Origin of the sequence: Paenarthrobacter sp. PAE-2 (genome assembly GCF_026013155.1) — a bacterium.
Taxonomy (GTDB): Bacteria; Actinomycetota; Actinomycetes; order Actinomycetales; family Micrococcaceae; genus Arthrobacter; species Arthrobacter ureafaciens.
In genome coordinates this window covers 1-56,999 of the sequence record NZ_JAPDNV010000023.1, presented here as the reverse complement: position 1 = coordinate 56,999, position 56,999 = coordinate 1, and the positions used below count along the sequence as shown (strand labels likewise).

Sequence of the window (56,999 nt, the reverse complement as noted above, 5' to 3'; positions counted from 1 at the left end):
GCGCCTCCCGCACCACCGCCGGGGCGGGAAAGCTCCGGCGCAGCCTTGACTGCGGCCCGGGGGCCTGCGTTGAAGGGTCCGTCTGCGTAGGGGTCAAACAACATATCCATGGTGCCTACCAGTCTAGGCGGTGGGTCTGACACTCCTTGGCCCGGGCCCGGTCCGTGGACGGGACCGGGACACTGAAAGCCAAGCGAACTAAGCGAACTGCGGCACTGAAGTAAGGGCCGCGCTCAACTCCCTGACCGCCGTCGAGCCTCCCGCCACGAACCAATTCAGCCCGTTGACCTGCACCACCGCAGTGTCCCCGCCGGCTGCCCGGACAATCGCCTTGCCCGGAAGCCAGTCCCATTCGGGGCAGCTGTGTTGGAACCAGCACCCGAGTTCACCGTCGGCGACGCGGCCAAGGTCACAGGATCCTGAACCGAACATCCGCAAGGATGCTGCGGTGATGGCGGCTGCATGCCATGGCATTGCGGTCCGGGGGTCGGCGAGCCAGGTCGGATGGATGTACGTGGCCGCGCACAGTTGGCTCACTGAGGTATCACCCGAACCGGAGATCGCTTCGCCGTTAACGGTTGCTGCGCGTTCTTCGCCGCCGAGCCAGAGCTTGTCCGTTTCGGGTTGGTAGATGGCGCCCAGGATCACGGACGGGTCCGCCACGGCATGGCCGCCGTGGTCCGAATCGTTCCGCTTGAGGGCTATGGCAGAGCACCAGTAGGTGGAGCCGTGCAGGAAGTTGTACGTGCCATCCACGGGGTCGATCACCCACGTCCGGCCACTGGTCCCGGCTACCGATGCGCCCTCCTCGCCAAGGATTCCGTCATCCGGCCGGCAGCGGCGCAACTGTTCCAGCACATAAGCTTCAGCGGCCCGGTCGGCTGCCGTGACGACGTCGGACACCGAAGTCTTGCGCTCGCCTTGCAGGCCGCCCATCCGCATCAGGAGCGCGAGCTGGCCTGCCTCGCGGACCAAAGCGCTGGCCAGTTGGTAATCGTCGAGGGATGGATCAAGTTCAGTTGCTGTGTGCCTGCCGGTGGTCATGGTTCCAGCTTATGTGGCGGGATAATGAATCACATGGCCAAGACCCCAGCGCAGCGCATCAAGAAACACGGAGCAAAGGCAGTGGTTCCGGAACACTCGTTGCCGCCCGTCATTAATCCCACCACCGCCCGGACGCCCCAGAAGGCGCAGAGCAACTCGAAACTGATTGTCATCGCCGGCGTGGTGGCCAGCCTTTTCCTGTTCTGGTACCTGCACCTGCTCACCCTTAACCAGATGACCCAGTTGTCCGGTGGCCTGGCCATGCCCGACTCGCTCATCGGCGGCTTCTCGCAGGACTACATCGCCCAACTGCATGCGGCCATGGACGAGGACGCCCGTGGACAGTTGAACTACGTGCACAAAACCGCCGGGACCCTGTTTCCGCTGATTTTCGGTTTCAGCTGGCTCCTGCTCATCGGCACCAACGTCGCCCGCAAAGCATGGCGATGGGCCATGTGGGCGGCTCCCCTGCTTTTTGCCGTGGCGCATTTGTGGTCGAACGTCGCCATCGATTCGGTACTGGCCGCGGAAGCGCCCGACGCCGGTTCGGTGGCCTTGGCGTCGGCGGTCACAGTAGCGTCGTGGGTGCTGTTTCTTCTCAGCTTGCTGTGTGGCGTGGCTGCGGTGTTCCTTGGGCGGAAGAATTCTGCTGCCGCTGCCGGACGGGCGGGCGCTACTGGAGGGCCGGACGCCCCAAAGTCCTGACTGCCCTGCGTTCCTTGGTGACACGGCGGGCCACCACCAGGCCCACCAATGACAGCCCCAGGATGATGGGGTACGCCATGGTGCGTTCGATTGCGCCGGCCTCTTCCACCCGCAACTGGACTGCCAGCACGTAGATCGTGGTTCCAAGGGACACCACTCCGAACAACAGGACCATCCAAGACATCTTCGTGTGCCCCCGCCACACCAGGCCCAGGACCACCAGGGCCAGCGGTCCGGCAATGAAGTACATGCCGGCGCCGGTCAGATGCAGCGCGAGGTCCGTGTCCTCAGGGACCAGGCCCACCATGGCCTGTCCGATCCCGGCAACGAGGACCAATACACGCACCACCCACGCCGCGATCCAAGGAAAAGCCTCGGCGGACCTGCCTGCCATGGCTGGCGTGATGGCTCGCTGCCCGTGCTCCGCTGCCACGGACAACACGGCCGAACTCAGCAACACTGCTCCCAGCACCATGGCCACTCCTTGAAGCACGAACGAGGCGTTCATCAGCCAATTCAGGGGCGAACAGACCTCGTAGCCGTTGAACGGGCCACAGTGTGCTGCCCCTAAGTCGCTGATGACGTGTTCGCGCCGGTCATAGCCAGGGTTGCCACGCCACGCAGCCATCGCAATCGCTTCCACCACGAAGTAATGGATGAGCGTGATCGCCGCCCAACCTCCAACAAGCTCGCGTCGCCCTGCGAGGTCCGGCAAGAGCCCCCGTTCACCGCCCCGCGGACCAGCCGCCGTCGTCATAGCGCCAAGGATAGACCCGGGCCGTGCACGACGCAGCCCTTGTGAACCGGCTTCCCGCCCGTTCCGGGCCTGTGCCGCCCCCGTTCCCGCCCGGCGCCCCTGTTCAGGGCCTGTGGCGCTACCGTTCCCGCCCGGCGCCCCCATTCGTACGGGCGCGAACGGCGGAAAAGGGTGCGCCCCACCACGGGACACCCGTCGAGGACCTACCCCGCTACCGTTCCCGCCCGGCGCACCGCTACCGTTCTCGCCCGGCGCACCCCTACCGGGCCTGCAGGGCACGGAAACGCCGTTCCCGATGCACGCGTTGCGCGATCACCAGGCCCGCCGCAGCCAACCCGACGGTCACCGGGTACGCCATGAACCGCTCCAGCAAACCCGGCTGCGGCACATCCATGGCAGTCACGCCGCCAACAACCAGGGCCCCGACGCACACAACACCGCAAGCGGCAAGAAACCAGCTCACCGGCGTTTGCTTCACCCAGAGGAAACCAAACAGCAGCAACGCAAACCCGCCGCCGATGAAGAACATGAGCGCGCCGGCCACATGCCAGGGCGAGCCGTAGTCCTCGGGAACCAGGCCCACGATGATCGTCCCCACGCCGGCAACACCCGTAAGGATCCGGATAGCCACGGCAAGGATCCACGGCTTGGCCAACACCCGAACGGAATTGGTGTGGAAGCGCCGGGCAGGAACCCCCGGCCGGGCGGCAACGCACAGCAGCCCCGCCGTCAGGAACATCGCACCCAACACCAGGGCCAGCCCCTGCACAACAAAGGACACGTTCATGAGGAGATGCAGTGGTGAACAAACGTCGCGGCCCTCGTAGACCCCGCAGGACACGGCACCGAGGTCGCTGATGAATCCGGTGGCACGGCTGTAGGGCTCCGGGCCCGCCCATGCCTCGATCACAGCGGCCTCTGCCACGAAGTACTGGACGACACTCAGTTGCGCCCAGCCACCGATTCCTGCCCGGATGCTCCGAACGTTCGGAAGGAAAGTTCCGGCCACTTCCGGCGCAGTCGCTTGTCCTTTCATGTCCGCCAGCCTAGCGGTGTTCGGGCACTGCCCCGGCAGCTTGTATGCTTGTAGTCGTGTCCGGGCCTTGGACCTCTCCGCGGAGGAATCCAGGACCAGGAAACATGCCCTCGTAGCTCAGTGGATAGAGCACGGCTCTCCTAAAGCCGGTGTCGTTGGTTCGATTCCAATCGAGGGCACTTGAAGGACCATCACCCGCCGGAGGATTTGCTGGCCTACCTGGCCGGCGACTGGTCCGTGGAACGAACCCTCCTGGACCGTGCCACCGGCACCCGCGGAACCTTTACCGGCGTCGTGCGTTACACCAGGAACCCCGACGGCGGACTGGACTACCGCGAAGACGGAACCATGCACTGGCCCACGCACACCGGCCCCGCTTTCCGTGAGTATGTCCTGAAACCCGGCGCCGACCGGCGCACCCTGGACGTGTTCTTCCCTGATGGCCGTCCTTTCCATGTGATGAGCTTCTCCGGCCTGGCCACGGACGAGCACTGGTGCGACCCCGACGACTATCACGTCCGCTATTCCTGGCAAGGACCGGATGCCTTCAGTTTCACGTGGGACGTCCACGGCCCGGCCAAGGACCTGCTGCTGGAATCGCACTTGGAGAGAGCGCAATGAACGTGATCGTGGTCAGTGCCGTCTGCGTCTACAACCAGTCCGGTCAACTCCTGACCGTTCGCAAGCGCGGCACAAGGAAATTCATGCACCCCGGCGGGAAGCCCGAAGCCGGCGAGAACGCCGCGGAGGCGGCATCCCGGGAGCTGCTGGAGGAAGTCGGCATCGATGTGGCGCCCGCGGACCTCGAACCCTTGGGCGTTTGGCATGCCGTGGCCGCCAATGAGGAAGCCACCACCATCGAGGCCACGGTTTTCACGGCGCCTGGCATCTGGGAGGCGCACCCTTCGGCGGAGATTGCTGAGATCCGTTGGCTCGATGTGACGGAGCCTTGGCCGGAGGACCTCGCACCGCTGCTCACGGACCACGTCCTCCCTGCCCTCGAATCCCCGAAGTAACCGGCATTAGGGGTTGTTCTGAGGGCTCAGAGCAACCTCTAATGCCAGTTAGTTGGGCTAGAACTCGAGGGCCACGGCCGTAGCTTCGGCGAACTGCGTCCGGTAGAGCTCCGCATAGCGTCCGTCCGCCGCAAGCAACTCCGTGTGCGTGCCCCGCTCCACAATCCGGCCGTCCTCAACCACCAGGATCGCATCCGCGGCGCGGATGGTGGACAAGCGATGGGCAATCACGACGGCGGTGCGCCCCTCGAGCGCTTCTCCCAAGGCCGCTTGGACGGCGGCTTCGTTGGTGGAGTCGAGTGCGGCTGTTGCCTCGTCGAGGATGACGACGCGCGGCTGCTTGATCAGGAGCCGGGCGATGGTGAGGCGTTGCCGTTCGCCACCGGAGAGCCGGTACCCGCGCTCCCCCACCACAGTTTCCAGGCCATCGGGAAGGGAACGGATCATGCCTTCCAGGCGCGCCCTGCGAAGCACGTCCCACATGTCCTCTTCCGTGGCGTCCGGCCGTGCCAGGCGGAGGTTGGAAGCGATGGTTTCGTGGAACAAGTGGCCGTCCTGCGTGACCATTCCCAAGGTGTCCCGCAGCGAATCGAAGCGGACATCGCGCACGTCTACGCCGTCCCGGGCTCCTGTGCCGCCCAGCCGTACTGCACCGGAGTCGACGTCGTAGAGGCGGGATAGCAGCTGGGCGATGGTGGATTTGCCGGCGCCCGACGATCCCACCAGCGCCACCGTCTCCCCGGGCTCGACGCGGAAGCTGACGCCGTGCAGGACTTCTTCGCCACCGCGGGTATCGAGCGTGGCCACGTCCTCAAGGGAGGCCAAGGAGACCTTTTCCGCGGAGGGGTAGGCGAAGCGCACGTCGTCGAACTCAACGGCCACCGGCCCCGGCGGAACGGTGACGGCGTCGGGCTTTTCCGTGATGAGCGGCTTCAAGTCGAGGATTTCGAACACGCGCTCAAAGCTGACCAACGCACTCATGATCTCCACGCGGGCATTGGACAGCGAGGTGAGCGGTGCGTAGAGGCGGGTCAGCAACAGGGCGAGGACCACCACGTCGCCCGCCGCCAGCTGGCCGCCGATGGCCAACCAACCGCCAAGCCCGTAAACCAGGGCCAAAGCGAGGGCGGACACCAGGGTCAGCGCCGTGACGAAGGTGAACTGCAGCATGGCCGTGCGGATGCCGATGTCCCGCACACGGCCGGCTCGGGCAGCGAACTCCCGTGATTCCTCATCCGGGCGTCCGAAAAGCTTCACCAACGTAGCGCCGGGGGCTGAGAACCGCTCGGTCATCTGGGTGCCCATGGCCGCGTTGTGGGCAGCAGCCTCGCGCCGGAGATCGGCCAGCTTGGAGCCCATGCGCCGGGCGGGAATGAGGAAGATCGGCAACAGGATCATGGCCAGCACGGTGACCAGCCACGAGGTGTTGAGCATGACCGCGAGCGTCAGGACCAGCGCCACCACGTTGCTGACGACGCCGGACAGCGTGCCGGCGAACGCGGACTGTGCGCCGATCACGTCATTGTTGAGGCGGCTCACCAGCGCGCCGGTGCGGGTCCGGGTGAAGAACGCGATGGGCATCCGCTGGACATGGTCGAACACGCGGGTGCGAAGGTCCACGATGACGCCCTCGCCGATGGTGGAGGACAACCAGCGGGTCACGAGCCCAACGCCCGCTTCACCCACTGCAACCAGGGCGATCAGGACAGCAAGCCAGATCACCGTGCCGGCGCCGGCGTTGCCGATGATGGCGTCCACTACCTGCCCGGCGAGGACAGGTGTGGCGACGGCCAGCACGGCGCCCGCGATCGAGGCAAGGACGAACCCGATGAGCTTGCCCTTGTGCGGCGCGGCGAAGGCCATGACCCGTTTCAGGGTTTCCTTCGAGAACGGCTGCGAGCCACTCTGGGCGCGGGTCAGTTTATGCAGCGAGCTCCAGGCAACGCCATCCATGCTCATGGTTACTTCTCCTGGCCTGGTGTGTGGTGCAGCTCCTGGACGCGGCCGTTTTCCAGGTGCCATCGGGAGTCGAGCCGGACGTTCTCCAGCAAGCGTCGGTCGTGCGTGACCAGCAGCAAAGCGCCATCGTAACTCTCCAACGCTTCCTCAAGCTGTTCGATCGCGGGCAGGTCGAGGTGGTTGGTGGGCTCGTCGAGCACCAACAGGTTCACGCCGCGGGCCTGCAGCAGGGCCAGTCCCGCGCGCGTCCGCTCCCCCGGAGACAAGGAGTCGACAGTGCGGGACGTGTGGTCCGCCTTGAGGCCGAACTTGGCCAGGAGCGTTCGGACGTCGGCGCTGTTCCAGTCCACGAGCACCGCTTCAACAGCGTCGCCCAGCTTCTTGTCGCCGTCGAGCAGCCCGCGGGCCTGGTCGATCTCGCCCACCGCGACGGAGGCACCCATGGAAGCATCGCCGTCGTCGGGAACGCGCGTCCCCAGCAGCAGCCGCAGCAGCGTGGACTTGCCGGCCCCGTTGGGGCCTGTGATGCCGATCCGTTCGCCGCCGTTGAGTTGCAGGGTCACCGGCCCCAGCGTGAAGTCGCCCTGACGTACGACGGCGTCCCGCAAGGTGGCCACGACGGCGCTGGAACGCGGCGCCTGGCCAATGCTGAACTGCAGTTGCCACTCCTTGCGCGGCTCTTCCACTTCCGTGAGCCGGGCAATCCGCGACTCCATCTGGCGGACTTTCTGCGCCTGCTTTTCCGAGGATTCCGTACTGGCTGCCCTGCGGATCTTGTCGTTGTCCGGATTCTTCTTCATCGCGTTCCGGACGCCTTGGGAGCTCCACTCACGCTGCGTGCGTGCCCGCGCCACGAGGTCTGCCTTGGTGGAGGCGTACTCCTCATACCGTTCCCGGGCATGGCGCTTGGCAATGGCCCGTTCTTCCAGGAAAGCCTCGTATCCGCCGTCGTAAACGGCCACGGAGTTCTGCGCGAGGTCCAGCTCCACGATTGTGGTGACACAGCAGGCCAGGAACTCGCGGTCATGGGACACCAGCACGACGCCGCCACGCAGGCCCTGGACGAACGCCTCCAGCCGGGCGAGTCCGTCAAGGTCGAGGTCATTGGTGGGCTCGTCCAACAGGACGACGTCGAAGCGGCTCAGCAAGAGGGCGGCGAGCGCAACGCGTGCAGCCTGCCCTCCGGAGAGTCCCGTCATGAGGGCCTCGGAGCCCACTTCCAGGCCGAGGTCTGCAAGGACGGCAGGGATTCTTTCTTCAAGGTCGGCAGCGCCGGATGCCATCCAACGGTCGAAGGCAACCGAGTAGGCATCATCGGCACCGGGCGCCCCGGAACCCAGAGCCTCGGCCGTGGCTTCCATGTCCGCTGTTGCCCGCGCACAACCGGTCCGGCGCGCGATGTAGGCGGCGATCGTTTCGCCCTCGGTGCGCTCGTGCTCCTGCGGAAGCCAACCCACAAAAGCGTCAGCCGGGGCAAGGCTGACCTTGCCGCCCTGGGGCTGGTCCACTCCGGACAGGAGGCGCAGCAGCGTGGACTTTCCGGCACCGTTGGCGCCCACCACGCCCACGACGTCGCCGGGAGCAACGGTAAGTGACAGCTTGGAAAAGAGCGTGCGGTGGCCGTGGCCGCCGGACAGGTCCTTGGCAACCAACGTTGCAGTCATTCGCTAAATCCTCTCGCGGCCTGCCGCCGGTGGGCAGGCATGGAAAAACCCGCCGGTCCGGACTTGGGGGGTGTACGGACCAGCGGGTTCAAGAAACAAGCATAATTCAATGTGGCGTCCGCGTAAAATCGATTCGTACTACCACTTCCGGCAATCTTCAGAGCATGGCTGGAACCACCCTTACAGACCCGTAGAAAGTCCTTCATGCCCTTACAGTCCAAGGCGTTCCAGCGCTGGCTGCACAACGTTGCGCCCGACGCCAGCACGGCTGATGTCTGCAGGGTGTCCGGCATCAAACGCACCACTCTTGCCCAGCAGCTGGTCCGGGGGAAGGTGGCCGAGTCAACGCTGGTGAGCATCAGCCGGGCTTACGGCCTCAACCCGGTCCAGGAGCTGGCGACCTTCGACCTCTACGCGGTCCTGCACGGAAATCCGGTGCCTCCGACGCCCGCGGAGCTGGTCAGCCAGATCGCCACGATCGACCTTCTGCGTGCCGTGGTGCAGCGCAGCGAACCCGGGCAGGCTGCGCCGCCCGGACTCTCCGGGACACCGCACCCGACCGCGGTGCGCAACTGGGTGGACGCGATCGACGACGGCGAATTGCGGCACCGGGTCAGCGAAGCCACCGGGATAGCGCCACAAAACTTCTCCGCCCACCTGACAGCCAACCGCCTTCCCCCGGAACTGGCCATAGCCACCTCCCGGGCAGCAGGGGTGGGACCGGCCGGCGGACTGGTGGCCGGCGGGCTGATCACCGAAGCGGAAGCCGGCTGGCCGGCCGAAGGGCGCCAGGACGCACTGGACCGGATGACCCTGGGAGAGCTGGTGACCCTGGCCGGTGAACGCCTCCAGGCCCTCGGGAAGACCCTGCGGCGCCAGGAACAAGACCATGAACGAACTGAAAGAATTTGGGAGAACCTCGGATGACGGCTGTCCTGCCCTGGGCAACCCTGGTGATTTGCCTGGCAATCACAGTGGCGCGCATTCCCAGCGCGCTGCGCGGCGAGAACCGCGTGCTGTTCTACCTTTTCGCCCTGATCACCATGGACATTTTCCTCAGCATCGAGGCCCCCTACCTGGCCATCGACGCTGTGTTGGGGGGCATGAACGTCACCAACCTGATCCTGCGCTTCCTCCTATACGGCACGTTCCTCTTGCTGGGCACCAAGGTCGCTGCCGGGTTCGACTCCAAGTCTGCCGGGCGGGCCATCCACGGGCCGTGGGGACTTGCGGTGTTGGGTGTCATCGCAGCCCTGACCACTTTCTTCTTTGTCATCACCGACACCCGGGGATCTTCCGTGGGCATGAACGGCCTGACATGGGGTCCATCCATGGAAGCCTACGCAGCGTTGGGGCGCTTCTACCCCGGGTACGTTGCCGCCTGCCTGCTCCCTGCCATCTGGCGAACAATCACGGGCCGCTTTCCTGCCCTGCTCCGGGGAGCGTCAGCGTTGCTGATGCTGGGCCTGACCCTGCTTCTGGTGTCCCAGTTGTTCCCCCTGATCCCTGCTGTGCACCTCTGGCTGCGTTCGGTGATCAATTACTCCGCGGTCCTTGCTACGGCCGTGGGGCTTGCAGGCATCTGGTTCTCCAAGGCCTATGCGAAGCGGAAAGCGCGTCGTACAACGTAAGACTTTCACAAAACCATTAGATCGTGGCACAATCATGAATGTGTGAATGCGGCTTGCGGCCTGGCAGCGGAATCAGAGAACGGGTTTCCGGTGGATGTGGCGCCCACAGGATCACAATTGGGGGGATGAGTGGTGGCGGGCTGTTGGGGACCGCCCCCACTCAGCCTTTTTAAGCCCCCTCTTGGCCGTCGCCGTCAGACCTCGTGGCTAAGATGACTTCATGACCAGTCTTCGCACCCGTCGCTCTGTCCTTGCAGCCACTGTGGCCTCTGTTGCCCTTGCCCTCTCGGCCTGTGGGGGCGGCGGATCATCCCAGTCCGGCGGGGACACCTCCTTGTCGGATGTAACGTCCAAGGGCGAACTGGTCATTGCCACGGAAGGCACCTACCGCCCCTTCAGCTTCCATGCAGACGGCGCCGGGGAACTCACCGGCTACGACGTCGAAATAGCCGAGGCTGTTGCCGGGAAGCTCGGCGTCAAGGCGACGTTCCAGGAGACGCAGTTCGACGGCATCTTCGCCGGACTTGATGCCAAGCGTTTTGACACCATCGCCAACCAGATCTCCATCAACGACGAACGCAAGGCCAAGTACGAGTTCTCCACGCCGTACACCGTTTCCACCGGCGTGGTGGTCACCAAGCAGGACACGTCGGACATCAACAGCTTCGCCGACCTCAAGGGCAAAACCACTGCCCAGTCGCTGACCAGCAACTTCTACAAGATGGCAGTGGAAGCCGGCGCCAACGTACAGTCAGTGGAAGGCTGGGCCCAGGCAGCAACCCTGGTCCAGCAGGGACGCGTTGACGCCACCGTCAATGACAAGCTCACGTACCTCGACTACGCCAAGACCACGCCCGACTCCGGCTTGAAGGTCGCTGCGGAGGCTCCGGAGAAGACCGAGAGCGCGTTCGTCTTCCGTAAGGGCTCAACCGAGCTGACGAAGGCTGTGGACAAGGCCCTCGCCGATCTCCAGGCGGACGGCACCCTGGCGAAGATCTCGGACAAGTACTTCGGCGCGGACGTCACCAAATAGATGGACTGGGACCTCGTCTGGAGTTCCTTCGGGCCGATTGTCACGGGGGCAGTGACCGGAACCATTCCGCTCACGTTGCTGTCCTTCGCCTTCGGCCTGGTCCTGGCGCTGGTGGTCGCCTTGATGCGGTTGAGCCCCAATATGCTGCTGTCCGGGATCGGCAGGTTCTATGTCTCCGTCATCCGGGGCACTCCCCTGCTGGTCCAGTTATTCGTCATTTTCTACGGCCTGCCCAGCATTGGCGTGAAACTCGATCCTTGGCCAAGCGCCGTCATCGCCTTTTCCTTGAACGTCGGCGGCTACGCGGCTGAGATTATCCGTGCAGCCATCCTTTCGGTCCCCAAGGGACAGTGGGAGGCCGGGCACACCATCGGCATGTCCGGCGGGCAGACCCTGCTCCGCATCATCCTCCCCCAAGCGGCAAGAGTGTCAGTTCCCCCGTTGTCCAACACCTTCATCTCGCTGGTGAAGGACACCTCGCTCGCTTCCCTCATCCTGGTCACCGAACTGTTCCGCAATGCCCAGCAGATCGCCGCCTTCAGCCAGGAGTTCATGGTCCTGTACCTGCAAGCCGCGCTGGTTTACTGGGTCATTTGCCTGGTCCTCTCCACCGCGCAATCAGCCGTGGAGAGGAGATTGGACCGCTATGTCGCCCACTGACGTCCCTTCGCAGGCCGGCCCGGCAGCTGCGCCGGTCCTCCAGGCCCGGAACCTTGCCAAAGCGTTCGGCAGCAACGTCGTGCTCCGCGACATCGACGTCGACATCCGCCGGGGCCAGGTAGTGGCCCTCATCGGGCCCTCGGGTTCCGGCAAGACCACAGTGTTGCGCTCGCTCAACGGATTGGAAGTGCCCGACGCCGGTACGGTCACCTTTGGCGGCACCGGATCCGAAGGTGGCCTTTCCATCGATTTCGGCAAAAAGGTGGGCAAGAAGGAAATCGCCGCCTTGCGGGACCGCAGCGCGATGGTCTTCCAGCACTACAACCTCTTCCCGCACATGACCGTGCTGAAGAACGTCATTGAAGGCCCTGTCCAAGTCCAAAAGCGCCCCCGCGCAGAAGCAATTGCTGAGGCCGAACGGCTCCTTGAACGCGTGGGCCTGGCCGACAAGCGTGATGCCTACCCCTTTGAGCTCTCCGGCGGCCAGCAGCAGCGTGTGGGTATTGTGCGGGCTTTGGCGCTGAAGCCCCAGTTGTTGCTCTTCGACGAACCGACGTCCGCCTTGGACCCCGAACTGGTGGGAGACGTCCTGGGTGTCATCAAGGAGCTCGCCGAAGAAGGCTGGACCATGGTGATCGTCACCCACGAACTGGCTTTCGCCCGGCATGTGGCGGACGAAGTCATTTTCATGGACGGTGGAGTGGTGGTTGAACGCGGACCGGCGGCCGAAGTATTGAGTTCACCAACCCAGGAACGGACCAAGCTTTTCGTCAAGAGGCTGCAGCACGACGTCTAGACTCTACTGAGCGGATGAAAATTGGGGGAACAAGCTTTGAGTAATAGCCAAGCTGTGAGTGATGGCACCGTACCGGCTCGCGGAAAAGGGCGGCGGAACGTCATCATCGTTATGGTCGTGGCCTTGGTCGCCGCGGCCCTGGGAATCGGGGCGTGGTGGTACTTTTCACGTCCCGCAGGCGTCCAGCGCGCCGATGTAGTCCGTTTCGACAAGGAACGGTCGATCGTGGACAACTCCATGAACCTTTATGATCCCTTGGTTCAGGAATTCACTGCGCGGTACACCAACGTCTCCAAGGGAGATGCACAGGAAGAGCAGGACGCCGTCCTCAAACGCGAGGGCGGCCTGCTCCAACGGGAATCCGCGGCCAACATGGCCAAGCTGGACCGGATGGCTGAATCCCCCGCCCTGCAGGACCCTGCCGTTTCCGACGCTTTTGGGAAGTTCAAGGAGAAGTATGGTGCGGTGGTTGCCTACAACGACCAACGCATCATCAACACCGCCAGCATTACGCGGTCGGTGGGCGGGCCGTGCGGACCGCTCCACACCGAACTGAACCTGCAAAGCGAAAACTACTCTGCGGAATACGTCAAAGTTGCCGATGCGTGCTTGAAAGCCATTGCGGAGGCAAAGGACGGCACTGATGCAGAGACCAGCAAGCTGCTGGCAGCCATTGAGGGCGTCATCAAGGGCCAGCGGGACAAACAACAGGAAGTCCTGGACGCCGAGGAGGGCTTGGAGCGCATCGCCAAGAGAACACTGGCGGCTGCGGCCATGTTGGGAATCAACGAGCCCCTGAACAAGGCACGGACCGAATACGAGGCCGCGGTGAAGGAGAAATCCACCAAGGTGGTTGCAGATGCGAACGCGTCCAACCAGGAACTGGAGAAAGTCTTGAAGAGCCGGCTGGAGCAGTTTGAGGCAACAGCCGGAGACGGGGAACAGTCATGAGCAACGAATACGCTCCTGCAGCGACGGCTCCTGAACAAACCACCAAACCGGGCCCTTGGAAACGGAATCGCGCCGTCCTCGTCATCGGCCTCGTCATCGCCTTGCTCGTGGCCGCCGCCGGGACTGCCGTGGCCTTGACGCAATCCGCCGCCCAGCAGCGCAAGGACACCCTGCTGGAAGTAAAGGACCAACGCCTCAATGACCTGGCCGCGGCCCGCGACAAACTGCAGCCCGCCGTTAACGCATACCTGGCGGCGTACAAGAAAGCACGGAACGCACCGGCCTCCAAAGACCAGGCCGTGCAGGACAGCAAAAAGGAGCTGGATGACTTCCGGCAGGCCGCAGAGGCGGCACGCACGTCGTTGCAGTCCGTGAAGGCCGGGCTCGGCTCCAGTGAAGCCGTCAACACAGCGGTGCAGCAGCTTGAAGAGTCCCATCTGGGCTACTTCGATTACATGGAGGGCCTCGTGGAGTCCTATCCCCGTTTCGAGGGCCTTTTCCGCGCGGATGATGCCGCAGGATGCAACGGCTTGTTTGTCGGTAACAAGGCCGCCAACCTACGGGAGCGGCAGCAGTTGCTGGCCAAAGCTGCAGCCCCGTGCCGGGAAGCGGCAAATGAACTGAAACAGTCCGGGAACGTCGCCTACGAGGACTTCGCCCGCACCTTCGACAAGAGGGTGGCGGATCTGGAGAAGCATGCCGAGACGACGGCGAGGGCCGAGGAGAGCTACGAAGAGTTCGTCCGGCTCAAGGACGACTTCGTGAAGAAGCTGGCCGACGCCGAAGCCCGCAACGCCCCCGCCGACGAAGTGCTGAAGATCGCCGACGACGCCCGCGCTCTCAACAGCAAGATCCGCGCCAACCGGTCGGAGTTCGACTTCGCGGCGGAGCGCTACCTTGACGGGGTCAAGGGCATGCCGGACCTCGTGGATGAGGTCTTCACCAAGAACGTCACAGAGGACATCAAGTACTACGAAGCTGTGATTCCCCTGCGCGTCCAGTTGGTGAAGGACGTCATCGACGCCGAGCTGGTGGAGTAGGCGCCGCTCCTGGTTGCTGAAGCGCAAGGCTTGTTGCCGAAGTGCAGGCTACTTGCCGAGGCCCGGGCTACTTGCCGAAGCGCAGGGTCACCAGTTGGAACGGGCGAAGGACGAGCCCGGCCACGGCAGTACCCGGATCTGCACCGCCCGCGGCTGCACTCCTGGAGGCCACGCCCGTCGCCTGCACCGTACGCTCCAGCAGGTCGGTAGCCACCACCGTCCGGGCCGGGAAGTTCGCCGTCACTGTCCCCGTGGACCTCTGGCCCAGGGATTCGTAGAGGCGCACAACCACGTCTCCGCTGCCGTCCTCGGCGAGCTTCACGGCCTCCACCACAATCCCGGGGTTGGACACCGATACCAACGGCTCAACCGGGTTCCCGCCCCGCATCAAGCGTGGCTTGAGGTTGGTCCTGTACCCCTCTTCGACCGCGTCGGCGATGTCCGCACCGGGCCGGATGGACAGCTCCAGCACGTGCTCGCCACGGTCCGCCTCAGGGTCCGGGAACCGGGCCGAGCGCAGCAGCGAGGTACGGACCGTCGTCGTGGTCCCGCCGTCTTCCCGGATTGCGCGGGTGACGTCGTGGCCGTAGCTGGAGCCGTTGCTGACGGCAACGCCATAGCCGGGTTCGCCGACGTGGATCCAGCGGTGCGCGCAGATCTCGAACTTTGCGGCGTCCCAGGAGGTATTGGTGTGGGTGGGCCGGAAGACATGTCCGAACTGGGTTTCCGACGCGGACTGGTCCGCGCGCACGTCCAGCGGAAAGGCGATCTTGAGCATCTTCTCGCGCTCCTGCCAATCAACAATCGTGCTGATGCCCAAGGACTCCGCCCCCGCGGCGAGCGTGAGGCGCTGCGTAATGGTGGAGGCGCCAACGGTCCGCTTGACCACCACGACGGCGGATGCAGCCGTGCGCTCGAGGCCGATGCTTTCCGCTTCGGTCAGCGGCGTGACGTTGCTCCGGTAGAACTCCTCAATGTCCCAGGCGTCCCACTCGTTGGGCGTGTCCCTGAAGAGTTCCAGCAGGTTTCCTGCTTGCCCTGGGGCGATGGCGTCCCGGCCGCTGGCGTGGTCCATCAGGGAAGTCAGCAGCCCGCGATCGTCAAACACGGCACGGATGATGCCGTTGTCCAGGACGTATCCGCCCGCCTCTTCGCTCGCCTGCACAACGCCGCCCAATGAGCCCGTCCGCGAGCTGCGGGGCTCCGATGCGCCCAATGCCGGCACTCCGAGTCTCCTGTGGGGTGCCGCGTTGAGCAGGAACTCGGTGTCGCCCGGGCCGAGGAGGGCCTGGGCAGCTTGAACGATGATTGCCTCGAGGTCGCGGGCGATCGCCAGATAGTTGCGTTCGGCGTCCTGGTGGACCCAGGCAATGGAGCTGCCGGGTAGGATGTCATGGAACTGCTGGAGGAGGACGAGCTGCCAAAGCCTCTTGAGTTCACCGGCAGGATACTCGTAGGCCTCGCCCAGGCGGACGGCCGCGGTGGTGCACCACAGTTCCGCTTCGCGCAGGAGGTGCTCGCTGTGCCTGTTGCCCTGCTTGGTCTTGGCCTGGCTGGTGTAGGTTCCCCGGTGCATCTCAAGGTACATCTCGCCCACCCACACGGGCAGTTGCGGGTACTCCGCTTCGGCCTTCACGAAGAAGTCCTTGGCGGTGCCCATCCGGACCTTGGGCGAACCTTCCAGGTCCGCAGTGCGGCGCGCGGCCGCGACCATTTCGCGCGTGGGTCCGCCGCCGCCGTCGCCGTAACCAAACGGCACCAGGGACATGGTTGCCCGGCCGTGTTCCCGGAAATTGCGTTCGGCGTGGGCAAGTTCCCTCGCATGAAGTTCGGCGTTGTACGTGTCCACCGGGGGGAAGTGCGTAAACAGCCGCGTCCCGTCGATTCCTTCCCACGCAAAAGTGTGGTGCGGCATCCGGTTGACTTTGTTCCAGGAGATCTTCTGGGTCAGGAACCAGCGGGAACCGGCAGACTTGACGATCTGCGGCAGCGCACCGGAGTAGCCGAAGGAATCCGGCAGCCACGCCTCCTGGCATTCGACGTTGAACTCCCGCAGGAAAAAGCTCTTGCCCTCCACGAACTGGCGCGCCATGGCTTCCCCGCCGGGCATGTTGGTATCCGATTCCACCCACATGCCGCCGACGGGCACGAACTGGCCCGCCTGCACTTTCTCGCGGATGCGGACGAAGAGCTCAGGATAGAACTCCTTCATCCACGCCATCTGTTGGGCCGATGAGCAGGAAAAGACGAAGTCCGGGTTGTCGTCCATCAGCGCCACGACGTTGGAGAAGGTCCGTGCGCATTTGCGGATGGTTTCGCGGACAGGCCATAGCCACGCGGAATCGATGTGGGCATGCCCGGTGGCAAGCAGCTCATGGGCGGACGCATAGGCAGGCCGGGCCAACACCCCGGCCAAGGCTTCCCGCCCCGCAGCAGCTGTTCCGGCCACATCGTCAGGATCCATGACGTCGAGCATCCGTTCCAACGCCCTCAGGATCTCGTGGCGCCGGGGCATCTCCATGGGGAGCTCGTGCATCAGCCCGCTCAGTGTCCAGACGTCCTGGTTGAGCTCCCAGACGGTCTCATTCAGTTCCGCGATGGCTATGCGGCCCAAGCGGTACCGCGGTTCATCGCCGGACGTCGCCTTGTCCCCCAAGGGCGTTGGCGCGAAGGACCAGCCCTGCGCGACGTCGGGATTCGCTGCGGCCTCGACGTAGAAGTCCACGGACAGCCCGCTGCCGAGCAGTTTCAACGGCACATGATAGTTGCGTGGCGAGATTGCCTTAACGATGCTTCCGTCCGCGCGCCATGCGGTGCCCTCACACTGGAAACCGGGCACATCGCTGTTGAAGCCCAAATCCACGATGATTTCCACGGCTGTGTTCTCTGCCGAGCCCCAGGCTTCGGGAACTTCGCCTTGCAGCCGCAACCATTTTGTGCTCCAGGCCTTGCCCCATGCCGAACCGTGCTCCTGGGGCGTGAAGACCTGCCGGAGGGCTTCCGCGGCCGGCACGGGCTCGCCGGGAGCTTCCCAGCTGCTCAGTTCAAGCGGGATCGAACGGCCGTAAATGGCCGGGAGCAGACGCTCACGCACAAACCTGTCCAGACGTTGTTCAGTGATCCTGCGGTCGTCGTGCAATTAGAACCTCTTTAAAAAATCAGCCGGGCGGCATGAGTGGTTGGCTGGCATCCGGGCCTCCGTGGCGAGGGCCGGCGCGGGCAACCATGATTCCATTCGATGGATAAAATGTACGTCGTTCCCAGCTGATAGCCAAGTGTCAGTCAACTGGAACCGGCTCCAGCTAGGCAACGGAAGGGGCAAGGTCCTCGTCCCGGATGCGCCAACGCCCGGCGTAGGCGTTAAGGCTGTGGCCCCGGCTGAAACCCACCAGGGTGATGCCGGATTCCTCGGCGAGTTCGGCAGCGAGGCTTGAGGGTGCGCTGACTGCGGAGAGCACCGGAATCCCGGCCATCGCAGCCTTCTGGACCAGTTCGAACGACGCCCTCCCGGAAACCTGCAGCACCGTGCCGGTTAAGGGCAACCGCCCCGAGCGCAACGCCCATCCCACAACTTTGTCCACCGCGTTATGCCGCCCTACATCTTCGCGCAGGCAGAGCAGTTCGCTGGTGCCGTCGTCGTGGATCCTGAAGAGGCCGGCAGCATGCACCCCTCCCGTCTTGGAGAAGACGGCCTGTGCCTCGCGGAGCTTGTCCGGGAGGTCAGCGAGTACGCGGACGGGAACCGTGAGCGGGTCCTCTTTGGGGCTGTGCCGGGAAGACTTGCGGACGGCCTCTATCGAATCCGTTCCACAGATCCCGCACGAGCTTGAGGTGTACACATTGCGGCCCGTTGCGGGGCGTTCGACGTCGGGGCGCAGTTGGGCGTCCACCACGTTGAAGGTCTGCACTCCGTCCTCGTCCTCCCCCGCGCAGAACCGTTCGGAGACCAGCTGGCCGGGTTCGGAGATGATGCCCTCGGAGACAAGGAAGCCGGCAACGAGGTCGAAGTCGTCCCCCGGCGTCCGCATGGTCACCGCGAAGGACATCTCCCCCAGCCGGATCTCCAGAGGTTCCTCCACTGCGAGGACGTCTTCCTTGAAGCGGACCGGGTGTTCCAGCGCTTGGGGTGAGCCGTCCAGGACGAACTTATGGATCTTGCGGCGTTGGGTGACGCGTCCCATGGTCAGGCTCCCTTCTCCTGGTTCATGTGTCCATCATGGCAAGCCTGTTGCCTGCTGGCCACTTGGTTCCACCCGCGGGCGTCAAGCGTCGAGCGCGCTCCAGTCGACCGGTCCCTGGGGACCCTTCCGTTGACCTCGCGCAGGCGCCTTGCGCGGCTTTTCCTCCGGCGGCTTTGGCACGGGCAGCGGCTTGCCCCATGGGAGCGCGAACGCCTGCACCAGCTCGCCGAGTTGGACTCCATGCGGCGGCACCACCATGACGCCATCTGCGTTGGCGAGCCCCCGCATCATTCCCGGCCCTGCATGTTGGGCGGGTGAGGCCAGACCGTAGACCAGTTTGAACGGCATCAACCGGGTGCGCCCGGGGTCGGCGTCGATCATGGCACCGGAGGGCACCTCGCCTGTTTCCGGCATGCTGCCATGCCCCAAGGCGGCCAGCAGTGGTCCACCCACCGTGAACAGTGCCATCATGGCGGCCAACGGGTTGCCAGGCAGGCCCAGGACAAACCGTCCATCCGGAAGCTCCGCCAAAACAGCGGGGTGCCCGGGGCGCATGGCGATGCCGTCGATCAGCAGCGTTCCGCCGAGCTCTGCGATCGCTTTCCGGAAGTGGTCGGTACCGGAGCGGCCGGTACCGCCCGTCGTAATAACGACGTCGGCCGGCGGCTCCGCGTCCACGTCCGCCAACCCCGCGGCTTCTTGGGGGACGTCCGGTTCGACGTCCTGCAGGGCGGCGAGCCAATCTTCGTAGCTGTCGCCGACCCTGACCTGCTCCCCCGCTATGCCGCCAAGAAGTTCAACCACCCCGCCAAGCTGCGGACCGAAGGTGTCACGGACCTGGCCCGGGCCGGGCATGCCCTGGTCCACCACTTCGGAACCCGTCAAGAGGAAACGGACCAGCGGCTTGCCGAGCACCTCTACTTCGTCCAGCCCGGCCAAGGCCGCCAGGGCCAAATGGGCGGGATTCAGGACCACCCCGGCCTTGATCAGGACCTCCCCCTCGGCTGCTTCCTCCGCGGCTTTACGGATGTGCTGTCCGTTGCGGGGCTCCCCGGGTTTGGCGGCCCCGCCGAGCGCAAGTACGGGCAGGCCGTCGTCGTCCGTGGTGATGACGCCGCTCTCGCTGCGCAGTACTGCCTTGGCCCCGGGCGGAATGAGTCCGCCGGTAACGATCGGGCTGGCCTGGTGCGGGGCAAGGCGCTGCCCCGGTTCGCTCAGTATCCAGGGTCCGCTGCCGTTGACAGCCCACCCATCCATGGCGGACGAGGCATAGTGGGGCATGTCCTGGAGAGCCAATACATCCGAGGAAAGCGTCCGGCCGAGCGCAGCCCTCAGGGGAACGGGGCTCGCAGGGATGGGTGCAGCAACCTCAAAGGCGCGCTGCCGGGCCTCCTGCCAGGTATGTGCCGCGTGGTGGCCCTGTTCCGGGGCCGCGGTCATTCCGATTCTGCCCCGGGCTCCGGGTATTGCTTGGCCACTTGGCGTGCCAGGCCGAGGGCAGCACTCATGGCCGCGTCGTCGTTGGCTTGCCCGATTCCCCGGGCCATTCCGGCCGCATAGCCGGCAATGAACGTGGTCAGGGGTGCAGCGGGACGCACCACGGAATGCGCCGCAACGCCGGCAACGGCGAGGACCTCGTTGACATCCACCTCGACGCCTTCAAGTTCGAATGCCTGCAGCAGCATGCGGCACCATTCCTCGAGAGTCTCTTCCTGGCTCTTCACGTCCGCCTCCTGCTGTTTGTCTATGCCCAGTACCGCGGCGTCCGCCCACGTGTCCACATCATCCGTGGAACCGCTGGGAACAGGCACCGCCATCACCTTCAGCCTAGCAAGCAGGCGGAACACTGAAGAGTTCGTTAACCCTCCCTCGCCCGATGCCAGGGCCACTTCCCTTTCCATCGCCCGTGTGCTGTAGATCCCCAGCAACGGCTGCTTGCGCCCGTCCGGGGACACGGCCATGGCACCTTCGGTCTCCGGCGTGGCAATCAGCGCAGCCAACAACGCTTGCACACCGCGGGAGGCATGCGGCATGTCGCACGCGAGGACCAGGGTCCAAGGGGCGGCCCCTCGATCCGCAAGGGCAGCCAGTCCTACGGCAATCGCCGCAGCAGGACCGGCGAATACAGGTTCCTCGCGTGCAGTCAGCACGCCGGGCGGCAAGGTGCCGGGATCGGGGCCGACCACCACGGTTGCCGCAGCACCCCGGGCTGCGTCCAGGGCATGCGAAAGCAGGGTGGCGCCGTCGTAGGTCAGCGAAGGTTTGGGCACACCGCCAAGGCGGGTGGCCCTGCCACCCGCCAAGATCACTGCGTTGAACTCCATCCGCCCAGATTACCGGTGCCGCACAGGATTACCGGTGCCGCATAGGGCGGACGCACATCAATCAGGCAGCGGATTCCGGCAAGAGGAACGGATCCCAGTCCGGCGCAGGCTTCTCGAGTTCTTTGATCTGCCACATGGTTCCGGAGGGAACGCCGGGTGTGAAACGGAGTTTCCAACCCATCTCTGCCGGCGTGTGGTCGCTCTTGGCGTTATTGCATTTCAAGCACGCCGCAACCAGGTTTTCCCAGGAATCCGCGCCGCCCCTGGATTTGGGGTGGACGTGGTCTATGGTGTGGGCTGTCTTACCGCAGTAGGCGCAGCGGTGGCCGTCGCGGCGGAGAACTCCGCGCCGGCTGACGGCCGTGATCCTGGTGTACCGCGGCCGGATGTAGCGATTGAGGAGGATCACGGACGGGCGTCCCAGAATCTCCTGCGGCCCGACGACAGGTTCGCCGCCTTCGGCCACTACGCTTGCTTTTCCGGTGAGCACAAGGACCAGCGCCCGGCGGAAGGTAACTACCGCCAGCGGTTCATATCCAGCATTCAGAACGAGTGTGCGCATGCACGTACCTCTTAACGGCCGCACCCGCCAGGGGCACGAGGGCCGGCTGCCCTCTGCATGTACGGGCTGTGGATCGACACCATAAGAGTAAGCACTTATATGCCATATCAACGAATTATCAGTGGAATTAGCTTGTGATGTCGCCCACAGACTCCGGCCTTGCCCCTTAAGACGGAAATACCCCGCAGGTGAGACCTGCGGGGTATTTCCTCAAAGTTCGATCAGCCGTTGACCCGGATGAACACCGGACCGGAGCCGACGTTGACGCTGAACAGAGCAGTGGTGGATCCGTTCCATCCGCCATGCACTGCCATGCCGTTGCCGACGTAGACGGCGATGTGGGCCTGTCCGGCCAGGCCACCGTTGGCGTAGTAGGCGAGGTCGCCCGGCTGGGCTTCCGCTGCGCTGACCGTACGTCCAAGGGAAAGGTAACCCGCAGGCCAGTCATGGAAGTTGATACCCACGGCTGCGAGGGAGTTGGTGACCAACATGGTGCAGTCCTGGGTCACGCCGAGCTGGGCGTAGGCTGCAGCGGCAATGGCCGCACCGAGGCCACTGGAAGCAGCCGGAGCCTTTGCTGCCGGTGCAGCGTTGCTGACTGCCACGGTTGCGCCGCCAGCAGCGTTGGAAGCTGAGGCAGTGGCTTCCTGTGCGGAGCTCTTCGCTTCAGCCTTGGCCGGGGCTTTCTCCACGACGGGCGCGGGCGCCTCGACCGTGGTGACAACCGGGCTCTCGTAGGAGATGGCAACGGTGGAGTCAGCGGCGATGGTGGACTGCACGACGGACTGGATGTCCAGGGAGGTGGTTGAGGTGGACTCGCGATCCACATTGGTATCCGCCGCATTGGCAGCAACGCCACTGGTCAGGACCAAGCCCGAAGCCGCGGCGATGACGGCTGCCTGGCGGCCGACGCCACCGGCGTTCACCGAAACTGCCTTTGCAATCACGGCAAGTGAGCTGGTCTTGGGAGCCTCGGCCCGGTGCCGCGCAACCTTGTTTGCACTGGTCATGATGATCTCTTTTCGTTTCCGCGTGCTGCGGGGAAGCACGCGGGTCATGGGCAGGCCAGCACCCGGGGGGCGCGCTGGCTTACCTGGACGGTTTTTAGCGCAGGGTGAAGAAGGAGGAGGTTCCGGTAGAAGCTACCGAGTGAAGCAGCGTGCCCTGGCTGGGGTTCAGGGCGCTGACCATCATGCCGTTGCCGACGTAAATGCCAACGTGGGCACCGCCGTTCTGCATGACGAGGTCGCCGGGAGCGGGAGTGCTGGTGGGCTTCATGGCGGTCCATGCATTGACGCGGGGGATGCTGATGCCGGCCTGCGCGTAAACCCACTGGGTGAAGCCGGAGCAGTCCCAACCGTTGGGGGTGGTGCCGCCCCAGACGTACGGGTGGCCGATGCCGGTGTACGCGATTGCTGCGAGGCCCGAAGCCGCGGCGCTGGCTGCGGAATCCTTGGAGCCGGCGGACTTGGCGGTGACTGCGCCCTCGCCCTGGCCGGCATTCTGGTTGCCGTTCGCCTGGGAGCGCTGCGTGGTCTGGGAAGCGCGCTGGATCTTGGGGGCTTCCTTGGTAACCACAACGGGGCTCTCAAAGGAAACAGTGGCGGTTGGTTCCGCCGTGACGACGGCGGTAGTCACCAGCTGCTGTGCGCTGGACTCAGCCTTGGAAACGTCAGTATCCGCTGCCTGGGCAGGAAGGCCGACGCTGAGGACCAAGCCCGATGCTGCTGCAAGGACTGCGGCCTGGCGGCCGACGGTTCCGGCATTCGCTGAAACAGCTTTGGAAAGAGTGTTCAACGGGGTAACCGTCTGGGCGCGGTGGCGCGCAGAAGTAGTGCGTGATGACACGAAGGTAGCCTCTCCCAATGCCTGCGAGGTGAGCTGTCGGATTCGGATGGGAGTCATCCGGCCACACGCCGTTGGAAGCGTTTGTGACTTAACCCCAAGGCCCTCTTTCGAAGACCAAAATTGGTTCCCCCGCCCCTGCCAGACGAATTATGCGAACGGACCTTGAGTGGTGGCAGAGCTAGGCAATCCACCCAAGTGCATCGGCCCCCTAAAAAGCCGATGCGCTTTGTACGGTACAACAGTTGAACGCAAATGTCACATTCAGATCACGGGGCGTGTCAAGAATGCGAGAGACGACCATCAACTCGGGTTAGAGCCAGCCCATGGGGTCGACGACTTCGCCGTTGACCTGGACTTCGAAGTGGAGGTGGCAGCCGGTGGAAGCGCCCGTGGTGCCGCTCAAGGCAACGGTGTCTCCGCGATTCACGGTGTCGCCGACCTTGACGTTGAATGACGACAAGTGGTTGTAGGTGGTTTCCAGGCCGTTGCCATGGTCCACCACCACGCGGTTGCCTCCACCGTATTCGTGCCAGCCCGCAAAGGTGACCTTGCCCGCCGCAGCAGCGTGGACTGCCGTGCCGCACTGGGCCACGAAGTCCTGGCCGCGATGGAAATCGCCGCTGCCGCCTGTCAGCGGGCTGATGCGGTAGCCGAACGGTGATGCGGTGCTGAGGGTGTCCAACGGGCTGGCCATGGTGCCCTTGGAGGAGCTGGCCTGGATGCTTCCCACGGACTGGGCGCTCAGCAACTGCTTGAGCTTGCCGTCGGGATCCGCCTTGGTTGCCACCGCGGCGCGGCTGAAGTCGATCTTGGCGGACGCTTCCGCGGAGACCTCTGGCTGGCTCCCGCCGCCCACAGCCAGTGCGGCCTCAGTCTGCCCGGACTCGGACGTGGCCATGACGGGACTCGTTGCAGGCAGGCCGACAGTGAGCGCAAGACCGGTAGCAGCGAGTGCTACGCCGGCCTTCTGCCCTACACCACTGGCTGCTGCGAAATCGGCCACCTGGCGCATCGGGCTCTTACGGCGGCGCACCTGACGCTGGGTGTCGCGGGGCCGGATCTCCGATACTACGCGGGCTGGCCGCAGCTCAGTAGCGGGGCCGGTAGCGCGTCGACGGCCCCTGACGTTCTGCGAAGTCAAACTCTGTTCCTCTCTCAAAAGCCTGCGAAGTTAGCTGTCGGATTCGGATCAGAGAGTGCAAAGACCCGGCCCGCACGCAGCGCTCACGGCACACAGGTATCCCAGGAGGGAATTGCGTAAGTAAGGCACTGCTGCTGCGGACTTCACCCCAAGGCTGCTTCTCTAGGCAGCCGATTGTGGTTCCCCCGCCTCTGCCAGTAGATGTTTAACACCCCTGATCTGCTGGCAGAGCTCGGCTCCAGATCAGGTAACGCTTTGATATCGGCGCTAGTAGATAACTATAGGGGATTAAGGCCCGCGGTAATAAATTCGTTATCTACAGGGCGGTCGTTTTTTGCCCGCTCCCCTTATCACCTATCCGCGGAAACCGCAGGTCACACCGCCGCGCGGCGGCGTGACGTGAGATCAACCACGCCCATGGCAAGGCAAAGGCGCCCACATGGAGTGAACGCCTGCACCTGGCTGGCCTTTCGCTTGCTAGCCGACTGCCACGAATACGTGGGCAGCTACTTCCGGCGGCAGCTCGAGGGCCCCTTCAATCCCCGGCACCCGGACGGAGATATAGTCCCCCACGCGCTCCAGGGAAACGGCCGCACCCGGACGGATGCCGCCCTCGTCCAGCTGGGTCAGGAGTTCGGGCTCGACCTGGATGGGCTCGGCGAGCCGGCTCACCACAACGCGGGAGTCGTCAGCATAACCATCCATTGCCTGCAGGAGGTTGACGTCCGGGCGGAAGGGAGCTTGGACAGCGAGGCCGCCCAGGGCCTCCAGGCCGGGAATCGGGTTCCCGTACGGGGATTGCGTGGGATGCTCCAGCAGTTCATACAGCCTGCGTTCCACGCGTTCGCTCATCACGTGCTCCCAGCGGCACGCTTCGTCATGGACGTACGCCCAGTCCAGGCCTATGACGTCGGCAAGGAGGCGTTCAGCCAAGCGGTGCTTGCGCATCACTTCGGTGGCGCGCTTGCGGCCAACATCCGTGAGCTCCAGGTGCCGGTCATTGGACACCACCACCAGGCCGTCGCGCTCCATGCGTCCGATCGTTTGGGAGACCGTAGGACCGGAGTGGCGCAACCGCTCAGCGATGCGGGCGCGGAGAGCCACGATGTTTTCTTCTTCAAGTTCCAAAATGGTCCGAAGATACATCTCAGTGGTATCGATCAGATCCGTCATCCAGCTCAGCTCTCCTCGAACGCAGTTCTTGCGTAATGTCCACCGTACCGCGTCCGTAGAGGCTGCACGTCCCCCTGCGCCACCCTGTGAACGCGTACCCCAGCCTAGCTTATTTGGAATTACTCTTGATAATTTTCGAAGGGTCACAAAGGTTCCGGGTACCTTGCCTCCACCCCCTTGACGACGGGAACGCGCGCAACCACGTTCCACGTGGCGGACTATGACACCACCGGGTACGCGCACCCGCGCCTGTTCAGGCAGAATTGGGGGTGTCGAAGGGGCAGTTGATGCCACCTGCCACCTCCCCGTCTTTGACCGATACACATTGGAGCCACGCGTGAGCGACACCAGCATCACCATTCCCGCCGACCTGCTGCCCAAGGACGGAAGGTTCGGCGCCGGACCGTCCAAGGTCCGCCCGGAGCAGATCGAAGCCCTGTCCGCTGCATCGAAGACCATCCTTGGCACCTCCCACCGCCAGGCACCGGTCAAGAACCTCGTAGGCTCCGTTCGTGAGGGCCTCAGCCAGTTCTTCCGTGCTCCTGAAGGGTACGAGGTAGTCCTCGGCGTCGGTGGCTCAACGGCGTTCTGGGATGTCGCGGCTTTCGGCCTCGTGGAAAAGAAGGCCCAGCACCTGTCCTTCGGCGAGTTTGGCTCCAAGTTTGCAGCCGCCACCAACAAGGCTCCGTTCCTGGACGAGTCCTCCATCATCAAGTCCGAGCCCGGGACCCGCCCCGCTCCCGCTGCGGAAGCCGGCGTGGATGTATATGCGTGGCCGCAGAACGAGACGTCCACCGGTGTGGCTGCGCCGGTCAAGCGCGTTGCCGGCGCCGATGAGGGTTCCCTGGTGCTGGTGGACGCTACTTCCGCAGCTGGTGGCCTTGACGTGGATGTGGCTGAGTCGGACGTCTACTACTTCGCACCGCAGAAGAACTTCGCATCCGACGGCGGCCTGTGGCTCGGCCTCTTCTCCCCCGCGGCGCTTGAACGCGCTGCCCGCATCAAGGCAAGCGGCCGCTGGATTCCTGATTTCCTTGACGTGCAGACCGCCATCGACAACTCGAAGCTGAACCAGACATACAACACGCCTTCGCTTTCCACGCTGGTAACCCTGGATGCGCAGGTCCAGTGGCTCAACAGCAACGGCGGCCTTGACTTCGCCAGCAAGCGCACGGCAGATTCTGCCAGCCGCGTCTACTCGTGGGCAGAGTCCTCCGAATTCGCGACTCCGTTTGTTGCCAACCCCGAAGAGCGTTCCAACGTCATTGCCACCATCGACTTCGACGATTCGATCGATGCCGCGGCCATCGCCAAGGTGCTGCGCGCCAACGGCGTGGTTGACACCGAGCCCTACCGCAAGCTGGGCCGCAACCAGCTGCGGATCGCGACGTTCGTTGCGATCGAACCGGACGACGTCTCCGCCCTGCTCGCCAGCATTGACTACGTGGTGGGCGAGCTGAAGAAGTAGCCCCCACAAACAATCGGCGCCTGCCGGGAGAAGCTCCCGGCAGGCGCCGATTGTTTTTAAAGTCTTGGTGGATCAGGCTTCCGGGGAGTCTGCAGGCTCCTGCACGGCGTCCTCGGCGTCCGCGTCGGCATCGTCCGCGTCTTCGGCCGGTTCATTCCTGGAAGCCTCGGCTTCAGCTTCTTCCGCCTGCACGGCTTCTTCCGGGACTTCCCCGGCGGTCTCCTCGACCAATGGCGTCTCGTCTTCCGGCCGGACCCGCTTGGCCCACGGGACCCACTCGGGCGCGAGGATGGAGTCCTCCGAGGGCAGCAATCCCAGCTCGCTCACGGTCACAATCTTGGAACGCGAGTTCCGGGTGACCACCGCGTACCACTGCCACCCGCCATAGCCGGGCAGCTTGGATTCGAACAGGTGGGTGACAACGCGGTCGCCCTCCGATTTGGCCCCGATGTGGGCGCCAACCTCGCCGGGCTTCGCGATACCTTCCACGGCTGTCCGGGCCACGTCGACGGCGGCAGCCAGGAACGCGTCCGGCTTACCGGTGCGCCACACCGGAACTCCGGCGCGGGGTTTCGGCGCAGCACCCTTCCGCGCGGGGACTTCCCTGGCTGCCGGGCCGGCCCCGCTCGCAGGGGTCTCCCCGTTGGCAGGAGCCTCGGCAGCGGAGGCATCATCGGATGCGTTCCCGGCGGCCTGCGTATCCTGTGCGGATTCGGAAGTCATGGCTGTTCCTTAGGCTTCCAGCTCGTCGGCAACCTTGCGCAGTGCCGTACCGATTGCCTTCGCCTTATTGCCTTCCGGGTACTTTCCGGAGGACAACGTGCCGGAGAGGTTGTCCAGCACAGTGACCAGGTCCTGGACGAGCGGCGCGAGGTCCCGCGCGTTCATACGCTTGGCCTTGGCGATGGAGGGGGTCTTGTCCAGAATACGCAGGCCCAACGCCTGCGCCCCGCGGCGACCGTCGGCAACGCCGAACTCCACCCGGGTTCCTGCCTTAAGCTCGGTTACGCCCGCGGGCAGGGCCGTCTTGGGCAGGAATACTTCCTGGCCGTCTTCGGCCGCGAGGAATCCGAAGCCTTTGTCCTTGTCATACCACTTGACCTTGCCGGTGGGCACGTAATCAACCTTCTTCGTTCTTGCGTGGGAAACACGTCAGGCCGGCGCCGCATCCACAGGGTCCTGCGGGATCAGGGGCGACAGCCCGGTCCGTGTGGGTCTGCTCCTTCAAGGTTATCCTGCCCGGCCCCCTATTCCCGCTTTGGCGCTTCGCGCTTAGCGGAAGCCCACGGCAACCGGATACCTTTGGAGCATGACTTCCCCGGGTTACCGCCGCCCCCTGACTGTTGCTGCCGCCGTCGTCGCCTTTGTTTCGCTGGCTGCCGTGGCAGCGGTCATGGCCATTGCCTTCAACGGCGGGGCCGCACCCGTATGGGTGACGTCGACTGCACTCTACGGACTGCCGATAGCCTTCATCATGGCCGTTTTCCTGGTGGTGGACGCAGCCCGCCAGCGCCGGCGCCAATAGCTGCTGCGGCGGGACAGGCATCTGTGTGCCGCTGGCGGTAACGTTGAACTGATGTCCCTGATTCGAGCGCTCAGCAAGGAACTCGAGGCGCGCAGCGATGCCTCGCTGCGGGCTTTGTTTGCCGCGCGGCCGGACCTCATCTCCCCCATGGCGCCGGACTTTGCGGCACTCGCGGCCAGGGCCAGTGCCCGGGTCAGCGTCCAGCGGGCCTTGGAGCGACTCACCAAGCCGGAAATGCAGGTCCTCGAAACGCTCCATCTGTGTACCAACACAGATACCGGACACAGTGCCTCCGCCGCCGGCCTGAAGAAGGTCATTGCCGGATCAACCTTGTCCGCGCTGGAACCGATCCTCGCGAAGCTGCAGGACCTGGCACTGGTCCATCGGGCGGAACCACCGGCATCTGCCCACATGCCGGCAGGCTCCAGGCAGCGTTTCTATTTGCCCGTGGGCAGCCTCAAGGATGTCATCGGCATCTACCCCGCGGGCTTGGGCCGCAGCTACACGGAACTTGTCAGGCTGCAGCCGGCCTTTGCCCAGCGCGTGGTCCAGCTTGTGTCCGAACTGCACCACAGCGGCATTGATATCCATTCGGCCAGCACCCCGATGGATGCTGCGCTGTCCCTGCAGAAATGGACTGCCACGCCGGAAGGCGTCCGGGCCATCCTCGCCACTGCTCCGGAGAGGACCACTGCCCTGCTGGACAAGTTCGGCAGCTGGGCCATGGGCGCCCTACCCCAGGCGCAAAGGCGGGCTTCGGTGACGCACGAAAGTGCCGACGTCGGACCGATCGACTGGCTGCTGGCCCGCGGACTGCTGGTCCCCCTCGATGCCGGGCACGTTGAGCTGCCGCACAGCGTTGGCATCGCCCTGCGTGGCGGCGTCATTGTGAACGACTTCAGCCTGACCCCTCCTGTGCCGGAACTGGGGCACACCAGTGGCGCCCTGCGGCGCAACGCGGCCATGGGTGCCATCGCGGAGACGCTCAGGCTGTGCAATGAACTGCTGTTCGTCGTGCGGGAGCAACCGTTGGCCACTCTTCGAAGCGGCGGCGTGGGCGTGCGCGAGCTGCGCCGGCTTGCCGAGTCGATCCGGTGCGGGGTGCACCAAACGGCTGTCCTGCTTGAGTTGTGCGCCCTGTCCGGGCTGTTGCGCCTGGATGTGGACAGCTCCACCTGGGTGCAGTCCCCGGCGCTCGAATGGCCGGGCCTGCCACGCCAGGAGCAGTGGTTGTGGTTGGTGAATGCGTGGCTCGCCAGCGAACGCGCCCCGTCCATGGTGGGCCAGCCCACCGCAGGAAACACCGGGGGCTCCCACCACGGCGCGGCCGGCAGCACCATCAACGCATTGTCCGCCGAAGCCCAGCGTCCCGATGCCCCTATTGTCCGGCGCAGGCTTCTGGAGATCCTGGACGAACTCACCGCCGAGGCGGCAGCGCCGGATGGAAAGGCGCCGGTGCTCGACGCCCGTGCGGTCCTCCAACGCGCGGAATGGGCGCAGCCCCGGATGGCCCGGCGGTTCAGTTCCCTGGTGCGCGGCATCCTCGAGGAAGCCACTCTCCTGGGCCTCATGGGTTCGGGGGCGTTCACGCAGCTCGGTTCGGCCATCGCGGCGGGCCGCCCCGAACATGCCATGACAATCCTTGGCGAACACTTGCCCGCTGCGGTGAACCACATCCTGTTGCAGGCTGACCTGACCGCCGTGGCTCCCGGATATTTGGCGCCTGAGCTCAGTGAGAGGCTGCTCCTGATGTCCGACGCCGAAGGGCAAGGACCGGCGTCGATCTACCGTTTCTCTGCCTCCTCCATCCGGAGGGCGCTCGACGCCGGAGAGGATGCGGAATCGCTGCTGGCGTTCCTTCGGGAGCACTCGGCCACCGAGGTGCCCCAGCCGCTTTCCTACCTCATCCAGGACACCGCGTCCCGGCACGGCCGGTTGCGGATCAGTTCGAGCGCCAGCTTCATCCAGAGCGACGACGAATCGGCCATCTCCGAACTATTGCTGGAAGCCCGGACGTCGGCCCTGAGCCTGGTACGCCTCGCCCCGACTGTTCTGACCTCCTCAGCCAGCCCGCGGGAGACCGCCCGGGTGTTGCGCGAGCTGGGACTCTCACCTGCCGTGCAGGACGCCGAACCCGCCGTCGTACGCCTGAAGCGGACCACCGCCGTATCCGGCAGCGCCCGACCGGTTTATACAGCGCCGCGGACGGCTCCGCCGGACGACGACGTCGAGGCTCAACTGGCGATTCTGCGGCAGCACCGCAGCGTCCCGGGTGACGGGACGGGCGAGGCATCAACCCAGCTGGGCCTGGAGACCCTGCAGAAAGCAATCCGGATGAAGCAGGCAGTCACCATGAACGTGGTGGACAGCTTGGGGAATTCAAATACGGAAACCGTTGTTCCAGTCTCCGTATCGGGTGGCCGGGTGCGGGTTTTCGATCCCGCGAAGGACACCGAACGGGTACTGTCCATCCACAGGATCATCGATGTGGAGCCAGCCGGTGACCGGCACCCGTAGCTGCAGCAAACGGCGGGCCCGCGGAGGCGCGCAAGATAGGAATGAAGAGTGACCGACGGTCCGCTGATCGTTCAAAGCGATAAAACCATCCTGTTGGAAGTCGACCACGAGTTGGCTACCGAAGCACGGCACGCCATCGCTGCCTTCGCCGAACTCGAACGTGCTCCGGAGCACATGCACAGTTACCGGCTCACACCCTTGGGCCTCTGGAATGCGCGGGCCGCAGGACTGGACGCCGAACAGGTGCTGGACACCCTGTTGAAGTACTCCCGCTTTCCCGTACCCCACGCGCTGCTGATCGACATTGAAGAAACCATGTCCCGCTATGGCCGCCTGCGCTTGGAGAACGACCCGCAGCACGGTCTGGTGATGCGCACGGACGACTACCCGGTGCTGGAGGAGGTCATCCGCGCCAAGAAGATTGCGCCGTTGTTGGGCCCGAGGATCGACGGCGAGACCGTAGTGGTGCATTCCTCCCAGCGCGGGCAGCTGAAGCAGTTGCTCCTCAAGCTGGGCTGGCCGGCCGAGGACCTGGCCGGCTATGTGGATGGCCAGCCGCACCTGATCATGCTGGACGAGACAGACTGGCAGCTGCGCCCATACCAGAAGGTGGCCACGGAGAACTTCTGGGCCGGCGGCAGCGGCGTCGTCGTGCTTCCCTGCGGCGCCGGCAAGACGCTGGTGGGGGCAGCGGCCATGGCCACCTCCTCGACCACCACGCTGATCCTGGTGACCAACACCGTCTCGGCCCGCCAGTGGAAGGACGAACTCCTCAAACGGACCTCCCTGACCGAGGACGAGATCGGCGAGTATTCAGGTGCGGTCAAGGAAGTCCGGCCCGTCACCATTGCCACCTACCAGGTGCTCACCACCAAACGCGGCGGGCTGTACCCCCATCTTGAACTTGTCGACGGCCATGACTGGGGACTGATTATCTATGACGAAGTCCACCTGCTACCCGCCCCGATCTTCCGCATGACTGCCGACCTGCAAGCCCGGCGGCGACTCGGCCTGACCGCCACCCTGGTCCGTGAAGACGGTCGCGAGGGCGAAGTCTTCAGCCTTATCGGCCCCAAACGCTACGACGCTCCCTGGAAGGACATCGAAGCCCAAGGTTACATTGCCCCCGCCGATTGCGTGGAGGTCCGGGTGGACCTGCCCCGGGACGAGCGCGTGGCCTACGCGATGGCCGAGGACGCGGATAAGTACCGGTTGTGCGCCACGTCGGAGACAAAAACCGCCTTGGTGGAACAGCTCGTGGAGGCACATAAAGGCGAACAGCTACTGGTCATAGGACAGTACATCGACCAGCTGGATGAGATTTCCGAAAGGCTGGACGCTCCCCTGATCAAGGGCGAAACCAGCGTCAAGGCCCGCCAGAAACTCTTTGATGCCTTCCGGAAGGGCGAGCTCCAAACCCTTGTGGTGTCCAAGGTGGCGAATTTCTCCATCGACCTTCCGGAGGCCTCCGTGGCGATCCAGGTTTCCGGCTCCTTCGGCTCCCGGCAGGAGGAGGCGCAACGTTTGGGCCGCCTCCTGCGGCCCAAACAGGACGGCCGGGCCGCGCGCTTCTACTCGCTGGTTGCCCGCGACACGCTCGACCAGGACTTCGCCGCGAAACGGCAGCGGTTCCTGGCCGAGCAGGGTTATGCCTACCGCATCATGGACGCCAAAGACGTCGGAAAGGACGTCGGGACCGAACAGGGCCAGTAGCCTTTGGGGGCCGGGGCCAGGAGCCGTTGGGGCGAATAACCCCCGCACCCTTGCTATTTATCTCCAGCAATTTTACGATTCCAAGTGAAGCTCTCCGCCCATAAAAGCTGCCCTTGGTCCAGGCAGCCTGGCGGCCAGTCATCGGCAGTGGGGGTAGCCCGCAGCCAAGGGTGCCGATGGCTTGAAGGCCTTTACTGAATCTGTGAAGTTCCTGTCAGAGGGATCCCCAATGCGTAAGACCCTCATGGTCCTTGCGGCCATCGTTCTGCTTTCATCACTTGCCCAGTTGTTTTTTGCCGGCTACTTCCACTTCCAAAACACCATCGAAGCCCAGCGCGAAGCGGGTGTTTACCACGTCCTGAACGGTCAGTACGTCCTCCGCTACGGCGCGCTCCTCGCCGCTATTGTGGCCGCGATCGCCCGCATGGGTTCCCGAACCATCTGGCTTGCCGCCGGAATCTTCCTGATGACCTGGGTCCAGTTGTTTATCTTCATCATTGGCGGCATGCTGACTGGCTCATCCGAGGATTTCATCACTCCGTCCGGCTCGTGGGTGGCATCGATCCATCCCATCACCGGGCTGCTGATCATCTTCATGTCCTACTGGCTGTTCAGCCGGGCACGGGCTGCTGCCCTCAACCCGCAACCGCTACCACCCAAGGACACCTCCTCCGACGCGCCCACGTCTCCCGCTTCGGCCTGACCACCTGCTGTCTTGAACACTTCACAGCTGTTGGCTGTGGACCTGGTGCTGGCGGTCCTTGCTGCCGGCGCTTGGGCCGCGGCAGCTTGGATGACGTGGACGTCAACAGCCAGTGAAGGCCATGCCAAGCCTAGCTTGGCCGGTTTGGCGCTCCTCGCGACTGCCGTCGCCCTGGTGGCAACGGCAGCCCGCTACGCTTTACTCCCTGCCTTGGCGGCGGGCAGTTGGTGGTTTGCCAGCGAACGCATATCCATCAGCTTGCCGCTGACCGCCATCCCCGCGGCTTGGGCCGCGATGGCCGGTGTTCCGTTCTTGCTGAGGAGGCGGAACACCGGCGCACACCTTTCCCCCAACGACGGCGCGCAGATGCCGGCACCCCTCCGGGGGCGTAAAGCCGCCGTCCTGGCCATGGTGGCAGCCGGCGCCGGTGCTGTGGGTTCCCTCGCCCTGATGTTCGTCCTGGGACCTTTCCCCGCCCTCTGGACCCTGGTGATCCTGATCTTCCTCGTCGCAGGGGTGGTTGTGCTGGCCAAAATGGCGCTCTTCCCGCGGCACGCTGTTAGCGTACTGGGCCCGACTCGTGGCGGCAGGCGTGCAACGGCAGCCACGGCGCTGGCCGGCCTGATGGCATGCACGGCCCTGGGAGCCGGCGTTTTCACGTGGCTGGGCAGCCGTGCCGCGGACGGCACCGGGATCATCACCGCCGTCGGACATCACGACGCCGGCAGTCCGGTCCCGGTGTCAGCCACGACGCCGGTGACTGCCCTACTGGGCGACATGCCTGCGAATGCCACAGTCCGGCGTTATGAACTCACGGCGAGGGTTGAACAGGTAACGCTGCCGTCGGGGCGGACAACGGAAGCCTGGACGTTCGGCAGCCTGCCGGGACCTACGCTGGAAGCCCGGCTGGGCGAGGTAGTGGAAGTAGTACTGAACAACCGTGACGTGCAGGCCGGGGTGACGCTGCACTGGCACGGCTACGACGTGCCAAACGCCATGGACGGAGTGGCAGGCGCCACCCAGGACGCTGTCCTGCCCGGCCAGTCCATGACGTACAGGTTTGCCGCGGCGCAAGCAGGAACGTACTGGTACCACACCCATCAGGATTCAGCCGAAGGAGTCCGCAAGGGACTCTACGGCGTATTCGTCGTGCACGATCCCGCCATGGTCCGTAGTGACGCGGACATCGTGGTGGCCGGGCACGACCTCGGCGGTCTGGGGATGCTGGGCTCCTCAGACCGTAGCAGTATGTATACGGTGAAGCCGGGCTCGCTGGTTCGCGTGCGGTTGATCAATACCGACTCCTTGCCACAGCGCTACCTCGTGCAAGGAACGGTCTTCACAGTGGCCGCCGTCGATGGAACCGAAGTCAACAAGCCGGGCGAAGTGTCAGGAAAGCTGCTCCGTCTCGGCGCCGGCGGCCGGTACGACCTGACCTTTGCCATGCCCGGGTCTCCTGTGACCGTTCGGATGGATGCTGCCGCTGACGCCGCGGTGATCATCAACCCCGGGAGTCCCGGCGAGATGTCGGGTGAGGTGTCGGGTGCCGTTTCCGGCGAAGTTTCGGGTGCCGTTTCCGGCGGAAACAGCCCTTCAGCGGGGAGCAACCCGGAGAAGGGCACTCCTGGAATTTTTGCGACCACTCCCGTCCTTGATCTGTTGGGTTATGGCGAACCCGGGCCAGGAAGGGTTGATACTCCGACGGCCGACCGTGAGGAAGTAATCGTGTTGGACCGGCAATTCCGGTTTGTGGACGGTGTCCCCCGCTATGCCTTCACGGTGAACGGCGCTGCCTATCCGTTGGTGCCCTCCATGCAGGTCGCGGAGGGGGACGTCGTGAAGGTAACCATCATCAACCGCACCGCCGAACCGCACCCGATGCACCCGCACGGTCATCATGTCCTGGTACTCAGCCGGAACGGAGTGGCACCGAGCGGATCACCCTTGGTCCTGGACACCGTTGATATCCAGGGCGGAGAGGTTTGGGAAGTCCTGCTGGTGGCCAACAATCCGGGGATCTGGATGGATCACTGCCACAACCTGGACCATGCCGCCGAAGGGATGATGATGCTCATGCAGTACGAGGGGGTGTCCTCACCGTTCGTCCACGGAGGGCATGCCCACAACCGGCCGGAGTAGGCACGCTCCTCAGGCGGCGAGGTGGATGTAGACCTGAATGTCGACGCGCTCCACTACGGCCCAGCAATCTTCCGAGCGGAGTTGGATGGAAGCGAAGCGCTCGGCTGCCTGCAGGTCCTCGAACTCCTCTACCTGGACCCGGCCAACTTCCGAGTCAAAGTAGCTCACGTGGTATTCGTACTGAACTTCCACCGGGTGTGCGGCGTTGCTGACTGATGCTGTTTTCTTTGCCATGTTTCAAGTGTGGAATGGGGCACTGACATTTTTGGAAGCATCGACGGCGTGTTCCAAAACAACACTGTCCTGCGGCTTGTCAGGGCTGCCTGAGGAACTGCGCTGCCACGGTTCGAACGGTGTCGCTCACCACGTCCAGCACGTGGGAGGCGGTTTTCCACCGCTGCCAGTAGAGCGCCACATCGAGGGGCCGGCCCGGGGCAAGCTCCACCAGTGTGCCGTCCTTGATGTCCTGTTGGCATTGGATCTCCGGGATAAGGCCCCAGCCAAGGCCCAAGCGGATGGCATTTCCAAAGTCGTGGCTGGATGGAACGTAATGCCGGGGCCCCTTGACGTCAATCGATTCACCGGCCGGCGTACTGGCCAACGACTGCACGAAGGCCCATTGATAGGTGTCTTTCCGGTCGAAATCCACAGTAGGCGCCGTGTTAAGTTTCCCCGGGTCGACGCCGTCGGAGAACCATCGGGCAGCAAAGGCCGGTTCAGAGACCGCCACATAGCGCATGACACCCAGCGGCTCCACCCGACAACCCTGCACGGGATCCGGTGTTGCTGTCACAGCGGCCATCACCTTCCCCGAGCGCAGGAAGGAGGCGGAGTGCTGCTCATCGTCGCGGTGGAGGTCGAAGGTGACGTCAACCTCCGCAGCTACTTGTGCCAGAGCCTGCAGGAACCAGACACCCAGGGAATCGGCATTCACCACAACCGGTATGGCCAAGCGCGGACCACTTGCCCCAAAGCCCAGTTCCGCTCCGGCATCAGCCTCCAGTTGCGCCACCTGGCGGGCAAGCCGAAGCACAACCTCCCCTGCCTCCGTCGGTTGGGCCGGGTTGCTCCTCTGCAGCAGCACCCGCCCGGCGGTTTGCTCCAGGGCTTTCAACCGCTGGGAGACCGCGGAGGGGGTGATGTGAAGCGTCCTGGCTGCTGCTTCCAGCGTGCCTTCGGAAAGGACCGCGGCGAACGTCGACAACTGCTCCGAAGGAAATCTCATAAGCAAAGCTTATTCCAGTGAAGAATCTTTAGCTGTTCTTAGTCGAGCTCCACCAATACGTTGGAGGAGTGAATTTTTCTGACACCATCAACGCGGCGGGCCTCGGCCTCGCCACCGGCCTTGCCCTCATCGTTGCCATCGGGGCACAGAATGCCTTCGTGCTGAGGCAGGGTATCCGCGGAGAACACGTCGCCGCTATCGTTACCATCTGTGCACTCTCGGACGCCGTTCTCATTGCTGCCGGGGTCCTCGGTACCGGCGCCTTGATCGCGGCGGCACCCACCGCCGTCGTCATCCTTCGCTACGTGGGCGCAGCGTTCCTCGTCACGTACGGCATCATGGCGGCACGGCGGGCGCTGAACCCGCAGTCCCTGACAGCGGACGGCAGTTCTCCGAAATCCGGAAAGAAAAGCCTCACCGCCGCCATAACCACAGTGCTGGCACTGACCTGGCTCAATCCACACGTGTACCTGGACATCGCGCTCCTGGGCTCCATTGCCAGCGCCCAAGGTTCCGGGCAACAGTGGTGGTTCGGAGCGGGAGCCATTCTGGGCAGCATTCTCTGGTTCTCCTCGCTGGGGTTCGGCGCCCGGTTCCTCAAGGGATTCTTCTCCCGGCCCCGCTCCTGGCAACTGCTCGACGGCGGCATTGCCGTCACCATGATGGCTTTGGGAGCGGGACTCGCGTTGGGGAGCTAGGAGCCCTGCCCGGCACCACCTTGCACGCAGTCCGCTCCCATAAAGCATTCAGATAACTCCCAGAATCCGGGAGCATCATGGATGCATGAAAAAGAACGGCCCCGAAGCCAAGCTCCTTGTTGTTGACGACGAACCCAACATTCGTGAGCTTCTCTCCACGTCACTGCGTTTCGCAGGTTTCGAGGTCGTTGCAGCGTCCAATGGTCGCGAAGCGCTTGCTGCTGCGGACACCCATGCCCCTGACCTCGCCGTATTGGACGTCATGCTCCCGGACATGGACGGCTTCACCGTAACCCGACGCCTCCGCGCAGCGGGCAAGCACTTCCCGGTCCTTTTCCTCACGGCCAAGGATGACACCGAGGACAAGGTCACCGGACTGACCGTCGGCGGCGACGACTACGTCACCAAGCCCTTCAGCCTGGACGAAGTGGTCGCACGCATCCGGGCTGTCCTCCGCCGCACCCAGCCGCTTGAAGACGACGACGCCGTTATCCGCGTCGACGACCTCGAACTCGATGACGACGCCCACGAAGTCCGGCGCGGCGGCACGGTGATCGAGCTGTCCCCCACGGAATTCAAGCTGCTGCGCTACCTGATGCTCAACCCCAACCGCGTCCTCTCCAAGGCCCAGATCCTGGACCACGTGTGGGAGTACGACTTCAACGGTGATGCCTCAATCGTTGAGTCGTACATCTCCTACCTTCGCCGGAAGGTAGACATCGACCCCGACGCCCCGGCCCTCATCCAGACCAAGCGCGGCGTGGGCTACGTGCTGCGGACGGCAGAGAAGCGCTGACCTTGCTGCAACGCTGGAAAACAGCGTCCCTGAGGTCGCAACTCGTTGCCATCATCATGGGACTCCTCCTACTGGCCCTCGCGGCCACCGGGGCAGGCACGCTGACGCTCGTCAAGAGTTATCTCCAAGGCCAGGTGGACGACAAACTCAAGGCCGCCGTCGCCCTTGCCCTGGACCAGCAGTCCTTTGACAAGCTCTCCGAATACAACCCCGCGGTCCCGACGGACTACTCGCTGACGCTGTATGTACCCGGAATTGCGCCCTACCAATTTGGCGGCAGCCCCGACGACCGTCCGGCCATTTCCAGCATCACCCCGGCTGAGGCGAAGGCCCGCGGAAACACACCGTTCCAAGTCAACGGCACCGCAGGCAACAACTGGCGGGTGGTGGCCGTAGGCGTGACCGCCAACGGCAAGAACGGCGTGGTCATCATCGGCCTTCCGCTGGCACCCGTGGACAAAGTCATGGAACATGCCGTCCTGGTGGTGGTCGGTGTGGGGCTGCTGACCCTGGTGCTGGCGTTCTTCATTGCCACCTGGACTGTGGCCCGTTCCTTCCGGCCCCTGGCGAAGGTGGAGAAGACGGCCGCTGCAATTGCGGCCGGGGACCTGTCCCGCCGCGTGGAGATCGACAACATCCATACCGAAGTCGGCCGGCTGGGCGGCTCCCTCAATGCCATGCTGGCCCATATCGAGGCCTCGTTCGCGGCACGGGCAGCTTCCGAAGCACGGATGCGCCGGTTCGCGGCCGACGCTTCCCATGAGCTGCGCACCCCGCTGGTTACCATCCGCGGCTTCTCGGAGCTCTATCGCCATGGGGCCCTCACTTCGCCAGAAGACGTGGCAACCGCCATGGGCAGGATCGAAAGCGAAGCCAAACGCATGGGTTCAATGGTGGAGGACCTTCTCATGCTGGCAAGGCTGGACGAACAACGGCCGCTCAACCTCAAGCCCGTCGACCTGCAGTTGCTGGCCAACGACGCCGTGGTGGACACCAAGGCGTCCTCCGGCAACAGGACCATCAAGCTGGTGGGATTGGACGGCGCCTCCCCCGCTGCTGCTCCCGTTCAAGGGGACGAAGCCAAACTCCGCCAGGTCATCGGCAACCTCGTCGGCAATGCCCTGCGCTACACCCCGGAAGGCAGCCCCATTGAACTCGCGGTAGGGGTCCGGGACGTTCCCGAGGGCAGGATGTCCGTGATCGAGATCCGCGACCACGGGCCGGGGATTCCCGATGACGAGGCCAGCAAGGTCTTTGAACGCTTCTATCGGGCCGACACTTCCCGGACCCGGGAAACCGGCGGCAGCGGCCTGGGGCTGGCCATTGTGGCGGCAATTGTTGGCAGCCACGGCGGTTCCGTGCGGGTGCAGGATACCGACGGCGGCGGCGCGACACTGGTGGTCAGCCTTCCACTCCACGAGGAACCGGCCGAGGCGTTATCCACATAGCGGCGACGTGCTGTTCCACGCGTTGGGGGTAGTTCATAGGCTCTTGTCTTGTGGCCCACGCACCCACCGCAAACCGCGGAACAACCTCGTCGAAAGGCTTTATTCATGAGTGTCATCTCCGTAGACACCGAATTGCTGCAACTCAAGGCGTCCAACGTCAAGACCACCGTGGACAGGATCAGCGCCGACGTTCAGGCCATGAAGATGGGCCTTGAAGAGCTGCAAGCCACGTGGCGCGGTTCGGCTGCCAGCAACTTCCACGCGCTCGTCCTTGAGTGGGCATTGACCCAGGGCAAGGTGGAGGCATCCCTCGCATCCATCAACGTGGCCTTGGCTTCGGCGGCAACCAGCTATGCCGAGGTTGAACAGGGCAATACCCAGCGCTTCGCCTACTAGGAGCGCTCCTTCCACTGTGCCCGGAGCCCTTATCCGGGACATGACCCCTGCGGGGCCGGCCGATGTCCCCCTTTCGGCCGGTCCCGCAGGCTACTTCCCGCAGGTACTTTCCACAGTCTGCTTCTCGCCGCCTGTTCCCCGCCGGTTGCTCCCCGCAGGTTCCGCCGGAATATCTTCGGGGTTCGCAGCATGAAGCGGTACCGCTCAGCTCTCCGGCGTCCCCTGATGGAAGCGGAGCCTCCACTGTCCGCGTTCCAACAGCCAGACCGAGCTTCGGAGCGCCGAACCCGAGTGCGCGAGGCTCCTGTAGTTGAGCAGGATCGTGTTTTCACTCAGACGGTCCGCGCTGAGCAGTTCCAGTTCCACGTGCTCGCCGGGATCTTCCTCCAGCGCCACCATCATCGCGTCGCGGGTCCAGAACCTGCCGGACTGGCCGATCTCCGCGAAGTCCGGATGAAGCAGGACGCCTATCCGCCCGATGTCAGCACGCACATCAGGGCGGAGGAGCTCCCGTTCCAGTGCCACGACCAGTTCTTCCGGTGTCAGCTCCGGGGCAGCGGCATCTTCCAGCTCGCTGAACAGGTCCGCTTGGCCGAAAATGCCGGATTCACCGAACAAGGTGGGCTCCGAATGCAGCCGTGGAGCACGGTCCAGCTTCGAGGCAGGCAAGGGGCTGGAGGGGGCAGGCGCCTTGGCGGCCGGGGATGAAGCGGGAGTTGCGGCGGGAGCTGCGGCCGATGCAGCGGCTGGTGCCGCGTGCACAGGAACTGGCTCCGCAGCTGCTCCGGAGGCTCCGGAGAAACCGGGGCCGGTGGGCGCTGCCACGCCTTGCTGATAGGCGGTTGCAACGGCCCTGGCGCGTTCGTCCGCGGCCTCGTTGAGCTCATGGCCTGCATGGCCCTTGACCCATTCAAAGGTGTACTTGCGCCCTGCGATCGCGCGATCGATGTCCTTGAGGAGATCGACATTCAACACGGGTTTACCGTCGGCCTTGCGCCAGCCCTTGCGCTTCCACCCCGGCATCCACTTGGTGATGCAGTTGATGACATATTGGCTGTCGCAGAGAATCCGCAGCTCTTCGTGCGGGATGTGGGCGGTGGAACGGAAGAGGTCCAGCACCGCCATCAGTTCGCCCATGTTGTTGGTTCCGTGGGGCCATCCACCGGCGCGCCAACAGGAGTCGTCAACATACCAGGCCCATCCGGCCGGCCCGGGATTACCGAGGGCAGAACCATCGGCGGCAGCAATAATCGTCATGCAATCAATCCTGCCAGACCTCACAGACACTGAAGCCGCGTCACTCCTCCATCGTGACCGCGGGAACCATGCCAAGTCGCCGCAATTCTCCCCACGAACTGGACGTATTCGCGGCTTTTCGCCGATCCACGCGTCAAAGGAGCCCTGGCAGGAAACGCCGACGGCGGCCCCCACCCGAAGGTGAGGACCGCCGTCGTCGTTGCTAAGCGTGATGCTGCAGGACAGGAGGCTTAGAAGCCGCCCATGCCGCCCATCTCGTCGCCGCCCGGAGCCGGAGCGTTCTTCTCCGGCTTGTCAGCAACAACAGCCTCGGTGGTCAGGAAGAGACCAGCGATGGAAGCTGCGTTCTGGAGGGCCGAACGGGTGACCTTTACGGGGTCGTTGACGCCGGCAGCCAGCAGGTCTTCGTAGACGCCGGAGGCAGCGTTCAAGCCGTGGCCCGAAGGCAGGCCGCGAACCTTGTCCACCACAACGCCCGGCTCCATGCCTGCGTTGAAAGCGATCTGCTTCAGCGGTGCGTCGATGGCAACCTTGACGATGTTGGCACCCGTTGCCTCGTCACCCTGCAGCGTGAGGTTGGCGAATGCCTTGGCGCCTGCCTGGATGAGGGCAACACCACCACCGGCAACGATGCCTTCTTCAACGGCAGCCTTCGCGTTGCGGACGGCGTCCTCAATACGGTGCTTGCGTTCCTTGAGCTCAACTTCGGTAGCGGCACCGGCCTTGATGACTGCAACGCCGCCGGCCAGCTTGGCCAGGCGTTCCTGCAGCTTCTCGCGGTCGTAGTCGGAATCGGAGTTCTCGATCTCGGCGCGGATCTGGGCAACACGGCCGGCGATCTGCTCGGCGTCGCCAGCACCTTCAACGATGGTGGTCTCGTCCTTGGTGACAACAACCTTGCGGGCGGTGCCGAGGAGCTCCAGTCCAGCGTTCTCCAGCTTGAGGCCTACCTCTTCGGAGATGACCTGGCCACCGGTGAGGATGGCGATGTCGGCCAGCTGGGCCTTGCGGCGGTCACCGAAGCCCGGAGCCTTGACGGCAACGGACTTGAAGGTGCCACGGATCTTGTTGACGATCAGGGTGGCCAGGGCCTCGCCCTCGATGTCTTCGGCGATGATCAGCAGCGGCTTGTTGGACTGCATGACCTTCTCCAGAACCGTGACGAGTTCCTTCACGTTGGAGATCTTGGAGTTGACGATCAGGATGTACGGGTCTTCGAGGACCGTTTCCTGGCGCTCAGCGTCGGTGACGAAGTAAGCGGAGATGTAACCCTTGTCGAAGCGCATGCCCTCGGTGAGTTCCAGCTCCAGGCCGAAGGTGTTGGATTCCTCGACCGTGATGACGCCTTCCTTGCCCACCTTGTCCAGGGCTTCGGCGATCAGTGCACCGATTTCCTGGTCACCGGCGGAGATGGAAGCCGTAGCTGCGATCTCTTCCTTGGTTTCGATTTCCTTGGCGGAAGCAAGCAGTTCGCTGATAACAGCGTCCACTGCCTTCTCGATGCCGCGCTTCAGGGACAGCGGGTCGGCGCCGGCAGCAACGTTGCGCAGGCCTTCCTTGACCAGGGCCTGTGCGAGGACAGTAGCGGTGGTGGTACCGTCGCCAGCGACGTCATCCGTCTTCTTGGCAACTTCCTTGACCAGCTCAGCACCGATCTTCTCGTAAGGATCGTCCAGCTCGATCTCCTTGGCGATGGAAACACCATCGTTGGTGATCGTGGGAGCGCCCCACTTCTTTTCGAGGACGACGTTGCGTCCACGCGGGCCGAGGGTGACCTTGACGGCGTCAGCGAGGGTGTTCAGGCCCCGCTCGAGGCCGCGGCGTGCCTCTTCATCAAATGCAATGATCTTGGCCATAACGGCGGTAGTCCTTTCGGGACAGTCGTTAAGAAGGTACCTGTCAGATGGGATGCCCGCGACGGACGGCCCTTCGCTCGCGGCCTCTGTATGCCCCGCGCTCCGGACCTCACCCCATCAGGGTGTTTCTTGTTCCTCCTTGGCAGCGGCGGTAATCCCTGCTCCGCGGACGGGGCCGGAATTAGCAGTCGATGCGTAGGAGTGCTAAATCAATAATTAGCACTCGACCGTGGAGAGTGCAAGCAGGAAGGCCTCGCTGCTACCCACAGCGAGGCCCATTCAGCCGAAAGCTGAGCCGCTAGGCTACACGCACGCTTTCAGCCTGCGGCCCCTTGAGGCCTTCGCCGAGTTCGAACTCCACGCGTTGCCCCTCTTCCAAGGCGCGGTAACCGTCCATCTGGATCGCCGACCAATGGACAAAAACGTCGTCGCCGGAATCATCCACAGTGATGAAGCCGTACCCTTTTTCGGCGTTGAACCACTTGACGGTCCCCAAAGCCATAATGCCCACACTTTCACAGAAGCTGTTGCCGGCAGCCGGGATCTCCGCGCCGGAATTCATCCACTGTAACCACTGTCACGGCCGGTTCGCTGCTCCCGGCCAGTGAGGGGCTGCTTTTGTTATTGAGGCTTAACCGAGTTCTGCCGGATGGACTCCGGATCCCTGTATTTTCGGCTCTTTACTGGTAGCCGGGTCCCACTACGACGACCAAGGGCTGCTGCACGTCCGGGGACTCCACAACGGTGGTGATGCCCAGCAGGGAAGCTACGGCATCGGCGTTCGCCTTCTGCTTCGGAGCGTTGTAGAAGACCACGGACGTCTGCTGCGGAAGTCCTCCCCAGTTTCCTACCGCGCCCAGCGCCCATCCGTCTCCCTGAACCAACCCGGCGACGCGGCTGGCCAGCCCGGCGGTGGCAGTGCCGTTGTAGACAGCCACTGCAGTCGTCTTGTCGACAGGAGCCGAAGAAGGCGTTGCAGACGGCGACTCCGAGGCAGTCGTGTCCGGAGTGGGTTCGCCCGAAGCGATAGGCGCGCTCTCCGACGTCGTGGGTGTTGCCGAAGGTGCCGCCTCGCTCTGCTGTGCGGCCGGCGTCGAGGTGCTGGAAGATGCCGAGGGCGCCACGATGCCCAGCCGCGGAAGGATCAGGAATGCCACCAGGCCAAGAACCAAGGCCACGGCGCCCACAGTGAGGACCGGCCACAGAGTAGGCCGCGGCGTTTCCGTGGCGTCCCTGTGCACACCCTGACGGGACGTGTTTTGCGGAACCCGGTCGAATTCATCCTTGGCATATTTGGTCATGGTGAAGCGTTGTCCTTGCTGGTTGCTGCTGACAGTTCAGCCGTGCGAATTATGCGTCGGACCCCAAGCGACGCGCTGTGCGCGCACGTTGGCGCGACGTACGTAGTCTACGCAGTCTCTTGACCAGCATGGGATCGTGGGCCAAGGCTTCCTCGGTATCGATCAGCGCATTCAGGATCTGGTAATAGTGCGTTGCGGAGAGATCAAACAGTTCGCGGATGGCCTGTTCCTTGGCCCCGGCGTACTTCCACCACTGCCGCTCCAGGGCCAGTATCTGCTGCTCGCGCTCACTCAACGGAGAATCTGCCCGAACACCTGCGGCCAGGTCTGCAAGGGCGAAACCGGTGCCCTGCTCCGCCATCGATTCCGGCGCGGGTTCGGCCACGGCACACTCCTCAAGACGCGGGTAAGGGGATTTCCTCCTCCCCATGTTACGGGCGAATAACACCACTGTCATTCGGAAGTGCCGCGCGTCACGGGAGACAATTGCCGGGTGACTGGTGAGGAAGCGCTCTTTGACTTGGAACCTGCAAGCCCCTCGGGTCAGGGCTTTGATGAACTGTTGGACACGCCGCTGGAGGACTTGATGGCGCCGGACTGGGCGCAGGCCCTGAGCCCGGTTGAGCCGCAGCTTCGCGCGGCACTGGGCTTCGTCGCTGCGCAGGCCGGGCAGGGAGCGCAGGTCCTTCCCGCCGCCGGCAATCTGCTGAGGGCTTTTCGTCAGCCGCTGGCCGACGTGAAGGTCCTGATACTGGGACAGGACCCGTACCCCACGCCGGGACACGCCGTCGGGCTTTCCTTCTCCGTCTCCCGGGAGACGCGGCCCATCCCCCGGAGCCTGGCCAATATCTACCGCGAACTTCACGACGACCTTGGACTGCCGCCACGCGTCCACGGCGACCTCAGTGCCTGGGCGCGGCAAGGAGTGCTGCTGTTGAACCGCGTCCTCAGCGTGAATGCCGGGAACGCAGGCTCGCACCGCGGCAAGGGATGGGAAACCGTCACGACGGCGGCCGTCAACGCCGTGGTGAACCGCGCCGACGCCGACGGGCAGCCTAAGCCGCTCGTGGCCGTTCTTTGGGGGAAGGACGCGGAGTCCGTGGGGCCACTGCTGAACGGGGCACCGTCGATTGTGTCCGCACATCCAAGTCCGTTGTCGGCGTCCCGCGGATTTTTTGGGTCCAAGCCCTTCAGCCGGACGAACGAGCTGCTGCGTGAACAGGGCGCCGAACCCGTCGACTGGGAACTCCCCGTCCTGTAGCCCCGCCTCCCCAGCGATCCTCTCTCACATCCCACCCCGTTCTGGTAATTCCTCTGGCACATCCCACCCCCTTCCGGTGATCCCTCTGGCACATCCCACCCCGTTCCGGTGATCCATCTGGCACTTACTACCCGGTCGGTAATGGGCTCGGGGGCGGGCGGAAGCCTGCAGCGGCAGGAAAAGTACACACGGCAAGGCCCGACGGCGGCACCCGGCCGAGCGCCGTCGTCGAACTATCCGGCGGGGGACGTGAAAGAGCAACACGAAAAACGCGTCGGGACGTGAAAGAGCGACGCACAAAACGCGTCGGGACGTGAAAGAGCAACGCGGAAAACGCGTCAGGACGTGAAAGAGCGACGCCGGCGGTATGTAACGTTCCGCGCATCCCCAGCAAATGTACAGTGAATCAGCTTAGGCTTGCCTTATGAATGCCGCCCTTCCCGTCACTTCGTCCGCCGACCGCAAAACGCGCCCCCAGGTCAACCTGACGGTGCTGCGCAAGGAGCGGTTGTCGCCGCACATGATCCGGATCATCGCGGGTGGCCCGGGATTCAAGGACTACGCGCAGAACGAGTACGTGGACAGGTACGTCAAGATCGTTTTCCCGCAGCCGGGCGTCGACTACGAGCTGCCGCTGGACCTGTGGGCCATCCGGGAATCCATGCCCCGCGAGCAGTGGCCCCATACCCGGACCTACACCATCCGCTGGGTCAATCTTGAAGCGCAGGAACTTGCCATCGACTTCGTGGTCCACGGCGATGAAGGCCTCGCCGGCCCTTGGGCAGCGGCGGCTGAACCCGGTGACGCGCTGACCTTCACAGGGCCCGGGGGTGCCTACAATCCGGCACCCGACGCCGACTGGTACCTCTTTGCCGGGGATGACGCCGCGATTCCGGCGATCGCCGCGTCCATTGAGGCGCTGGCACCGGAGGCGCGGGGCGTGGCGTTCCTCGAAGTAGACAGCGCCGACGACGTCCTTCAAATCACCGCCCCCGCCGGCGTCGAACTGAACTGGCTGCAGCGGAACGGGGTACCTGCCGGATCCAGCGAACTGCTGCTCGAATCCCTCCGGACCATGGAATGGCTTCCCGGACGGGTGGACGTCTTCGCCCACGGTGAGCGGGGCTATATGAAGGGCCTCCGCGAGATCTTCTTCGTGCAGCGCGGCCTGGAACGCTCCCAGGTCTCCCTGTCCGGCTATTGGGCCCAGGGTCGCGTGGAGGAAGTGTTCCAGGCCGAGAAGAAACTGCCTGTCGGCAAGATTTAGCCGACAGGCAGGACCAGCGCGACTTACCGGCGCCGCACCCTGCGCCGTTCGTTGCTGGACAGGCCCTTCGTCAAGGGTCGGGCCAAGTTGTCGCCAAGCACAATGCCGGCAGCGACGCCAAGGACAATCGCCGCCGCATTGAGCATGCCACCGGCACCCGCCAGGATGTCGCCGCCTTCGACCGTCAAGGCATACATTGACCGGAAGATCGTGAGGCCCGGCAGAAGGATCAACGCTGCCGGAACGGCGACCACGAGCTGCGGAGCACCAAGCTTCAGGGCCACGACGCGGCCCAACAAGCCGATGACCATCGCCGAGATGGCGGGCGACAAACGGTCACCAAGACCGAGTTCGCCAACGCCCCACAAGACAAAGAAGCCCGCCAGCCCGACTGCCGCCGTCGGAAGTAACAGCCGCATCTGTGTCTGTTCGGTGACACCAATAGCCACCACGGCGATCGCAATGAGGATCGCCTGTCCCCACAACGGGTAGGCCGGCGGGAAAGTATTGGTGACGTCCAGGACCTGGCTGCCCATCAGGGTTCCAACCACCACAGCGACGCCGATGCCCGCCACGATCGCGCCGAAAGTCAGCAGGGTAGACAGGAAGCGGCCTGCGGCCGTGACCGGAAAGCCGTTAATCGCATCCTGTACCGACGAAACAAGCCTGCCCGTGGGGAGCAGCAGGAGGATGCCGCCGGCCACCACGATGGACGGAGCTATGTCCGCACCCGCCCAACGCAGCATCAAAGCAACAAAGGTGACCACAAAAGAACTGGCCATGGTGACGAAGAAGTCCGGAGTCCGCCAGCGAATCAGCTGGCGCGCCAGGAGGCTGATCAACATGTTGGAGGCAAAAGCCAGGGCCGAAGCTCCGGGACCACCGCCAAGCACCCCGACGAACACGGCGGCAAACACACCGAACGCCACAGTGACCATCCAGCGGGGGAAGGGCTTGGCGCTGCGCGTGATCTCGTTGAGCCGCCGAACGGCCTCGTCCCGTCCCACTCCCCCGGCGACAATAGCCGAAACCAACTGGTGCACCTGGGCCAGACCCGCATAGTTATTGGTCCACGACCTCACCACACGCAACAGGGTGATGGGCGTTTGGTCCTTCGGCGCGTAGTTGATGGCCACCGACTGGTTGGTGATGTCCACCTCGACGTTCTTCAGGCCCAACGCCGCGGTCACGGCGATCATGCTCGTTTCGACCTCAAGCGCACCGGCCCCGTAACGGAACATTGCCTCGGCCAGGTGCAGTGCGAAGTCGATGGTCTTGCGCGCCGAGGCGTCGACGCCCACCACCTGGATGGTGGGGTTGGCGTAAGGGCTGCCGGCCAGGCGGTCCACGATGTTCATGGGCGCCGTTGGCGGGCTGTCACCTTGCACCAAGCGCATCAGCATCCGCTTGGCGTACGCATTCTGCCGGACCTGCGAGGGCCGCAGCGGCTGGGTTTTCGGCAAGCCGTCCGTATGAGGCCTGCCGCCATTGCCCTCGGGGCGTTCAGTCATGCAGCATTCCTCCTTTGGATTAGTTCTTCCTGAGGAACTTCCCGATCACCGGCAGTTTTGCCGGTTCCCGCAAGTTTCCCAAAACGGTCTGGGCGGCTCCTGCAAGCTTCCTGGCCACCCGGTAGGCGGTGTACTTGACCGGACTGACGGGAGCAACGAAGTCGCCGATGAGCTGGACCACCTCTCCGCCAAAACCCTTCTTGAACTCGTACCCACCATGGCCCGATTCATCCTGCCCCTGGATGCCGAATGTGCCATAGAAGTTGTACCGCGAGTAGCCGTTGTTCAGGGCGTGGAGCATCATGCCCCAGTACAAGGAGGTGGCACCGTTGAAGTAGATGTAATCCTGGACGGTTCCACCAATGACGCACGTGAGCTCGTCCCCGGAGCAAGCGAAATGGATGGCCGCCACGGTGGCAACTCCCACGGAATCCGGGAAGCGCTCGATGTCCTTCAGGCTGCGCTCGTAGCTGTCCACCAGGTCCTGTACAACCTTGACCCGGTTGGCCTTTTTCTTGCTGCCGGTCTCCTCCACTTCGCGTTTCAGGTCCGCGAGGTTCTTGGATTCCGTCTCGAGTCGCTCAGTGATGGAGGCGCGGTATTCCGGGATGTTGATCTTGGCCATCATGAGCTTGGTGAACTCATCGGAGGTGTTGCGCAGCAGTTGCTCGTAGTACTCGCGTTCGCGGTAGGTGAAGCCCTTCTCGTCGCCGGCGGTCTTCAGCGCGTTGTAGAAGTCGTCCAATGTTTCCAGCGTGGCCTGCTCCAGGTACACACCGTTTTTTTCGGCCTTCCGGATGGCCTTGCGGGTCCGGTAGTTCATTCCCATGATGAGCTCTTCGGCATCCGAGATGCCGTCCAGGGTCTTGATGAACATCCAGTTGATGTTGGCGAAGTTCATGTCGAAGCCCTGGTGTTTGAACCCGAAGCCCTCGAGCTCCTTCAGCAGCGGCCGGTTGTCTTCGATCTCGGGGTGCTCCGCGCCGTCTTCGTCCCGGGCGATGTACTTGACGTTGGGCGAGATACGCAGTTCCGCCGCCTTCTTCGAGGCGGCATGCTTCTTCAACTGCTCGACGACGAACCTCACCGCAGCGGCGTCGCTGTAGTCCATCAGTGGTCCCTTGGCGCAATCCGCCACTTTGTAACCGATGCGGTTGGACGTGTAGACGAGCTTTCCGGCGGCGATGAGGCTCCCGCCCTGGGTGACGCCGAACAGTTCGATTTCCTGCCCGCGGGCACGCTGGAAGCGAGTGAGGTCCATGGACTGAATGAAACTCCCTTGGGGGTGTCCCTTGGCGAAGGTCTCAAATTCAGCGTCGCTGAGAAGAACGAATTCCATGGAGTTTCCAGCTTCAATCGGAGTCAAAGAAATTACCTCATCTAGTTGGATATGCACCGTTGGTGGCCGGGGCGGGCCTGGTCTGTTGGCTGACGCTTCGAGTTTTCGGCGCGTCAGGCGCCGGTCAGTAGAACTGACCACCCGTGCGCATGGTCTCTATACGGCGGAGGACCTTCTCTCCGCCCTTGAGCCACAGCTTGTACCGGAGAGGACTCAGGACGAGGTCATAACAACCAACAAAGTCCGTGACGGTCTTAGTAAAGCTCGTCTTGAACAAGCCCATGCCGTACAGCGGGTGGGTTTTGTCCTTGATAAGGGCTGAGGACGGAGTGCCGCAGAAGTCGTATTCGACGCATCCGAGTTCCTGCATGCGCTGGATGGCCGCCCATTGTGTCAGGTGCGAATCCCCGTACTGCTTGCGGTTCTGGGTGGAGCCGCCGTCCTTGTACGTAGCTTTGGACCCGTAGTTGATCACGAAGGCACCCACACTCGGCTGTCCGTCCTCGTAGACGAAGAAGAAGTGGCCTTGCCCGCGGCTGCTGAACTCGTTCCAGAATTTGGCGTAGTAGTCGTAGCTGCGCAACGGCATGGCGCCCTTGGCGTTCACGGTGTTCTGCATGAGAGCGTAGAGCTTCTTGTAGCTCTCTTCGCCGGCTTCTTCCTGGATGACTTCGCACCCCTCGCGCTCTGCCCTTCTTACAGCATTGCGGGCACGGGAAGAGATGCTGCGGAGGACCTCGTTGGAGGGCTTCCTGATATCCAGAATCGCGGTGGAGTCGTTGGACTGGATGTTGGGAGCCTTAACCAGCCCAGCCGCCTTCAGTTGCGCAGCCACCTCAGGTGACTCCACGACGTCGGGCTCTATCTTGACGGTGAAGACGTTCAGCTTCCGTTCCCTGGCCAGGGTTGCGACGGCGTCCAGCATCGGTTTGATGTCTTCGACGGACTCTGCGTCGGGGCCCTTGATCAGGTACCAAAGGCGCCCCAAGACAGGGAAATTCTTCTCCAGCAGCAGGTTGTAGCTGGAGTACTCAGCAGTCTCGATGACGAGCCGCCGGACCAGCCAGCCGTTACCGTCCTTAACCGCGGCATAAGCGTCCGACTGCAGCATGTTGCCGCCGTTCGGGTTCGCCGTGACGTGCTTGTCCCAGTTATCGGTTTCCTCGGCGGTGGCAAAGCGGGCGGTAAATTCTCGCAAGGTGGCCGTGTCCAATCTCAGGGTTCGGTGCAGTGTTCAAGCAGGGTTCAAAGCGTGGTGCGCATGCGGACATGCAGGATCAAGTCTATCGGGGACAGCTTGATTGGCGATTCCAGACCGGAACCAAACGATGCACCGGCACCCAGACGTGATGACCGTTGGAGACCGGATTCCGCATAAGTGGTCACGGTCGACCCAACTCTTAGGGAAAGACGGACCGTTCCGCGATCAGCCCCGAATAGCCTGTGCGGGGTCCGCCCGCGAAGCCGATATTGCAGGATATACAGATGCAAGAACCCCGGTTACTGCTCCGGCTATGACCCCCACCGTGACCGCTTCCAACGCCAGGACCGGGGTCCACCCTTGATGCAGGCAAAACGCCAGAAGTGTCATCATCCCTGCCGCGCCTCCGGCCAATCCGCCGCCGGTTCCAACCAGCAGGCCCTCAAGTACAAACATCCGGCCAATACTCGCGCGGCCGGCCCCGATCGCCCGGCGAAGCGCAATTTCCGGCCTTCGCGTCTGGACCGTCAGGTACATGGAAGTCGCAGAACTAAGACAGGCTAACGCGAGCAGGACCCGGGAAAGAAGGCCGATGAACACACTCAAATCAGTGGTTATACCTCTTCTCAATGACCGGAGATCTGCCACAGTACTCACCGTGAAGTACTCGGGATGAGCCGCGTTCAAAGCAAGCGGCACCGCATCGCGCAGCGGAGCGGGGAACCCGGGGACAGTACGCACAATGAACACTGGTTTGGACAAGACAGGGTGGTCGAAGTCCCCTATGCCCAGGACGATGCTGTCGGAGAGCAATTGGTTCCGTCCGGGGCTTTCAATGACGCCAACTACTGGCACGGGCTGCCCGTCGACCCAAATCTTTTCATCTGGCCCTGCAGCTGAAACACCCCAGCGCGTGGCGGCTTCGCGTCCTAGAAGCGCTACGGGTTTCCCAAATGCCCCATCCAGGAGCGACAGCGCAGAACTGGGCTCAACAACGGCATCATTCAGCGCAAGATAATGCGAGTCCACAGCTAGCAGGGAATCTGCGAACGTTGGCTCTTGCAGTGCCAGGCCGGGCTGAAAACGGGACGGCTTTAGATCTTTCGAAGCCAGGTCGTAGCGCAAACCAACGTCTACAACCCCATCCAGTCCCTCTATCCTTTTCCTCTGCTCCGTAAACCCGATCCCACTGGCGTCATAGGCTTGTGCTCCTGACGCGCTCATTGACACTTGCAGTTCATCAAGCGCTGCCTGGGCCAGACGCTCCGAAACTTGGGAGGATGCAGTTTGGCTTAGTCCCACAGACAAAACAAGCCCGCCTGATCCCAGCATGAAGGCGAGGATGAGAAGCATTGTCCGTCCTGTCCGTGACGTCAGCGCTGTCAACGCGTCATATACGTCGTCGATCACCCCCTGCCAACGTGCCGGTTTCCGTCCAGAAGCCGGCGAAGCCGTCGTTTCAACTGCGCACGCCTTAGCAGCTCCGGTGTCCGTCGAGCTTGACGCCGGTGCTTCATGGGCATGAACGACTGATCCTTCCAAAGCGCCGTCCACGATTTTCACTTGCGATCGAGCTGCGGCCGCAACAGCGGGATCGTGCGTGATGACGACGATAGTCATCCCCTTTGCATTGAGGGTCCTGAGTTCCTCGATGACTCGTTCCGTGTTGGCGACGTCCAAGTTGCCTGTCGGTTCGTCGGCAAACAGAACTTTTGGGTTAGTCGCGAGGGCGCGCGCCAGTGCCAAACGCTGACGTTCACCTCCGGACAAATTTCTACCGAGCGCATCCTGACGGTGAAGAAGTCCCACCCGCTCGAGGGCAGGGCGGATACGCAATTTTCGTTCTCTGCGAGCACGGTGTTGAATACGAAGTCCAAGGGCAACGTTCCTGGCCGACGACTCTTCAGTCATCACATGCGATGCTTGAAAGACGAAGCCGAACATCTCCGACCTCAACGCATCTCGTTGCCGCTCACCCAACCCGGCCACATCGTGACCGTTGACGTGATAAGTGCCATCCGTCGGCCGGTCCAAGAGGGCAAGGACATTCAACAGCGTGGACTTTCCTGATCCGGACGGCCCGATAATTGCAAGAAAGTCGCCTTCGCATATCTGCAGATCTACGCCGAGCAAAGCTTGGGTCGCGGAGTCTCCCACATAGTAAGTTCGACCGACCCCCTTCATCGTCAAGAGTGGTCTCGCGTCACTTGTAGGAAGGGGGCCCGTCACGAGACGATCACCAATGTTCCGGGTTGTAGTAGCGAAGTCTCCTCGATAGCAACCCATCCGTCGCGCTGCTCGGTTACTGTAATGTCCACCCGTTCGGGCGTTGGGCTGCTTTGTCCCTGCCCCTGCGCTCCTGACAAGATCACGTAGGGGCCCCGGTCATCCTGCTTGACAGCGGTCAAAGGGACGGCCAAAGATTCAATGGCCGCTTCGTGGACCTTGATTGAAACCGACTGCCCTGGCTTTGGTGGCGTTCCCTCCACGGGAACAGTGGACACGACGTCCATGCCCGGAACGACACCCTTCTCGGGGTCTCCTTCGCTAAAAGAACCAAGGCTTTGGATTGTTCCCTTTGCCAAGTACCCTTCATCTTCGAGATCGACCTGCTTGCCCACAACGAGCGCATCGGCCTGGTCTATGGTGGCACGCCCAACCACCATGTCAGGGGCCGTCTGGACGATCCCCAAGCTCAAATCTTCCGCTAATACATCGCCGGGTCGTACCAAGGTCATGATCGTTCCCGTATTCCCCGGGATCTGCACGAACTCCCGCCAGCGAAAAACAACCTTCTTGTCTTCAGACGTGGGGGCCGTCAATTGGCGGTCGTGGTAGAAGTTCTTGAAGGCGTTCTCCGTACGCTGATCAAAAGTTCCCGTGGCATCTGGCCAGTACCCCATGCCCTGAAGCCACTTCTGCAGCCCCAGTACGTCCGGCCCCCGGTCGCCCTCATGAAGGTCCCGATAGAGCGGCACGTCGGAGGGCATGACAATGACAGGACGTCCTGAAACCGCCGCGATAAGCATCCCCGGGGCGACCGTCGCGCCTGTGTCTACATACACGGCCGTCACGACCGCCCGGTCGGCTCCCTTGGGGATAGATGCACGCACCGACACGGAGGGACCGGCGGTCATCGTTGCCGAAACGATGACCGAAGCGGCCAGTGACTTCCTTTCCACAGCAGCGTTCACCTGAATTTTTGCGTCTACGGAATCGATGGCTGAAGTTACAGGTGTTCTCATTTGGCTTCCGAGAACGAACGAACCGGCTGTGCACGCTAGAACAACGCATAGGAAGACTAGAACACGTCTGATTCGTGGGACCCGCGGAAGCTTTACAACTATAGGGCCGCTCCGGCCCACTACAGACCGCCATATCCGTGTTGGCGAAGAATATCCTGCGCTGTAGTCAATGCAGCCGCCTTTTCGTCTGCCAGTGTGTTCAGCGCGGCTTGATTGACCTCTACGAGGGCAGCTTGGTATTGGGCACGAATGTCCATCAAGCCCTGCATCATGTTTGCTTTGCTCTTGCATTCCGTGTCCTGGAGCGCAGTCCGTATCTCACCCTGCCTGTCGGCCGGGTAAGACGGAACCCAGGCGTCGGGTGAGTCCTGACGCATGGTGATGCCTGAATCCCCAAGGCACTTAATCCATGCCTCACGAAAGCTCTTCCACATGGGATCACGTTCGGCCAGAGCATTGGAATCATTGATAATTTTGGTTAGCAGTGAGTCCTGGCCCGCTACCCTGCTTCGAAATGCTGAAATTTGGTCACCGGCCGTCGATTTATCACATTCAAAATACTTCTTCACGGCGACTTGCGGAGAATCCCGCGTTCCGGAATCATAGATTCCAGGGATTGTCCGGATGGTTGGTCTCTCATATCCATACCGGGCCGCAAACTCCGGAACCCAGACGCCATACGATTGATCCGCTTTCACGTCAAGATTGCCATGCTTCTCAGGCATTACCATCCCGGCATTCTTCATATAGCCCTCGATAATGTACATATTCGCTGCTGTGATGATCATGGACTCTTCGGGGTCTGCTTCGTATGAATCCATTGGCATCCGGATCTCGGCATTAGCGTGGTCCAGTTGTGCGTGCACGCCCGAATAGGGTGACCGGTCAATGGAGGGCAAGGGCCCGGCGTCGGCCTGTGGTCCGGTTTGGTTCACGCCGCACCCTGCAAGCACGAACAGCAGCACTACTGCCATAAGCCGACGCCGAGTCATGGTCACCTTTCGAATTCTTAGTTCAGGAGATTCGCTTGATCAGTACGATTCATCGTGACTGGAAATTCGATTATCCCAATTCCCCCCGCCTGGATAAGCGATATCCGCGAGATAGCTGATTGCCTGTCCCTCCTTCATGTGGAAGGAATTCCCACCGAAGTTTAGGTGTTCGAAGAATGTCACGTATCGGTAGGACGGATTGGTTGTGTACCCAACAATGTTTGATGTTGGATTATTTGCACCGCTACCAACCCAGGTTGTTGCGTAGTTGTTCGAATACTTGGTCCCGTTCCACATGGAGCTTAGGAACAAGCAGACCTGTCCATTTCCACATGTTTACTCTGCTCCAGCGTTGGCCGCACCAGCATTGGCACCAATCATGGTCGGTATTGCGACAACGCTAGCCGCACTAATGCTTAAGAATTTTTTAATTTCACCGTTCTCTCAGTTGGAGTGGAGTCTGGTGGTCACAGGCATCGAAACGTCTAACACTGCGACGTCAGCAGTTGTCCCCCAGTGGGCATGAAAATACCAACCGAGCATGCGGCAAATCAACAGGACGGCAAATTAAAGAATATATCGGGGAAATATAGACGGTCAGAAAGTAATATTTCCGCCACCGCGTCACGATTGGGCCGGTCACTACACATACCTAGGGGATCTGTATCTTCAATCATTTACAAGCTGATAGCTGCCATGCTGCTATTAGAGCCGGACCTGCTCCATGCTCTCCAACTGGATGGCCTTCGGCGCCTTCCCCAGTTCACGCATACCGCTGGTCAAGCGGTCGGCGTTGGTAAGCCGGCTCAGGCTCAGCCCGGTCAGGTCCGCAATCTCCCCGATGGGAACCTGGAAGGTGCGGAAAGGGCCCAGCGGTGGCGGTTCACCTTCCAAGAGTCGCTCAGTGATCGCCTTCTTCAGTTCCACCTTCCCCAGCAATGGAGACTGATCCAGCACGAAGCCGGCAGCACCGAGGGTTCCGTCATTGGTCCAGGCCGCGATCTTCCAGAATTTCTTGGGAATCCTGACGCCCCGGTACTCAGAGTCGTCATCAGCGAAAACCGGCCCGGTGAAGACGCTCAGCTTCGCGTCGAAGGCGTCCGCATGCGTGAGAACGTGATCCTCCAAGCCAACCCACAACTCCTTGCCTTGATTGAAGTCGTCCACTTGGGGTGCGGCGTTCGTGAAGGCGAAAGTGTCCTGGTTGGCTTTCTTGGCTGTGGCAGCATCGCCCCATACGGGGTCGAGCCGCCGGACCAAGTGCCCACGGTCGAACGCGTTGTTCTTGTAAACGTCCGGGCCGGCCTGTTGCTCGCGGGGAATCCGGTCGTCGAAGTGCCAGGTTCCCTCGCGGGCCAAAGGATTCAGTTCACCGCCGCTGATATTCACCCCGACGATCGCTGCGAGCTTCCGGGCAGCCCGGAAACGCACCGAGAAGTGGGTGTAGTCCAGCAGAATCGTCGTCGCCGACGGACTGGGCAACTCAAGGCGTGCCCGCAAGAAATCCCGGTCATATCCCCCGCTCATGCATACAGCATGGCACTAGGGACTGACAGGGAACAGACTCAGCATTCGACGACGTTGACGGCGAGGCCGCCCATCGCGGTTTCTTTGTATTTG

At 63.3% G+C, this 56,999-nt stretch carries 54 protein-coding genes, 1 tRNA gene and 2 riboswitches (1 of these 57 running past the window's edge); of the genes, 24 read left to right on the top strand and 31 right to left on the bottom strand.

What is annotated here, in order from left to right; all coding sequences use genetic code 11:
• Together pcrA and OCL88_RS14425 are read right to left on the bottom strand one after the other, a co-directional pair.
• Positions 1-110 carry the 5' end (the start) of a DNA helicase PcrA gene (gene pcrA, locus OCL88_RS14430; RefSeq protein ID WP_264962953.1) on the bottom strand. The gene continues 2,422 nt to the left of window position 1, outside the view, so only the first 110 of its 2,532 coding nucleotides appear in the window; it begins with the start codon at positions 108-110; its stop codon lies beyond the left edge, outside the window.
• Positions 111-198: 88 nt separating this feature from the next.
• Entirely contained in the window at positions 199-1,044 is an 846-nt protein-coding gene (locus tag OCL88_RS14425; protein WP_264962952.1) for an inositol monophosphatase family protein, read from the bottom strand.
• A 33-nt stretch (positions 1,045-1,077) separates the two neighbouring features.
• Between OCL88_RS14425 and OCL88_RS14420 the strand changes: the two genes are divergently transcribed.
• Positions 1,078-1,749, top strand: a complete 672-nt coding sequence (locus OCL88_RS14420) for a hypothetical protein (protein ID WP_264962951.1) — start codon at positions 1,078-1,080, stop codon at positions 1,747-1,749.
• Here OCL88_RS14420 and OCL88_RS14415 read toward each other — a convergent pair.
• A complete protein-coding gene (locus OCL88_RS14415; RefSeq protein WP_264962950.1) occupies positions 1,718-2,506 on the bottom strand; it encodes a DUF998 domain-containing protein in 789 nt (262 codons plus the stop codon). The genes OCL88_RS14420 and OCL88_RS14415 overlap by 32 nt on opposite strands.
• 259 nt (positions 2,507-2,765) lie before the next feature.
• Positions 2,766-3,542, bottom strand: a complete 777-nt coding sequence (locus tag OCL88_RS14410) for a DUF998 domain-containing protein (RefSeq protein WP_264962949.1) — start codon at positions 3,540-3,542, stop codon at positions 2,766-2,768.
• Between the two features lie 106 nt (positions 3,543-3,648).
• Here OCL88_RS14410 and OCL88_RS14405 point away from each other — a divergent pair.
• From OCL88_RS14405 to OCL88_RS14395, 3 genes are all read left to right on the top strand, one after another.
• A tRNA-Arg gene (locus tag OCL88_RS14405) sits at positions 3,649-3,721 on the top strand.
• Between the two features lies 1 nt (position 3,722).
• A complete protein-coding gene (locus OCL88_RS14400; RefSeq protein WP_264962948.1) occupies positions 3,723-4,163 on the top strand; it encodes a DUF6314 family protein in 441 nt (146 codons plus the stop codon).
• Positions 4,160-4,558, top strand: coding sequence for an NUDIX hydrolase (locus OCL88_RS14395; protein WP_264962947.1), 399 nt, complete (start codon positions 4,160-4,162; stop codon positions 4,556-4,558). The genes OCL88_RS14400 and OCL88_RS14395 overlap by 4 nt, the downstream gene beginning before the upstream one ends.
• A gap of 57 nt (positions 4,559-4,615) precedes the next feature.
• On the opposite strand, the gene OCL88_RS14390 is transcribed toward OCL88_RS14395, so the two are convergent.
• The gene (locus tag OCL88_RS14390) at positions 4,616-6,517 is read right to left on the bottom strand and encodes an ABC transporter ATP-binding protein (protein WP_264962946.1); all 1,902 of its coding nucleotides are present in this window, start codon (positions 6,515-6,517) and stop codon (positions 4,616-4,618) included.
• A gap of 2 nt (positions 6,518-6,519) precedes the next feature.
• Positions 6,520-8,181, bottom strand: a complete 1,662-nt coding sequence (locus OCL88_RS14385) for an ABC-F family ATP-binding cassette domain-containing protein (protein ID WP_264962945.1) — start codon at positions 8,179-8,181, stop codon at positions 6,520-6,522.
• A 204-nt stretch (positions 8,182-8,385) separates the two neighbouring features.
• Here OCL88_RS14385 and OCL88_RS14380 point away from each other — a divergent pair, with 204 nt between their 5' ends.
• The 7 genes from OCL88_RS14380 to OCL88_RS14350 all read left to right on the top strand — a co-directional run bounded on the left by OCL88_RS14380 (position 8,386) and on the right by OCL88_RS14350 (position 14,292).
• Positions 8,386-9,108: a hypothetical protein gene (locus OCL88_RS14380; protein WP_166185805.1), complete on the top strand. Its 723-nt coding sequence runs from the start codon at positions 8,386-8,388 to the stop codon at positions 9,106-9,108.
• A complete protein-coding gene (locus tag OCL88_RS14375) occupies positions 9,105-9,812 on the top strand; it encodes a hypothetical protein (RefSeq protein ID WP_069696167.1) in 708 nt (235 codons plus the stop codon). Before OCL88_RS14380 ends, OCL88_RS14375 begins: the two co-directional genes overlap by 4 nt.
• A 220-nt stretch (positions 9,813-10,032) precedes the next feature.
• Entirely contained in the window at positions 10,033-10,845 is an 813-nt protein-coding gene (locus OCL88_RS14370) for an amino acid ABC transporter substrate-binding protein (protein WP_166185804.1), read from the top strand.
• On the top strand, positions 10,846-11,505 hold the full coding sequence (locus tag OCL88_RS14365) for an amino acid ABC transporter permease (protein ID WP_166185803.1): 660 nt from the start codon (positions 10,846-10,848) through the stop codon (positions 11,503-11,505).
• Positions 11,492-12,301, top strand: coding sequence for an amino acid ABC transporter ATP-binding protein (locus tag OCL88_RS14360; RefSeq protein WP_166185802.1), 810 nt, complete (start codon positions 11,492-11,494; stop codon positions 12,299-12,301). The genes OCL88_RS14365 and OCL88_RS14360 overlap by 14 nt, the downstream gene beginning before the upstream one ends.
• 54 nt (positions 12,302-12,355) lie before the next feature.
• Positions 12,356-13,252, top strand: a complete 897-nt coding sequence (locus OCL88_RS14355) for a hypothetical protein (protein WP_264962944.1) — start codon at positions 12,356-12,358, stop codon at positions 13,250-13,252.
• Positions 13,249-14,292, top strand: coding sequence for a hypothetical protein (locus OCL88_RS14350; protein ID WP_264962943.1), 1,044 nt, complete (start codon positions 13,249-13,251; stop codon positions 14,290-14,292). Before OCL88_RS14355 ends, OCL88_RS14350 begins: the two co-directional genes overlap by 4 nt.
• A gap of 67 nt (positions 14,293-14,359) precedes the next feature.
• On the opposite strand, the gene OCL88_RS14345 is transcribed toward OCL88_RS14350, so the two are convergent.
• The 9 genes from OCL88_RS14345 to OCL88_RS14305 form a co-directional block, all read right to left on the bottom strand.
• A complete protein-coding gene (locus tag OCL88_RS14345; RefSeq protein ID WP_166185800.1) occupies positions 14,360-17,431 on the bottom strand; it encodes an alpha-mannosidase in 3,072 nt (1,023 codons plus the stop codon).
• Positions 17,432-17,594: 163 nt separating this feature from the next.
• Complete coding sequence (fdhD, locus tag OCL88_RS14340; protein ID WP_166185799.1) at positions 17,595-18,473, bottom strand: formate dehydrogenase accessory sulfurtransferase FdhD; 879 nt, start codon at positions 18,471-18,473, stop codon at positions 17,595-17,597.
• An 81-nt stretch (positions 18,474-18,554) separates the two neighbouring features.
• Complete coding sequence (locus OCL88_RS14335; RefSeq protein ID WP_264962942.1) at positions 18,555-19,913, bottom strand: molybdopterin-binding protein; 1,359 nt, start codon at positions 19,911-19,913, stop codon at positions 18,555-18,557.
• A complete protein-coding gene (locus OCL88_RS14330) occupies positions 19,910-20,797 on the bottom strand; it encodes an NTP transferase domain-containing protein (protein WP_166185797.1) in 888 nt (295 codons plus the stop codon). The genes OCL88_RS14335 and OCL88_RS14330 overlap by 4 nt, the downstream gene beginning before the upstream one ends.
• A gap of 61 nt (positions 20,798-20,858) precedes the next feature.
• A complete protein-coding gene (locus OCL88_RS14325) occupies positions 20,859-21,359 on the bottom strand; it encodes an HNH endonuclease (RefSeq protein ID WP_166185796.1) in 501 nt (166 codons plus the stop codon).
• 221 nt (positions 21,360-21,580) lie between these two features.
• On the bottom strand, positions 21,581-22,369 hold the full coding sequence (locus tag OCL88_RS14320; protein ID WP_031216903.1) for an NlpC/P60 family protein: 789 nt from the start codon (positions 22,367-22,369) through the stop codon (positions 21,581-21,583).
• A 94-nt stretch (positions 22,370-22,463) separates the two neighbouring features.
• A complete protein-coding gene (locus OCL88_RS14315) occupies positions 22,464-23,207 on the bottom strand; it encodes a C40 family peptidase (protein ID WP_052474162.1) in 744 nt (247 codons plus the stop codon).
• A 4-nt stretch (positions 23,208-23,211) separates the two neighbouring features.
• A riboswitch (cyclic di-AMP (ydaO/yuaA leader) is annotated at positions 23,212-23,378 on the bottom strand.
• A gap of 139 nt (positions 23,379-23,517) precedes the next feature.
• The gene (locus tag OCL88_RS14310) at positions 23,518-24,348 is read right to left on the bottom strand and encodes a M23 family metallopeptidase (RefSeq protein ID WP_031216905.1); all 831 of its coding nucleotides are present in this window, start codon (positions 24,346-24,348) and stop codon (positions 23,518-23,520) included.
• Between the two features lie 4 nt (positions 24,349-24,352).
• Positions 24,353-24,596, bottom strand: a riboswitch (cyclic di-AMP (ydaO/yuaA leader).
• A 229-nt stretch (positions 24,597-24,825) separates the two neighbouring features.
• Positions 24,826-25,521: a metal-dependent transcriptional regulator gene (locus OCL88_RS14305; protein WP_264962941.1), complete on the bottom strand. Its 696-nt coding sequence runs from the start codon at positions 25,519-25,521 to the stop codon at positions 24,826-24,828.
• Positions 25,522-25,858: 337 nt separating this feature from the next.
• On the opposite strand from OCL88_RS14305, the gene serC reads away from it, so the two are divergent.
• Positions 25,859-26,989, top strand: coding sequence for a phosphoserine transaminase (gene serC, locus OCL88_RS14300; RefSeq protein ID WP_021473658.1), 1,131 nt, complete (start codon positions 25,859-25,861; stop codon positions 26,987-26,989).
• A gap of 72 nt (positions 26,990-27,061) precedes the next feature.
• Here serC and OCL88_RS14295 read toward each other — a convergent pair whose 3' ends face one another.
• Both OCL88_RS14295 and OCL88_RS14290 read right to left on the bottom strand, forming a co-directional pair.
• Positions 27,062-27,712 carry a DUF3027 domain-containing protein gene (locus tag OCL88_RS14295; RefSeq protein WP_264962940.1) on the bottom strand — a complete coding sequence of 217 codons (651 nt, stop codon included), beginning with the start codon at positions 27,710-27,712 and terminating at the stop codon, positions 27,062-27,064.
• 9 nt (positions 27,713-27,721) lie between these two features.
• Positions 27,722-28,105: a cold-shock protein gene (locus OCL88_RS14290; RefSeq protein WP_021473660.1), complete on the bottom strand. Its 384-nt coding sequence runs from the start codon at positions 28,103-28,105 to the stop codon at positions 27,722-27,724.
• Between the two features lie 193 nt (positions 28,106-28,298).
• On the opposite strand from OCL88_RS14290, the gene OCL88_RS14285 reads away from it, so the two are divergent.
• The 5 genes from OCL88_RS14285 (at position 28,299) to OCL88_RS14265 (ending at position 35,586) form a co-directional block, all read left to right on the top strand.
• Positions 28,299-28,514 (top strand): hypothetical protein, encoded by a 216-nt coding sequence (locus OCL88_RS14285; protein WP_021473661.1) that lies wholly within the window; start codon positions 28,299-28,301, stop codon positions 28,512-28,514.
• Between the two features lie 51 nt (positions 28,515-28,565).
• A complete protein-coding gene (locus OCL88_RS14280; RefSeq protein WP_264962939.1) occupies positions 28,566-31,031 on the top strand; it encodes a helicase-associated domain-containing protein in 2,466 nt (821 codons plus the stop codon).
• Between the two features lie 48 nt (positions 31,032-31,079).
• The gene (locus OCL88_RS14275; RefSeq protein WP_264962938.1) at positions 31,080-32,744 is read left to right on the top strand and encodes a DNA repair helicase XPB; all 1,665 of its coding nucleotides are present in this window, start codon (positions 31,080-31,082) and stop codon (positions 32,742-32,744) included.
• Positions 32,745-32,973: 229 nt separating this feature from the next.
• Positions 32,974-33,447: a hypothetical protein gene (locus OCL88_RS14270; protein ID WP_021473664.1), complete on the top strand. Its 474-nt coding sequence runs from the start codon at positions 32,974-32,976 to the stop codon at positions 33,445-33,447.
• A gap of 12 nt (positions 33,448-33,459) precedes the next feature.
• Positions 33,460-35,586 carry a multicopper oxidase family protein gene (locus OCL88_RS14265; protein WP_264962937.1) on the top strand — a complete coding sequence of 709 codons (2,127 nt, stop codon included), beginning with the start codon at positions 33,460-33,462 and terminating at the stop codon, positions 35,584-35,586.
• Between the two features lie 9 nt (positions 35,587-35,595).
• Here OCL88_RS14265 and OCL88_RS14260 read toward each other — a convergent pair whose 3' ends face one another.
• Positions 35,596-35,820 (bottom strand): hypothetical protein, encoded by a 225-nt coding sequence (locus OCL88_RS14260; protein ID WP_264962936.1) that lies wholly within the window; start codon positions 35,818-35,820, stop codon positions 35,596-35,598.
• A 79-nt stretch (positions 35,821-35,899) separates the two neighbouring features.
• Entirely contained in the window at positions 35,900-36,811 is a 912-nt protein-coding gene (locus OCL88_RS14255; RefSeq protein WP_264962935.1) for a LysR family transcriptional regulator ArgP, read from the bottom strand.
• 68 nt (positions 36,812-36,879) lie between these two features.
• Between OCL88_RS14255 and OCL88_RS14250 the strand changes: the two genes are divergently transcribed.
• The 4 genes from OCL88_RS14250 to OCL88_RS14235 all read left to right on the top strand — a co-directional run bounded on the left by OCL88_RS14250 (position 36,880) and on the right by OCL88_RS14235 (position 40,149).
• Positions 36,880-37,509 carry a LysE/ArgO family amino acid transporter gene (locus OCL88_RS14250; protein ID WP_264962934.1) on the top strand — a complete coding sequence of 210 codons (630 nt, stop codon included), beginning with the start codon at positions 36,880-36,882 and terminating at the stop codon, positions 37,507-37,509.
• Between the two features lie 85 nt (positions 37,510-37,594).
• Entirely contained in the window at positions 37,595-38,305 is a 711-nt protein-coding gene (locus OCL88_RS14245) for a response regulator transcription factor (protein WP_021473669.1), read from the top strand.
• Between the two features lie 2 nt (positions 38,306-38,307).
• A complete protein-coding gene (locus OCL88_RS14240; RefSeq protein ID WP_264962933.1) occupies positions 38,308-39,753 on the top strand; it encodes a sensor histidine kinase in 1,446 nt (481 codons plus the stop codon).
• Between the two features lie 105 nt (positions 39,754-39,858).
• Positions 39,859-40,149: a WXG100 family type VII secretion target gene (locus tag OCL88_RS14235; protein WP_021473671.1), complete on the top strand. Its 291-nt coding sequence runs from the start codon at positions 39,859-39,861 to the stop codon at positions 40,147-40,149.
• A 204-nt stretch (positions 40,150-40,353) separates the two neighbouring features.
• On the opposite strand, the gene OCL88_RS14230 is transcribed toward OCL88_RS14235, so the two are convergent.
• From OCL88_RS14230 to OCL88_RS14210, 5 genes are all read right to left on the bottom strand, one after another.
• The gene (locus tag OCL88_RS14230; RefSeq protein WP_264962932.1) at positions 40,354-41,406 is read right to left on the bottom strand and encodes a ribonuclease HI family protein; all 1,053 of its coding nucleotides are present in this window, start codon (positions 41,404-41,406) and stop codon (positions 40,354-40,356) included.
• 230 nt (positions 41,407-41,636) lie between these two features.
• The gene (groL, locus tag OCL88_RS14225) at positions 41,637-43,262 is read right to left on the bottom strand and encodes a chaperonin GroEL (protein WP_021473673.1); all 1,626 of its coding nucleotides are present in this window, start codon (positions 43,260-43,262) and stop codon (positions 41,637-41,639) included.
• Between the two features lie 298 nt (positions 43,263-43,560).
• Positions 43,561-43,764, bottom strand: a complete 204-nt coding sequence (locus OCL88_RS14220; RefSeq protein WP_031216907.1) for a cold-shock protein — start codon at positions 43,762-43,764, stop codon at positions 43,561-43,563.
• Between the two features lie 178 nt (positions 43,765-43,942).
• Positions 43,943-44,563: a LytR C-terminal domain-containing protein gene (locus OCL88_RS14215; protein ID WP_264962931.1), complete on the bottom strand. Its 621-nt coding sequence runs from the start codon at positions 44,561-44,563 to the stop codon at positions 43,943-43,945.
• A gap of 49 nt (positions 44,564-44,612) precedes the next feature.
• Entirely contained in the window at positions 44,613-44,948 is a 336-nt protein-coding gene (locus OCL88_RS14210) for a DUF3263 domain-containing protein (RefSeq protein WP_166185785.1), read from the bottom strand.
• A 108-nt stretch (positions 44,949-45,056) separates the two neighbouring features.
• Between OCL88_RS14210 and OCL88_RS14205 the strand changes: the two genes are divergently transcribed.
• Positions 45,057-45,824 (top strand): uracil-DNA glycosylase, encoded by a 768-nt coding sequence (locus OCL88_RS14205; RefSeq protein ID WP_264962930.1) that lies wholly within the window; start codon positions 45,057-45,059, stop codon positions 45,822-45,824.
• Positions 45,825-46,248: 424 nt separating this feature from the next.
• On the top strand, positions 46,249-47,091 hold the full coding sequence (locus OCL88_RS14200) for a siderophore-interacting protein (RefSeq protein WP_264962929.1): 843 nt from the start codon (positions 46,249-46,251) through the stop codon (positions 47,089-47,091).
• Positions 47,092-47,114: 23 nt separating this feature from the next.
• On the opposite strand, the gene OCL88_RS14195 is transcribed toward OCL88_RS14200, so the two are convergent.
• The 5 genes from OCL88_RS14195 to OCL88_RS14175 form a co-directional block, all read right to left on the bottom strand.
• On the bottom strand, positions 47,115-48,602 hold the full coding sequence (locus OCL88_RS14195; protein WP_166185782.1) for a threonine/serine ThrE exporter family protein: 1,488 nt from the start codon (positions 48,600-48,602) through the stop codon (positions 47,115-47,117).
• Between the two features lie 19 nt (positions 48,603-48,621).
• On the bottom strand, positions 48,622-49,941 hold the full coding sequence (locus OCL88_RS14190) for an aminoacyltransferase (RefSeq protein WP_264962928.1): 1,320 nt from the start codon (positions 49,939-49,941) through the stop codon (positions 48,622-48,624).
• A 124-nt stretch (positions 49,942-50,065) separates the two neighbouring features.
• Positions 50,066-51,154, bottom strand: a complete 1,089-nt coding sequence (locus OCL88_RS14185) for a lipid II:glycine glycyltransferase FemX (protein WP_264962927.1) — start codon at positions 51,152-51,154, stop codon at positions 50,066-50,068.
• Positions 51,155-51,367: 213 nt separating this feature from the next.
• Positions 51,368-53,299 carry an ABC transporter ATP-binding protein/permease gene (locus OCL88_RS14180; protein ID WP_264962926.1) on the bottom strand — a complete coding sequence of 644 codons (1,932 nt, stop codon included), beginning with the start codon at positions 53,297-53,299 and terminating at the stop codon, positions 51,368-51,370.
• 68 nt (positions 53,300-53,367) lie between these two features.
• Complete coding sequence (locus tag OCL88_RS14175) at positions 53,368-54,132, bottom strand: peptidoglycan-binding protein (RefSeq protein ID WP_264962925.1); 765 nt, start codon at positions 54,130-54,132, stop codon at positions 53,368-53,370.
• A gap of 61 nt (positions 54,133-54,193) precedes the next feature.
• On the opposite strand from OCL88_RS14175, the gene OCL88_RS14170 reads away from it, so the two are divergent.
• Positions 54,194-54,340 (top strand): hypothetical protein, encoded by a 147-nt coding sequence (locus OCL88_RS14170; RefSeq protein ID WP_264962924.1) that lies wholly within the window; start codon positions 54,194-54,196, stop codon positions 54,338-54,340.
• A 166-nt stretch (positions 54,341-54,506) separates the two neighbouring features.
• Here the strand turns inward: OCL88_RS14170 and OCL88_RS14165 are convergent, their stop codons facing one another.
• Positions 54,507-55,361 carry a hypothetical protein gene (locus OCL88_RS14165; RefSeq protein WP_264962923.1) on the bottom strand — a complete coding sequence of 285 codons (855 nt, stop codon included), beginning with the start codon at positions 55,359-55,361 and terminating at the stop codon, positions 54,507-54,509.
• 723 nt (positions 55,362-56,084) lie between these two features.
• Positions 56,085-56,906 carry a DNA/RNA non-specific endonuclease gene (locus OCL88_RS14160; protein WP_264962922.1) on the bottom strand — a complete coding sequence of 274 codons (822 nt, stop codon included), beginning with the start codon at positions 56,904-56,906 and terminating at the stop codon, positions 56,085-56,087.
• Between the last annotated feature and the right edge of the window lie 93 nt (positions 56,907-56,999).

Excerpts from the sequence above, each read along its gene's own strand:
- OCL88_RS14425 (WP_264962952.1), bottom strand. The coding sequence starts at position 1,044 with ATGACCACCGGCAGGCACACAGCAACTGAACTTGATCCATCCCTCGAC.
- OCL88_RS14420 (WP_264962951.1), top strand. The coding sequence starts at position 1,078 with ATGGCCAAGACCCCAGCGCAGCGCATCAAGAAACACGGAGCAAAGGCA.
- OCL88_RS14415 (WP_264962950.1), bottom strand. The coding sequence starts at position 2,506 with ATGACGACGGCGGCTGGTCCGCGGGGCGGTGAACGGGGGCTCTTGCCG.
- OCL88_RS14410 (WP_264962949.1), bottom strand. The coding sequence starts at position 3,542 with ATGAAAGGACAAGCGACTGCGCCGGAAGTGGCCGGAACTTTCCTTCCG.
- OCL88_RS14395 (WP_264962947.1), top strand. The coding sequence starts at position 4,160 with ATGAACGTGATCGTGGTCAGTGCCGTCTGCGTCTACAACCAGTCCGGT.
- OCL88_RS14390 (WP_264962946.1), bottom strand. The coding sequence starts at position 6,517 with ATGAGCATGGATGGCGTTGCCTGGAGCTCGCTGCATAAACTGACCCGC.
- OCL88_RS14385 (WP_264962945.1), bottom strand. The coding sequence starts at position 8,181 with ATGACTGCAACGTTGGTTGCCAAGGACCTGTCCGGCGGCCACGGCCAC.
- OCL88_RS14380 (WP_166185805.1), top strand. The coding sequence starts at position 8,386 with ATGCCCTTACAGTCCAAGGCGTTCCAGCGCTGGCTGCACAACGTTGCG.
- OCL88_RS14375 (WP_069696167.1), top strand. The coding sequence starts at position 9,105 with ATGACGGCTGTCCTGCCCTGGGCAACCCTGGTGATTTGCCTGGCAATC.
- OCL88_RS14370 (WP_166185804.1), top strand. The coding sequence starts at position 10,033 with ATGACCAGTCTTCGCACCCGTCGCTCTGTCCTTGCAGCCACTGTGGCC.
- OCL88_RS14365 (WP_166185803.1), top strand. The coding sequence starts at position 10,846 with ATGGACTGGGACCTCGTCTGGAGTTCCTTCGGGCCGATTGTCACGGGG.
- OCL88_RS14360 (WP_166185802.1), top strand. The coding sequence starts at position 11,492 with ATGTCGCCCACTGACGTCCCTTCGCAGGCCGGCCCGGCAGCTGCGCCG.
- OCL88_RS14350 (WP_264962943.1), top strand. The coding sequence starts at position 13,249 with ATGAGCAACGAATACGCTCCTGCAGCGACGGCTCCTGAACAAACCACC.
- fdhD (WP_166185799.1), bottom strand. The coding sequence starts at position 18,473 with ATGGGACGCGTCACCCAACGCCGCAAGATCCATAAGTTCGTCCTGGAC.
- OCL88_RS14335 (WP_264962942.1), bottom strand. The coding sequence starts at position 19,913 with ATGACCGCGGCCCCGGAACAGGGCCACCACGCGGCACATACCTGGCAG.
- OCL88_RS14330 (WP_166185797.1), bottom strand. The coding sequence starts at position 20,797 with ATGGAGTTCAACGCAGTGATCTTGGCGGGTGGCAGGGCCACCCGCCTT.
- OCL88_RS14325 (WP_166185796.1), bottom strand. The coding sequence starts at position 21,359 with ATGCGCACACTCGTTCTGAATGCTGGATATGAACCGCTGGCGGTAGTT.
- OCL88_RS14320 (WP_031216903.1), bottom strand. The coding sequence starts at position 22,369 with ATGACCAGTGCAAACAAGGTTGCGCGGCACCGGGCCGAGGCTCCCAAG.
- OCL88_RS14305 (WP_264962941.1), bottom strand. The coding sequence starts at position 25,521 with ATGACGGATCTGATCGATACCACTGAGATGTATCTTCGGACCATTTTG.
- OCL88_RS14295 (WP_264962940.1), bottom strand. The coding sequence starts at position 27,712 with ATGACTTCCGAATCCGCACAGGATACGCAGGCCGCCGGGAACGCATCC.
- OCL88_RS14285 (WP_021473661.1), top strand. The coding sequence starts at position 28,299 with ATGACTTCCCCGGGTTACCGCCGCCCCCTGACTGTTGCTGCCGCCGTC.
- OCL88_RS14280 (WP_264962939.1), top strand. The coding sequence starts at position 28,566 with ATGTCCCTGATTCGAGCGCTCAGCAAGGAACTCGAGGCGCGCAGCGAT.
- OCL88_RS14270 (WP_021473664.1), top strand. The coding sequence starts at position 32,974 with ATGCGTAAGACCCTCATGGTCCTTGCGGCCATCGTTCTGCTTTCATCA.
- OCL88_RS14260 (WP_264962936.1), bottom strand. The coding sequence starts at position 35,820 with ATGGCAAAGAAAACAGCATCAGTCAGCAACGCCGCACACCCGGTGGAA.
- OCL88_RS14255 (WP_264962935.1), bottom strand. The coding sequence starts at position 36,811 with ATGAGATTTCCTTCGGAGCAGTTGTCGACGTTCGCCGCGGTCCTTTCC.
- OCL88_RS14245 (WP_021473669.1), top strand. The coding sequence starts at position 37,595 with ATGAAAAAGAACGGCCCCGAAGCCAAGCTCCTTGTTGTTGACGACGAA.
- OCL88_RS14235 (WP_021473671.1), top strand. The coding sequence starts at position 39,859 with ATGAGTGTCATCTCCGTAGACACCGAATTGCTGCAACTCAAGGCGTCC.
- OCL88_RS14230 (WP_264962932.1), bottom strand. The coding sequence starts at position 41,406 with ATGACGATTATTGCTGCCGCCGATGGTTCTGCCCTCGGTAATCCCGGG.
- groL (WP_021473673.1), bottom strand. The coding sequence starts at position 43,262 with ATGGCCAAGATCATTGCATTTGATGAAGAGGCACGCCGCGGCCTCGAG.
- OCL88_RS14220 (WP_031216907.1), bottom strand. The coding sequence starts at position 43,764 with ATGGCTTTGGGGACCGTCAAGTGGTTCAACGCCGAAAAAGGGTACGGC.
- OCL88_RS14215 (WP_264962931.1), bottom strand. The coding sequence starts at position 44,563 with ATGACCAAATATGCCAAGGATGAATTCGACCGGGTTCCGCAAAACACG.
- OCL88_RS14200 (WP_264962929.1), top strand. The coding sequence starts at position 46,249 with ATGAATGCCGCCCTTCCCGTCACTTCGTCCGCCGACCGCAAAACGCGC.
- OCL88_RS14195 (WP_166185782.1), bottom strand. The coding sequence starts at position 48,602 with ATGACTGAACGCCCCGAGGGCAATGGCGGCAGGCCTCATACGGACGGC.
- OCL88_RS14190 (WP_264962928.1), bottom strand. The coding sequence starts at position 49,941 with ATGGAATTCGTTCTTCTCAGCGACGCTGAATTTGAGACCTTCGCCAAG.
- OCL88_RS14175 (WP_264962925.1), bottom strand. The coding sequence starts at position 54,132 with ATGCCCTCCGACGTGCCGCTCTATCGGGACCTTCATGAGGGCGACCGG.
- OCL88_RS14165 (WP_264962923.1), bottom strand. The coding sequence starts at position 55,361 with ATGGCAGTAGTGCTGCTGTTCGTGCTTGCAGGGTGCGGCGTGAACCAA.
- OCL88_RS14160 (WP_264962922.1), bottom strand. The coding sequence starts at position 56,906 with ATGAGCGGGGGATATGACCGGGATTTCTTGCGGGCACGCCTTGAGTTG.